The organism is Streptomyces sp. YPW6 (genome assembly GCF_018866325.1).
Lineage (GTDB): Bacteria > Actinomycetota > Actinomycetes > Streptomycetales > Streptomycetaceae > Streptomyces.
The window spans coordinates 341,419-397,685 of sequence record NZ_CP076457.1 but is presented as its reverse complement, the minus strand read 5'-3'; the positions used below and the strand labels follow the sequence as shown (position 1 = coordinate 397,685).

51 protein-coding genes and 1 pseudogene (2 of these 52 only partly in view) are annotated in these 56,267 nt (G+C 74.5%); 27 read left to right on the top strand and 25 right to left on the bottom strand.

Annotation, left to right across the window (positions count from 1 at the left end; all coding sequences use genetic code 11):
• The 3 genes in view from KME66_RS01760 to KME66_RS01750 are tightly spaced (at most 8 nt apart) and all read right to left on the bottom strand, a layout consistent with a single transcriptional unit that may run on beyond the window.
• A protein-coding gene (locus tag KME66_RS01760) for an iron ABC transporter permease (protein WP_216318129.1) crosses the window boundary here: on the bottom strand, positions 1-462 show its 5' end (the start). Its footprint begins 1,686 nt before the window's first position; only the first 462 of its 2,148 coding nucleotides appear in the window; the start codon lies at positions 460-462; the stop codon falls past the left edge of the window.
• A gap of 2 nt (positions 463-464) precedes the next feature.
• The gene (locus tag KME66_RS01755) at positions 465-1,439 is read right to left on the bottom strand and encodes an iron-siderophore ABC transporter substrate-binding protein (protein WP_216318127.1); all 975 of its coding nucleotides are present in this window, start codon (positions 1,437-1,439) and stop codon (positions 465-467) included.
• An 8-nt stretch (positions 1,440-1,447) separates the two neighbouring features.
• Positions 1,448-2,350, bottom strand: a complete 903-nt coding sequence (locus KME66_RS01750) for an ABC transporter ATP-binding protein (protein ID WP_301184486.1) — start codon at positions 2,348-2,350, stop codon at positions 1,448-1,450.
• Between the two features lie 413 nt (positions 2,351-2,763).
• On the opposite strand from KME66_RS01750, the gene KME66_RS01745 reads away from it, so the two are divergent.
• Positions 2,764-3,207, top strand: a complete 444-nt coding sequence (locus KME66_RS01745; protein ID WP_073223648.1) for a subtilase-type protease inhibitor — start codon at positions 2,764-2,766, stop codon at positions 3,205-3,207.
• 199 nt (positions 3,208-3,406) lie between these two features.
• On the opposite strand, the gene KME66_RS01740 is transcribed toward KME66_RS01745, so the two are convergent.
• The 5 genes from KME66_RS01740 to rpmG form a co-directional block, all read right to left on the bottom strand.
• Positions 3,407-5,026, bottom strand: coding sequence for an MFS transporter (locus KME66_RS01740; protein WP_216318123.1), 1,620 nt, complete (start codon positions 5,024-5,026; stop codon positions 3,407-3,409).
• Between the two features lie 83 nt (positions 5,027-5,109).
• On the bottom strand, positions 5,110-5,355 hold the full coding sequence (gene rpsR / locus KME66_RS01735; RefSeq protein ID WP_216318121.1) for a 30S ribosomal protein S18: 246 nt from the start codon (positions 5,353-5,355) through the stop codon (positions 5,110-5,112).
• A gap of 81 nt (positions 5,356-5,436) precedes the next feature.
• A complete protein-coding gene (locus KME66_RS01730) occupies positions 5,437-6,591 on the bottom strand; it encodes a GTP-binding protein (RefSeq protein WP_216318118.1) in 1,155 nt (384 codons plus the stop codon).
• The gene (locus tag KME66_RS01725; protein WP_073223640.1) at positions 6,588-6,842 is read right to left on the bottom strand and encodes a type B 50S ribosomal protein L31; all 255 of its coding nucleotides are present in this window, start codon (positions 6,840-6,842) and stop codon (positions 6,588-6,590) included. The genes KME66_RS01730 and KME66_RS01725 overlap by 4 nt, the downstream gene beginning before the upstream one ends.
• A 65-nt stretch (positions 6,843-6,907) precedes the next feature.
• Entirely contained in the window at positions 6,908-7,072 is a 165-nt protein-coding gene (gene rpmG, locus KME66_RS01720; RefSeq protein ID WP_006129270.1) for a 50S ribosomal protein L33, read from the bottom strand.
• 70 nt (positions 7,073-7,142) lie between these two features.
• On the opposite strand from rpmG, the gene rpmB reads away from it, so the two are divergent.
• Both rpmB and rpsN read left to right on the top strand, forming a co-directional pair.
• Positions 7,143-7,379: a 50S ribosomal protein L28 gene (gene rpmB / locus KME66_RS01715; protein WP_032765457.1), complete on the top strand. Its 237-nt coding sequence runs from the start codon at positions 7,143-7,145 to the stop codon at positions 7,377-7,379.
• Positions 7,379-7,684 (top strand): 30S ribosomal protein S14, encoded by a 306-nt coding sequence (gene rpsN, locus KME66_RS01710; RefSeq protein WP_073223638.1) that lies wholly within the window; start codon positions 7,379-7,381, stop codon positions 7,682-7,684. Before rpmB ends, rpsN begins: the two co-directional genes overlap by 1 nt.
• Before the next feature lie 277 nt (positions 7,685-7,961).
• Here the strand turns inward: rpsN and KME66_RS01705 are convergent, their stop codons facing one another.
• Positions 7,962-9,248, bottom strand: a complete 1,287-nt coding sequence (locus KME66_RS01705; RefSeq protein ID WP_216318115.1) for a hypothetical protein — start codon at positions 9,246-9,248, stop codon at positions 7,962-7,964.
• Positions 9,249-9,460: 212 nt separating this feature from the next.
• Here KME66_RS01705 and KME66_RS01700 point away from each other — a divergent pair, with 212 nt between their 5' ends.
• The 11 genes and pseudogenes from KME66_RS01700 to KME66_RS33745 all read left to right on the top strand — a co-directional run bounded on the left by KME66_RS01700 (position 9,461) and on the right by KME66_RS33745 (position 22,815).
• A complete protein-coding gene (locus tag KME66_RS01700) occupies positions 9,461-10,441 on the top strand; it encodes an ABC transporter substrate-binding protein (RefSeq protein ID WP_216318112.1) in 981 nt (326 codons plus the stop codon).
• Positions 10,438-11,496: an iron ABC transporter permease gene (locus KME66_RS01695; protein ID WP_216318109.1), complete on the top strand. Its 1,059-nt coding sequence runs from the start codon at positions 10,438-10,440 to the stop codon at positions 11,494-11,496. The genes KME66_RS01700 and KME66_RS01695 overlap by 4 nt, the downstream gene beginning before the upstream one ends.
• Positions 11,493-12,551, top strand: a complete 1,059-nt coding sequence (locus KME66_RS01690; protein WP_216318106.1) for an iron ABC transporter permease — start codon at positions 11,493-11,495, stop codon at positions 12,549-12,551. The genes KME66_RS01695 and KME66_RS01690 overlap by 4 nt, the downstream gene beginning before the upstream one ends.
• 23 nt (positions 12,552-12,574) lie before the next feature.
• Complete coding sequence (locus tag KME66_RS01685) at positions 12,575-13,435, top strand: ABC transporter ATP-binding protein (protein ID WP_253208200.1); 861 nt, start codon at positions 12,575-12,577, stop codon at positions 13,433-13,435.
• A gap of 68 nt (positions 13,436-13,503) precedes the next feature.
• Positions 13,504-13,638 carry a streptamidine family RiPP gene (gene amiA, locus KME66_RS33750; RefSeq protein WP_006129278.1) on the top strand — a complete coding sequence of 45 codons (135 nt, stop codon included), beginning with the start codon at positions 13,504-13,506 and terminating at the stop codon, positions 13,636-13,638.
• A gap of 136 nt (positions 13,639-13,774) precedes the next feature.
• A complete protein-coding gene (locus tag KME66_RS01680) occupies positions 13,775-14,806 on the top strand; it encodes a hypothetical protein (RefSeq protein ID WP_216318100.1) in 1,032 nt (343 codons plus the stop codon).
• Positions 14,803-16,359, top strand: coding sequence for a CocE/NonD family hydrolase (locus KME66_RS01675; protein WP_216318097.1), 1,557 nt, complete (start codon positions 14,803-14,805; stop codon positions 16,357-16,359). The genes KME66_RS01680 and KME66_RS01675 overlap by 4 nt, the downstream gene beginning before the upstream one ends.
• A complete protein-coding gene (locus KME66_RS01670; RefSeq protein ID WP_216329016.1) occupies positions 16,356-17,723 on the top strand; it encodes a YcaO-like family protein in 1,368 nt (455 codons plus the stop codon). Before KME66_RS01675 ends, KME66_RS01670 begins: the two co-directional genes overlap by 4 nt.
• 14 nt (positions 17,724-17,737) lie before the next feature.
• Positions 17,738-19,213, top strand: coding sequence for a nitroreductase (locus KME66_RS01665; protein WP_253208199.1), 1,476 nt, complete (start codon positions 17,738-17,740; stop codon positions 19,211-19,213).
• The gene (locus tag KME66_RS01660) at positions 19,210-20,949 is read left to right on the top strand and encodes an ABC transporter ATP-binding protein/permease (protein ID WP_216318091.1); all 1,740 of its coding nucleotides are present in this window, start codon (positions 19,210-19,212) and stop codon (positions 20,947-20,949) included. Before KME66_RS01665 ends, KME66_RS01660 begins: the two co-directional genes overlap by 4 nt.
• Positions 20,946-22,815: pseudogene (locus KME66_RS33745) on the top strand (ABC transporter ATP-binding protein). The gene KME66_RS01660 and the pseudogene KME66_RS33745 overlap by 4 nt, the downstream one beginning before the upstream one ends.
• Here the strand turns inward: KME66_RS33745 and KME66_RS01645 are convergent.
• From KME66_RS01645 to KME66_RS01635, 3 genes are all read right to left on the bottom strand, one after another.
• A complete protein-coding gene (locus KME66_RS01645) occupies positions 22,787-25,252 on the bottom strand; it encodes a SpoIIE family protein phosphatase (protein WP_216318083.1) in 2,466 nt (821 codons plus the stop codon). The pseudogene KME66_RS33745 and the gene KME66_RS01645 overlap by 29 nt on opposite strands.
• Before the next feature lie 206 nt (positions 25,253-25,458).
• Positions 25,459-26,727: a glycoside hydrolase family 26 protein gene (locus KME66_RS01640; protein ID WP_216318080.1), complete on the bottom strand. Its 1,269-nt coding sequence runs from the start codon at positions 26,725-26,727 to the stop codon at positions 25,459-25,461.
• 123 nt (positions 26,728-26,850) lie between these two features.
• Positions 26,851-28,140 carry a cytochrome P450 gene (locus tag KME66_RS01635; protein ID WP_216318076.1) on the bottom strand — a complete coding sequence of 430 codons (1,290 nt, stop codon included), beginning with the start codon at positions 28,138-28,140 and terminating at the stop codon, positions 26,851-26,853.
• 233 nt (positions 28,141-28,373) lie between these two features.
• On the opposite strand from KME66_RS01635, the gene KME66_RS01630 reads away from it, so the two are divergent.
• The gene (locus tag KME66_RS01630; protein ID WP_216318072.1) at positions 28,374-28,850 is read left to right on the top strand and encodes a tyrosinase cofactor; all 477 of its coding nucleotides are present in this window, start codon (positions 28,374-28,376) and stop codon (positions 28,848-28,850) included.
• A gap of 19 nt (positions 28,851-28,869) precedes the next feature.
• Positions 28,870-29,733: a tyrosinase family protein gene (locus tag KME66_RS01625; RefSeq protein WP_073223610.1), complete on the top strand. Its 864-nt coding sequence runs from the start codon at positions 28,870-28,872 to the stop codon at positions 29,731-29,733.
• Between the two features lie 68 nt (positions 29,734-29,801).
• On the opposite strand, the gene KME66_RS01620 is transcribed toward KME66_RS01625, so the two are convergent.
• From KME66_RS01620 to KME66_RS01565, 12 genes are all read right to left on the bottom strand, one after another.
• On the bottom strand, positions 29,802-30,086 hold the full coding sequence (locus KME66_RS01620) for a chaplin (protein ID WP_073223608.1): 285 nt from the start codon (positions 30,084-30,086) through the stop codon (positions 29,802-29,804).
• 139 nt (positions 30,087-30,225) lie between these two features.
• A complete protein-coding gene (locus KME66_RS01615) occupies positions 30,226-31,374 on the bottom strand; it encodes a GNAT family N-acetyltransferase (RefSeq protein WP_216318070.1) in 1,149 nt (382 codons plus the stop codon).
• A complete protein-coding gene (locus KME66_RS01610) occupies positions 31,371-32,048 on the bottom strand; it encodes a YveK family protein (RefSeq protein ID WP_073223604.1) in 678 nt (225 codons plus the stop codon). Before KME66_RS01610 ends, KME66_RS01615 begins: the two co-directional genes overlap by 4 nt.
• On the bottom strand, positions 32,045-33,181 hold the full coding sequence (locus tag KME66_RS01605; protein ID WP_216318068.1) for a glycosyltransferase: 1,137 nt from the start codon (positions 33,179-33,181) through the stop codon (positions 32,045-32,047). The genes KME66_RS01610 and KME66_RS01605 overlap by 4 nt, the downstream gene beginning before the upstream one ends.
• Positions 33,178-33,990 (bottom strand): polysaccharide deacetylase family protein, encoded by an 813-nt coding sequence (locus tag KME66_RS01600; RefSeq protein ID WP_216318067.1) that lies wholly within the window; start codon positions 33,988-33,990, stop codon positions 33,178-33,180. The genes KME66_RS01605 and KME66_RS01600 overlap by 4 nt, the downstream gene beginning before the upstream one ends.
• Positions 33,980-35,692: a murein biosynthesis integral membrane protein MurJ gene (murJ, locus tag KME66_RS01595; protein ID WP_216318065.1), complete on the bottom strand. Its 1,713-nt coding sequence runs from the start codon at positions 35,690-35,692 to the stop codon at positions 33,980-33,982. Before murJ ends, KME66_RS01600 begins: the two co-directional genes overlap by 11 nt.
• Positions 35,689-37,047: an O-antigen ligase gene (locus KME66_RS01590; RefSeq protein ID WP_216318063.1), complete on the bottom strand. Its 1,359-nt coding sequence runs from the start codon at positions 37,045-37,047 to the stop codon at positions 35,689-35,691. Before KME66_RS01590 ends, murJ begins: the two co-directional genes overlap by 4 nt.
• A gap of 2 nt (positions 37,048-37,049) precedes the next feature.
• On the bottom strand, positions 37,050-38,375 hold the full coding sequence (locus tag KME66_RS01585; RefSeq protein WP_253208198.1) for an exopolysaccharide biosynthesis polyprenyl glycosylphosphotransferase: 1,326 nt from the start codon (positions 38,373-38,375) through the stop codon (positions 37,050-37,052).
• 152 nt (positions 38,376-38,527) lie between these two features.
• Positions 38,528-39,694: a glycosyltransferase gene (locus KME66_RS01580; RefSeq protein ID WP_216318060.1), complete on the bottom strand. Its 1,167-nt coding sequence runs from the start codon at positions 39,692-39,694 to the stop codon at positions 38,528-38,530.
• A 431-nt stretch (positions 39,695-40,125) separates the two neighbouring features.
• Complete coding sequence (locus tag KME66_RS01575) at positions 40,126-41,175, bottom strand: polyprenyl synthetase family protein (RefSeq protein ID WP_216318058.1); 1,050 nt, start codon at positions 41,173-41,175, stop codon at positions 40,126-40,128.
• A complete protein-coding gene (locus KME66_RS01570) occupies positions 41,172-42,359 on the bottom strand; it encodes a tetratricopeptide repeat protein (RefSeq protein WP_253208197.1) in 1,188 nt (395 codons plus the stop codon). Before KME66_RS01570 ends, KME66_RS01575 begins: the two co-directional genes overlap by 4 nt.
• Before the next feature lie 383 nt (positions 42,360-42,742).
• Complete coding sequence (locus KME66_RS01565) at positions 42,743-43,660, bottom strand: nitroreductase/quinone reductase family protein (RefSeq protein ID WP_216318056.1); 918 nt, start codon at positions 43,658-43,660, stop codon at positions 42,743-42,745.
• Positions 43,661-44,154: 494 nt separating this feature from the next.
• On the opposite strand from KME66_RS01565, the gene KME66_RS01560 reads away from it, so the two are divergent.
• Entirely contained in the window at positions 44,155-45,450 is a 1,296-nt protein-coding gene (locus tag KME66_RS01560) for an alpha/beta fold hydrolase (RefSeq protein WP_216318054.1), read from the top strand.
• Positions 45,451-45,540: 90 nt separating this feature from the next.
• On the opposite strand, the gene KME66_RS01555 is transcribed toward KME66_RS01560, so the two are convergent.
• Entirely contained in the window at positions 45,541-46,113 is a 573-nt protein-coding gene (locus tag KME66_RS01555; RefSeq protein WP_216318052.1) for a rhodanese-like domain-containing protein, read from the bottom strand.
• Positions 46,114-46,185: 72 nt separating this feature from the next.
• Between KME66_RS01555 and KME66_RS01550 the strand changes: the two genes are divergently transcribed.
• The 10 genes from KME66_RS01550 to KME66_RS01505 all read left to right on the top strand — a co-directional run.
• Positions 46,186-46,920 carry a PIG-L deacetylase family protein gene (locus tag KME66_RS01550; protein WP_216318050.1) on the top strand — a complete coding sequence of 245 codons (735 nt, stop codon included), beginning with the start codon at positions 46,186-46,188 and terminating at the stop codon, positions 46,918-46,920.
• Positions 46,921-47,036: 116 nt separating this feature from the next.
• On the top strand, positions 47,037-47,636 hold the full coding sequence (locus KME66_RS01545) for a helix-turn-helix domain-containing protein (protein WP_216318048.1): 600 nt from the start codon (positions 47,037-47,039) through the stop codon (positions 47,634-47,636).
• Between the two features lie 129 nt (positions 47,637-47,765).
• Positions 47,766-48,731: an NADPH:quinone oxidoreductase family protein gene (locus tag KME66_RS01540; protein ID WP_216318046.1), complete on the top strand. Its 966-nt coding sequence runs from the start codon at positions 47,766-47,768 to the stop codon at positions 48,729-48,731.
• Positions 48,728-49,921 carry an acyl-CoA dehydrogenase family protein gene (locus KME66_RS01535; protein ID WP_216318044.1) on the top strand — a complete coding sequence of 398 codons (1,194 nt, stop codon included), beginning with the start codon at positions 48,728-48,730 and terminating at the stop codon, positions 49,919-49,921. The genes KME66_RS01540 and KME66_RS01535 overlap by 4 nt, the downstream gene beginning before the upstream one ends.
• The gene (locus KME66_RS01530; RefSeq protein WP_073223574.1) at positions 49,918-51,036 is read left to right on the top strand and encodes an acyl-CoA dehydrogenase family protein; all 1,119 of its coding nucleotides are present in this window, start codon (positions 49,918-49,920) and stop codon (positions 51,034-51,036) included. The genes KME66_RS01535 and KME66_RS01530 overlap by 4 nt, the downstream gene beginning before the upstream one ends.
• A gap of 137 nt (positions 51,037-51,173) precedes the next feature.
• On the top strand, positions 51,174-52,790 hold the full coding sequence (locus KME66_RS01525; RefSeq protein ID WP_216318042.1) for an ABC transporter substrate-binding protein: 1,617 nt from the start codon (positions 51,174-51,176) through the stop codon (positions 52,788-52,790).
• 23 nt (positions 52,791-52,813) lie between these two features.
• Positions 52,814-53,779, top strand: coding sequence for an ABC transporter permease (locus tag KME66_RS01520; protein WP_216318040.1), 966 nt, complete (start codon positions 52,814-52,816; stop codon positions 53,777-53,779).
• The gene (locus KME66_RS01515; protein ID WP_216318038.1) at positions 53,772-54,629 is read left to right on the top strand and encodes an ABC transporter permease; all 858 of its coding nucleotides are present in this window, start codon (positions 53,772-53,774) and stop codon (positions 54,627-54,629) included. Before KME66_RS01520 ends, KME66_RS01515 begins: the two co-directional genes overlap by 8 nt.
• A gap of 77 nt (positions 54,630-54,706) precedes the next feature.
• Positions 54,707-55,639: an ABC transporter ATP-binding protein gene (locus KME66_RS01510; RefSeq protein WP_253208557.1), complete on the top strand. Its 933-nt coding sequence runs from the start codon at positions 54,707-54,709 to the stop codon at positions 55,637-55,639.
• On the top strand, positions 55,632-56,267 hold the 5' portion of the coding sequence (locus KME66_RS01505; protein ID WP_216318034.1) for an ABC transporter ATP-binding protein. The gene runs 39 nt beyond the window's last position; 636 of the gene's 675 nt are visible here — the first part of the coding sequence; its start codon is at positions 55,632-55,634; its stop codon lies beyond the right edge, outside the window. Before KME66_RS01510 ends, KME66_RS01505 begins: the two co-directional genes overlap by 8 nt.

Genomic DNA, 56,267 nt, shown 5'->3' with positions numbered 1-56,267 from the left:
CAGCGCGGGCAGGGAGATGCCGAACGCGGCGACGGTGACCACCGCGAGGTACGCGCCCGCGTTCACGGCGAGCGTGTCGGGGGACGCCAGCATGTTCCGCGACACCGACTGGAGGGCCGCGCCTGCCGCGCCGAGCGCACAGCCGACCAGCAGCCCCGCGGCGAGCCGGGGCAGCCGGGAGTCCAGGACCACCGCGGCCGTCTGCTCGTGCGCGCTCCGGTCGGACGACGCGCCGGTGGCCAGTTGCCAGAGTGTGTGCAGGTCGACGGCGGCGGTGCCCTGGCTCACGTGCGTGAGCGCGAGGGCGGCCAGGGCGAGGAGCCCCGCGAGGGCGAGGAGGAGCATCCGGCCGCGGCGGGCGGGCGGGCCGGCCGCCACCGGGATCGCGGCCCCGGCCGGACCGGCCGCGCCCGCCGCCGTCCTCACGGGGGCGGGCGGGGCGCTCGTGGTGCGGGTGCTCATCGTCAGGCGGTCAGCGCGCCGACGAGGGCGTCGATGTACGCGCGCATCGACGCGGTGCCGCCGAACATCCAGATGCCGTCGGGCAGCCGGTGGACCTCGTCGTTCTTGACGAAGGGGAGGGACTTCCACACCGCGTTGTCCTTGAGTCCTTCGGCGAACGGGTCGCCGCCGTCGGAGTTGTTGGCGATGTAGGCGAACCGGGCGTCACCGATCTTCGTGAGGCCCTCGACGTCGGTCGCGGCGAGACCGTACGCCTTGTCGCCCTCCAGCTTCCACGGGTCGACGAGGCCGAGTTCGGTGTTGACGTCGGCGAGCAGCGAGCCCTTGACGTACGGGCGCACCGAGACCTGGTTGCCCTCCTGCCAGCCGTCGGCGAAGGCGACCTTCTCACCGTCGAGACCGGCGTCCGCCAGCTCCTTCCGGCCGTCCGCGACCGCCTTGCGGAAGGAGGCGATCTCCGCCTCGGCCTTGTCCTCGGTGCCGGTGGCCCGCGCGATGACGTTGACGTTGTCGACCATCTGGTCGATCTGCCGGCTCGCGTCGGCGGAGCGGACCACGGCGACCGGGGCGGCCTTCGACAACTGCGCGATGGCCGAGTCGGACAGGTCGGTGGTGGCGACGATGAGGTCGGGCTTCAGGCCGGCCACGGTGGCGACGCTGGGCTCGCCCCGGGTGCCTATGTCCTTGACGCCCTCGGTGAGCGGGGCGGCCGTGTCGTAGGCGGTGTAGCCCTTGACGTCGGCGACACCGACCGGCTGCACCCCCAGGGTCACCAGGGTCTCGACGACGTTCCACTCGGTGCCGACGACGCGCTTGGCCGGTCCGTCGAGCGTGATCTTCTCACCGCGGGAGTCGGTGACCGTCACCGCGCTGTCCCCGGCCGCCTCCTTCTCCGGCGCCTCGGTGGTGCCGCACGCCGTCAGGGAGAGTGCGGCCGCGGCGGCGAGGGCGGGCCACGTCAGGTGCTGGTTCTTCATGAGGGTGTTCAGGGCCTTTCGGTACGGAGGTGGTGACGGCCGACCGCGCGGGTGCGCGGGATGCCGGTGGGGGAGTCGAGTTCGACGTCGATACGGATGCCGTAGGCGTCGGTGAGCCGCTCGGGCGCGTACACCTCGGCGGGTGTTCCCGCTGCGACGATCCGCCCGGACGAGAGGAGGACGACCTGGTCGGCCACGGCGGCGGCCTGGTCCAGGTCGTGGAGCACGACCCCGACGGTGACACCGTGGGTGTCGGCGAGATCGCGGACGAGGTCGAGGATCTCCACCTGGTAGCGCAGGTCGAGATAGGTGGTGGGTTCGTCGAGCAGGAGCACGTCGGTGTCCTGGGCCAGGCAGCAGGCGAACCAGACGCGCTGCAACTGCCCGCCGGAGAGGCTCTCCACCCCGCGGTCGGCGAACTCGGTGAGGTTCGTGACGGCCAGCGCGTGCTCGACCACCCGGGCTCCGTCCGGGTCCGCTCCCCGGATCCGGCCCCTGTAGGGGTGTCGGCCGAATCCGACCACGTCGCGCACGCTGAGCCCGGCCGGCGCGTTGCGGCTCTGCGCGAGCAGGGTGACGCGGCGGGCGAAAGCGGAGCGCGACAGGGCGAGGGCGTCCACGGGCGCGGCGTCGCCGGCCCCGGCCGCCACGGTCACCCTGCCGGTACGGGCCTTGTGCAGCCGGGCCACGGCCCGCAACAGGGTGGACTTCCCACTGCCGTTCGGCCCGATGAGCGCGGTGACACGGCCGCGCGGCAGCCGGAGGTCGGCGCCGTGCACGACATCCGTGCGGTCGTACGCGACCGTCATGCCGTGGGCTTCGAGGCCCACGGCGCCGGCGGGCGGGGCGGTGGCGCCGGGCGCGGAGCGCCGCGGCGTCGGGTCTTCTCGGTCGAGGGCAGGAACGATCACGAGCGTGAGGTTAGCCTAACCTAAATTGCCTCGGTCAAGGGGGATTCGGAATCGTGTCCTCCGTGTGACCCGCCGGTGCTCGGGCGCCGGTCCGCGGGTGCCGTCGAGGTGTGACCGGAGGGGGTTCGGTGGTCTCACGGCCCCCGGATGGCGGTACTTTCCGGCCGAAGCGACGGATTGACGCACGAGGGGGTTTCGGCGTCTTCGCAGGTCAAGTGGTCGTTTTGGATTGAACCGCCGCAGCCCGTCCACATGCTGGACGTTTGGTGTGGGGCCCCTGAGCTGCCCGAATGACCATTCGGTCGGCTCGGGTGTCCGTATACGGCTGGAAGCTGGTCGTCGATGTGCGCCTACTGTGCGCATACGCAAGACTCCTGACCGCAGTCAGGCATCCGACCAAGGAGTTTTCACTCATGCGACGCAACCCTCACACCATCTTCGCAACCATCACGGCGAGCACGCTTCTGCTCGGTGGCTTCGCGACCGCCACCGCGCAGGCCGCGCCGACGAAGACGGAGAGCCTCTACGCGCCCTCGGCGCTCGTCCTCACCGTCGCCCGCGGCGAGGACCCGATGACCGCGACCGTCGAGCGCGCCGTGACGCTCGACTGCGCCCCCACCGCCCGGGGGAGCCACCCTGACCCCGCCGCGGCCTGCAAGGAACTGGCTTCGGTGCGGGGCGAGTTCGCCGAACTCGCCGCCGGCCCGTCGAACCGCACCTGCACCCGTCAGTGGGACCCGGTCGTGGCCACCGCCCACGGCGTCTGGCAGGGCAAGCCCGTCCGGTTCAGCACCACGTACGGCAACGCCTGCGAGATGGCGGGCAGCATGAACGACAACGCCGTCTTCGCCTTCTGATCCGCCGGGGCGTGCCGACACCGGGCTGACGGAGCACCGCGCCGTCCCGCCCGCCCCGTCCGGCCTCCCGCCCCGCCCGGCGTGCCCCGCACACGCCCCCCGTCCACGACGACCGGGAGCCTGCGGTCGCCCCAGCCGTTTCCGCCGCGGCCGGGCAGCGATCCGCCCCGGTCGACGGGTCACGAACCCCTCGGCCCGCTCACGGGCCGGACGGCTCCTCCCGCGTCACCCGGGTTCCCGGATGGCGCAGCGAGATCAGGAACGCGATGCCGAGCGCGATGGCCATCCCGGAGAACACCCACTGGTTCGCCTCGGCGAAGTCCATCCGGATCGCCGGCATCGAATCCCGCACGGCCTCGGCCACCGGCCCCGAACCGGACGGCCCACGGGAGTCCCCCTGGCCGGTCACCGACTGCGCGACGGACTCGGCGATGCCGCGCGACTCACCACTCGGCACGCCCTTGGCCCGCAGGGTCTCGTCCACATTGCTGATCGTCGTATGTGTCAGCAGAGTGCCGTAGACGGCCAGTCCGATGCTGGCCGCGAAGTTGCGCACGGTCTGCGTGATGCCGGTGACCTCGCCGTAACTGGCGTCGATGGCCCGGTTCACCGCGTCCGTCGAGGCCGGCGCCAGCAGCAGGCCGATCCCCGCCCCCGCCATGGCCGCGTACGGCCACTGGTCGTGCATCGAAAGGGTCGTCAGTTTCCCCGCCCACAGGGCGAACCCGACCGCTCCGAGCGCCGTACCGAGCTTCATCGCGGGGCGGGCGCCGCGCTTGTCGAGGATCCGACCGCCCCACTGGGAGGCCAGCCCGAAGCCGATGAAGAAGTACAGGAGATACAGCGCGGCCTGGTTCGGCGACGCGCTGAGCGAGACCTGCGCGTACACGGAGGCGAAGAAGAACACCGGGACGAAGGCCACCATGGCGAAGAACAGCACGGCGTTGTCGACGCTGAACGCCTGATCGCGGAAGACCCGTAGTCTGATCAGCGGGAAGCGGGTGCGCAGTTCGAACCGGCAGAAGACCGCCAGCACCACCAGACCGACCGCGATACAGGCCCAGGTGGCGACGGAGTCCCAGCCCCAGGTGGACGACTGCTGCAGCCCCAGCACGGTCAGCCCCATGCCGACGGCGACCAGCGCCGCCCCGGGCAGGTCCAGCGGTTCGCGGCGGGAGTGTTCCGGGATCCGGGCCAGCAGGGCCAGGACGATCGCGATGACGGCGACGGGCACGTTGACCCAGAAGACCGCCCGCCAGGTCCACGCGGTGAGCCAGCCGCCGAGCAGCGGCCCGATCGCGGTGAGCGCCCCGGAGATGCCGAAGAAGAGGGCCAGCGCCCGCCCGCGTCGCTCGACCGGGAACACGGCGATGACGACGGCGAGCGCGGCGGGGAACATCAGGGCCGCGCCGATGCCCTGGACGGCCCGGAAGCCGATCAGCCAGGCCTGCGCGAAGTCCCCGTCGGGCACCGCGCCGCACAGGGCGGAGGCGATGACGAAGACCAGCGTGCCGATGAGCATCACCTGGCGGTGCCCGAAGATGTCGGACAACCGCCCGCCCAGGGCGAAGAAGGCGGCCAGTGTGAGCAGGTAGGCGTTGACCACCCACTGCATCTGCGAGGAGGTGAGACCGAGTTCGTGGATGATGTCCGGGGCGGCGATCGCGACGATGGTCTGGTCGATGAACGTCATCGACACGGCGAACAGCATGGCCGCGAGCGCGAGGCCCTGGTGCGGCGGAGCGCCCCGCCGGCCCGACGTTCCCGGACCCGACGGCCCCGGACGCGGGGCTGCCTCCTCCGGGATGTCACTGCCCATGCGTCCATGGTCCCCGGGCTGCCGCCGTGCTGCATCCCGGGGACCGTTGACACGCCCCCGGCGCAGGGGAGGGGCGTCGTGCGCTATGTCGCCGAGGTCCCGGAGTACGGCAGCAGAGCCATCTCACGGGCGTTCTTCACGGCCGCGGCCACCTGGCGCTGCTGCTGCGCGCTGATCCGGGTGACGCGGCGGCTGCGGATCTTCCCCCGGTCGGAGATGAACCGCCGCAGCAGATCGGTGTCCTTGTAGTCGATGTACGTGATCCCGGCGGCGTCCAGGGGGTTCGGCCGGTTCTTGAGCGGCTTGCGGGGGTTCTGCTGACGTGCCATGGGGTTTCCTTGCGGTCGATGGGGCCGGTGGTGCGGTCGGTGGATGCGAGGCGCGGAGCTACGGGCGTGGGGCGGCCGGTCTCAGTGCACCGGGTCGAGGAGCGCGTCGAACGCGGCGGGCAGGCTCTTCCACGCCTCCCGGCCCGACCCGTACTCCTCGTCCGTGAGGAGGCAGGAGTCCAGCAGGCCGGTCAGCCCCTCGCGGTCGAGGCCGGGCGAGACGAAGACGAGGTGCTGGCAGCAGTCGCCGTGCTCGGGGTGCCAGTCCAGCGCCGCGGCCGCCTGCCGGTAGGGCGGCACCATGGACCAGGCCGCGTCCGGGAGCGAGGCGAGCCAGGGGCCGGTGTCCTCCACGCAGAGCGCGCCGCCCGCCGCGTCCCAGGAGAGCAGGGTGTCGGGACGGTCCGCGAGCCAGAACCGGCCCCGGCTGCGGGCCGCGGCGCAGCTCAGGTCCTCCAGCGCGTCGAGGAGACGCTCCGGGTGGAAGGGGCGGTGCCGCCGCCACACGAACGTGCCCACCCCGGCCTCCTCCGCTTCCTGCGGGAGCAGCGCGCAGGCCGGGTGCTGGCCCGCTGCCGCCGCCTCCACGTCGAAGCCCGCGAACGCCAGCCGGGCCAGCTCCGCCGACCCGGCCTCTGCCTGACGGGCCGTCGGGTTCAGCTGCCGGATCAGCGCGCGGTCCTCGTCGTCGGCCGCCGGGTTCGGCGCCACCGCCAGGACGGGGGCGTACTCCACCTGCCGGGCCCAGGTGTCGCCGATGGTCCGCCGGTCGGCCGGCGCCGCCGCGAGACCGGCCTCGGCCAGATCGTCGCCGTTGGAGAGGCAGGGCAGCACGAGCGTGGGGTCGATCGCCGTGAACACGTTGGTGACCTCGGCGGCGTCGGTGTGCGCGGCGATCACCTCGGCCATCGACTTCGGCTCGACGGAGTCCCAGAGCTCCAGGACGGCGAGCCGGGTCACCCCGTCCCCCGCGAGCCGTTCGAGCTCCGGGACGAGGTCCTCGCGCAGCGCGCAGCAGGCGCATGCGTTCACCAGCGGTGCTTCTCCGGAGGCCAGCTCGCCGCCGGCGTCCCGCAGGGAGCGGCGGACCGTGCCGCCGGCGGCCGTCGACAGGTCGTGGTGCAGGGCGACGCTGTGGGTGACGTCCCGCAGCAGCCCTTCCACGACGTCGCCGCGTGCCTCGGAGTGCAGGCCGCAGACGATGACGACGGGCAGTTTCGCGCGGCGCCCGCTCATCGGGCCTCACCGCGTCCGTAGCGGCGCTCGAAGCGCTCGACGCGTCCGGCGGTGTCCAGGACGCGGGCCGTGCCGGTGTGGAAGGGGTGGCTCGCGGAGGAGATCTCCACGTCGACCACCGGGTACGTGTTCCCGTCCTCCCAGGTGACGGTGCGGTCGCTGGTCATGGTCGAGCGGGTCAGGAACGCGAAGTCGGCGGCCTTGTCGCGGAAGACGACAGGCCCGTAGGCGGGGTGGATTCCGGGCTTCATGACGGGGTCCTCGGGTGGGGTGTGAAGGGGCGTTGCGGGGTTCCGGGCGGCCGGGGCCGGGGGCCTCAGCGGTCCTCGCGGAAGTCGACATGGCGGCGGGCCACCGGGTCGTACTTGCGCAGCACCATCCGGTCGGGGTCGTTCCGCCGGTTCTTGCGGGTGACGTAGGTGTAGCCGGTCCCCGCGGTGGAGCGGAGCTTGATGACCGGGCGTACTTCGTTGCGAGCCATGGGCGCTACTATATGGCAATGGTTTCCATTTTCAATAATGGATGCATCGAAGGAGAGGCAGGTACCTTTCATGTCCGCCCACTGCCAACTGACCGGCTCCAAGCCGGGATTCGGCAACAAGATCTCCCACTCGCACCACCGGACGTCCCGCCGGTTCGACCCGAATGTCCAGCGCAAGCGGTACTGGCTGCCCGGTGAGGGGCGCTACGTGCGCCTCACCCTGAGCGCCCGCGCGATCAGGACCGTCGACAGCATCGGCATCGAGGCAGCGGTCGCGCGCATCCGTGCGCGAGGGGAGAAGGTCTGATGGCGAAGAAGAGCAAGATCGCGCGGAACGACAGCCGCCGGGCCACCGTCGAGCGGTACGCGGCCCGCAGGGCCGAGCTGAAGGAGATCATCCGCCGGCCCGGCACCCCGGAGCGCGAGCGTCTCGCCGCGGTGGAGGAGCTGCGGCGCCAGCCGCGTGACGCCAGTGCCACCCGGGTCCGCAACCGGGACAGTGTCGACGGCAGGCCGAGGGGGTACCTGCGCAAGTTCGGCCTCTCCCGGGTCCGGATGCGTGAGCAGGCCCACGCGGGCTTCCTGCCCGGAGTGACCAAGTCCTCCTGGTGACAGCGGCCGACCGCCCGTCGGCGCCGGGCTGAACGGGCCGGGCCGGCCCGCGGGCCGTGGCGCTGCGAGGTCCGCTGCGCCACCGCTCATGGCCCGCCGCCCGCCGCCCACCGCCCACCGGCTCCGGTCCCGGTCCCGGCCGGGTGGTGAGGTCCGGTGGGCCACCGTGCCAAGGCACAGGTCCCGGCGGTACGGCGAGGCTCGCCACCGCCCGCGCAGGGCTCGGTCCCGCCGCCGCGCGACGGGGCTCGCCGCGTCACCGCGCCGGATGCCGGTCTCAGCGGCCGACCGGGTCGGTGTGTGCTCCGTCCCCGGGTGTCACGAGGGCGAGATGGCCCCCGTCGTCCAGGGGTGTCGGGACGGTCAGGGTCGAGACCGCCGCGGCCTTGTCCGCGTCGAAGACGTGGACCTCGCCATGGCCGCCCCGGCTGACCGCGACCAGGTTCCCGCCGGGGGAGGCGGCGACGGCCCGCCGCTGAACACCGTCCCAGGGGGTGCCGCCCCGCCGGGGCGCACCGGACATGGCGGGCAGGGGCAGTCGTGCGCCCACCTCCGGGCGGGATCCGGCGGCCGGGGGAGCGTCGAGGAGGACCAGCTCGTCGCCGTCCGGATGGATGCGGGTGAACGCGATGTGACGGGCCGTGACCGCGAGCCGGAAGACCAGTCCGGGGCCCAGGTCCAGCCTTCCCGTCTCGCCGGTGTCCAGCTGGTGCCACCAGGCGTCGTTGGACCAGTCCGGCCACTGTCCGGGATCGCCCGGCCCGCCCCGAACGCACGACCAGAGCATCCGCCGTACGGGATCGAGCCGCAGGTAGTAGCCGCGCCCGCCGGAGCGCCCGTCGGCGGACCAGGGGAGGGGTGACTCGGGGATCAGGTCGTCCCCTTCCCGCCGTGCGCGGTGGACGCCCGAGCCCGCCGCGGCGAACAGCCGCCCGGTGAGCGGGTCGTGGGCGTCGCCGTGCCCGTCGTCGTCGGGCAGGGTGATCCGCCGGACCGGAGCCGCCGGCGGGCAGGAGGGGGCCGACCGCATGAGCTCGCGGTGCCGGTGGACCAGCAGTTCGCCCGGCTCGCGGTGGCGCACCACCACGAGCGGGGAGGATCCGCCGAGGACCGTGACCCCCGGCTCACCGGTCCGCCCCCGTACGCGTACGGCGACGGCGCCGTCCGGTGCGTCGAGGTCGACGGCCGTCAGTAGCCCGGTCCACGCCTCCTCGTTGCGGCCGAGGCCGGTGGTCACCGCGAGGCGGCGACCGTCCGGGTCCGCCGCCAGATGCTCGGCGGGGACCGCGACCGGTATCCGCCGCCGGACCAGCGGCCGCCCGGCGTCCGGCCCGTTCGGATCGAGTACCAGCAGCTCGCCCGCCCGGTCGTCGACACAGGCGACGAGGCCGCCGGGCAGCGCGAGGAAGCCCGCGTGCTCGGCGAGGTGACGGTGGCACACTTCCGCCCGCTCCGTGCCGTCCGGCAGGTCGAGCAGGCTGACCCGCCCCGCGACCTGGTCGGAGACCAGCAGGCGCGGCGGCGTGGACGGGGCGTGGGGGCCGGTGTGCGGTGCGGCTGGCATGGCGAACTCCTGGGGCAGGCAGGGCCGGTGGGGGTGGCCGGGGTGACGGGGCGGGGCGGAGGCCGGTGGATCCCGGTGGGAAACCCCGCCAACTTTATTGGAAATGATAATCATGTGTAAGGTTTCGGCTTGTGGCGGGGATCGCTCCCGGGGCTCCGCCGCCCGCTCTGCCGCATCCCCGGGACCGCACAGGAACGTCGAGGGAACCGCCGATGCCACGAACCGCGCTGAGAGTCCGCCGCTGGGCCGCGATCGCCGTACTGGGAGGCCTGCTGGCCGGCTGCGGCACCGAGAACACCGACACCGGGGATCCGGCCTCGGCGGCCGGCGCCGAGGCCCGTACGTCCACGGAGGTCCGGCCCATCGAGGCCGCCACCCGGATCACCGACGCCAGGGGCGTCACGGTCTCCCTGCCGAAGCCGCCGGAGAAGATCGTCTGCCTGGTAGCCCTCTGCGACGACATCCTCGTCGAGTTGGGCATGACCCCCACCGCCACCAACTCCCAGGTGCTGGCGCACCCCGAGTTCCTCGGCGAGGAGAAGGCGGCGGAGATACCGGTCGTGCCCGGCGGCTTCCTCAGCCCCGAGGCCGAGGCGATCCTCGCCCACCAGCCCGACCTGGTCATCGGCCTGGAGGACACGCACGGCAAGCTCGCCCCCGCGTTGAAGGGCGCCACGGTGTTCTGGCCGCTCCAGCCCGGATCCTGGCAGGACAGCGTCGGCTACCTCCGCGACCTCGCCGCCCTCACCGGCCGCACCGAGCGGGGCGAGCAGGCGGAGAAGGCGTTCCGCACCCGCCTGGCGAAGGCGGAGCAGCAGAAGAGCGACAGGACCGCGCTGATCATCTACGGCAGCGACGAGAACTTCGGCGTGGCCACCCCCACGACCGACGTGGCGGCCGGGCTGTTCCCGAAGATCTCCCACTACCCCTGGAAGAGCCGGGGTGTCGACGGCAGTTACAGCCTGGAGGAGATCCTCGCCCGGGACGTCGACGTCCTGTTCGTGGAGACCCTGTCCTTCGGCGCGCCCGACGGGAAGCTCTCCGACAAACTGGCGAAGAACCCGCTCTGGTCCCGCATCCCGGCCGTGCGGAACGGCAAGGTCATCGAGGTCGACTCCGAGGTGTGGGCCAAGGGGCGCGGCACCCGCTCCCTGGGGCTCGTCCTCGACGAGGCGACGGCCGCGCTGCGGTGAGGCGCCCGCCCGTGGCGCTGCTCTGCCTGGGTACGGCGGCCGTGGCGAGCGCGGTCTGCGCGCTCGCTCTCGGCACACCGTACGTCCCGCCCGCCCGGATCCCGGCGACCCTGGGATCCGACGGGCTCGCGGGGCTCGTCGTCACCGAACTGCGGCTGCCCCGCATGGTGCTGGCGCTGATCGCGGGCGCCTGCCTGGGGGCCGCGGGGCTCGTCCTCCAGGAGGCCCTGCGCAACCCGCTGGCCGTGCCCGAGATGCTGGGGGTCTCCTCCGGGGCCGCTCTGGGCGTCGCCGCACCGCTCGTCCTGTCCCTGGCCGTGCCGCTGGGGGTGCAGCCGTTCCTGGCGCTGGGCGGGGCGGCGCTCGGCGGTCTGCTCACCCTCATCGCCGCCGGATTCGGGCGGAGCCCCTCGGCGGTCCTGCTGACCGGGGCCGCGGTCGCCGCAGCGCTCCAGGCCGCCCTGCTGGTGCTCATGGTCATGGCCGACCAGCTCGACCTCCAGCTCATCTACCGCTATCTGCTGGGCAGTCTGTCCGCGCGCACGTGGGACGACGTCACCGGCCTGCTGCCCTGGCTCGCCGTGGCCGTGCCGGCGCTCGTGCTGTGCGTGCCGGTCCTCGGGGTGCTGCGGCTCGGTGACGACGACGCCCGCGCGCTGGGTGTACGGGTGGAGCGGGCGCGGGTGGCCGCGCTGGGCATCGCCGTCGTCCTCATCGCCCCGGTCGTCGCGGTCTGCGGGCCGGTGGCCTGGGTCGGGTTTCTCGCCCCGCACCTCGCCCGCCGCCTCCACCCGGACGGCGGCGCGGCGGGGTGGCTCGTCCGGTCCGCCGGGTGCGGCGCGATCGTCGTGCTCTGCGCCGACCAGCCGGCCCGGCTCGCACTCGCCCCGGTCGAGACGCCCGTCGGCGCCTGGACCGCGCTGGTCGGCGTGCCGGTCGGGGTCGTGCTGCTGAAACGGGGACGGCGGCCCGCCCGGGGCTGGGGACCCCTGCCCCCGCCCGCACCGGCGGCTCCGGACGCCCCCGTTCCCGTACTGCGGAAGGCGGAACGATGACCTTGACGGACACCGCGCCCGGGCTGGCCCGCCGGGCCCTGCGCGCACCGGGCGTCCGGATGGGCGGCCTGGCGCTGCTCGTCGCCGTCGTCGCCTGCGCCGGACTCTTCACCGGCCGGGGCGTCACCCCCGAGGGTGTGCGGGCGGTGCTGCTCGGGGTGGGCGACGATCCCACCGCCGAGCACATCGTGCTCCGACTCCGTCTGCCCCGCGTGCTGGTGGCGCTGGTCGCCGGAGCCTGCCTCGGGGTGGCCGGACTCGTCCTCCAGTCCGCCCTGCGCAATCCGCTGGCCGGCCCCGAGGTCACCGGCGTCACGCCCGGCGCGGTGCTCGGTGCCGTGACCGCGACCGGCCTCGGCCTCGCGGGCTGGGAGTCCCCGACGGCCGTGGTCGTCGCCGCCTGCCTCGGCGGCTTCGCCGGGGCGGGGCTGCTGTGGCTGCTCACCGGGAGGGATCGCGGCGACCCGGAGCAGACCGCCGTGTACGGGGTCCTCGTCTCGGCGGTGCTCGCCGGACTCACCGCGGTCGTTCTCCTGGTGGCCCCCGGCGAACTCGGCAGCGTCGTCCAATGGCTGATCGGCTCCACCGAAGGCCGGGTCTGGCAGCACTGGAACCTGCTCTGGCCGTGGGCCGCCTGCTGGGGTGCGGCGGCCTGGCTGCTCGCCGGGCCGCTGACCCTGCTGCGCTGCGGCGACGAACAGGCAGCCGCCGCCGGTCTGGCCACCGGCCGGGGCCGGGGCGCGGCGCTCGTGTGCGCGGTGGCGCTGACGGCCGGCGCCGTGTCGGCGGTGGGCGCCCTCGGATTCGTCGGGCTGCTGGTGCCCCATCTGGCGCTGGCCCTCTTCGGCGCCGATCTGCGCGTCACGCTTCCGGGCGCCGCGCTGTTGGGTGCCGCGGTGGTGTGCGGAGCGGACGCGGCGGCCCAGGTGTTGTCCCGGCTCCTGGCCACCGCACTCGACGCGGACCGGCTGACCCTTCCGGTCGGCGCCCTGACCACCTGCGTGGGGGCCGGCCTGCTGATGGCCGTGGCACGGCGACGGGCGGACGAGAGATGAGGCAGAGAGTGAGGGAGGGAACAGTGGAGAAGAGCGTGGTGCCGCGTGCCACACCGAAGGTCCCGGAGGCCGTCCGGGCGGAGCAACTGGCCTTCGGATACCCCGGACGCCCGGTGCTGCGCGGGGTGGACCTGAGTATCCGGGCCGGTGAGCTGGTCGCCCTGATCGGGCTGAACGGATGCGGCAAGAGCACCTTCCTCAAGCTCGCCGCCGGGCTGCTCACCCCGAGCGGTGGGCGCGTCCTGCTCGACGGCGGCGACGCGGCGCGGCTGCCCCGCCGTACCGCCGCCCGGCGCGTGGCGCTGCTCCATCAGTCGGCGCCCTCCGTACCGGGGCTGAGCGTGCGTCAGCTCGTACGCCAGGGGCGCTATGCGGCGCGGGGGCCACTGGGAATGCTGCGGGAGGGTGATGACGAGGTGACGTCCCGGGCGCTCGCGGACGTCGGTGTCACCGCCTGGGCCGACCGGCCCGTGGACGCGTTGTCCGGAGGCGAACGCCAGCGTGTCCGGCTGGCCATGGCGCTGGCCCAGGACGCCCCCGTGCTGTTCCTCGACGAGCCGACCACGTATCTCGACCTGCGGCACCAGTTGGAGGTGCTCCAGACGGTCGTACGGCTGCGCGCGGAACGCCGGCTGACGGTGGTCATGGTCCTGCACGACCTCAATCACGCCGCCCGGTTCGCCGACCGGATCGTCGCGCTCCGGGAAGGCCGCATCGCCGCCGACGGGCCCCCCGGCGATGTGGTCACCCGGCGCCTGCTGGCCGAAGTCCTCGGTGTGGACGGCCGGGTGGGGATCGACGACGAGGGTGGCTGGCCCGTGTGTTACCCAGATCACCCTCTCGATCCGCTCCGGCTATTGCGGAATGAAAATCATATTCATTAGTGTCTGTGCTGCGGCACGCACCAACGCCGCGACCCGTATCCGAACGATCCGAATGGAGGCTCCAACTCATGGAGCAGAACAAGGTGTTCAGCCCGATCGCCGACCAGGGCCAGCTCGCCCACCTCTCCGCCACCCACTCGAACGCCCTCGTCGAGAACCCCTTCGACGACGCCGTCGAGGCCGACACCGCGGCCGAGAAGTAAGCGACTCCTGCCGCTGACGGCAGATCTCCCGCGTGGCGCGGGGGCGGGCCCGCCCGGTGAGAACCCGGGCGGGCCCGCCCCGTTCGGCCCCCGGACTTTCGCCCCCGCACTTCCCCTCACCGACCCGGAGGATTCCGTGACCCGCAGTCGACTCGCTCCCGGCACCGGGATCGTCACCGTTCCCGGAGCCGCACCCGTGCTCCGGACCTCCGGAGGAGAGTTCCTGCGCATCGACACCGGCGGCGTCACCGGACAGGCCCTGGTGCGCCGGCTGGCGGGCGAGAACGCGCCGGACGGGGAAGCGCCGGCCCGGGAACCGCGCACCGCCGAACTGGACCGGCTCGTCGAGGCGTTCGAGGCCGCCGGGCACGCGGTGTCCGCCCCGCCCCGGGCTCCGCTCGCCGGCCGTACCGTCCACCTCCTCGGCGACCCCGTGCTGACCGGGCCGGTGGCGCGCTGTGCCGGGGCGGAAGGGGCCGAGGTCCGGCCGATCACCCCGGACCAGGTGGCGGAACTCGCCCGGGCGGCCCCGGGCGACCGCCCCGAAGCGCGTCCCGCCGTGGTGTGGTGTCTGGACTCGCCCGTGCCCGACGGACTCTGGGACAGGGCGGACCGGCTGCCGCACCGACGGATCGCCTGGCTGCGCTGCCACCGGGAGGGCTCCCACAGCTGGATCGAGCCCCTCGCCGCGGCCCCGGGGGACGTCACCTCCCGGCATGTCCGTCTCCGCAGGCTCGCGGCCACCCCCGCCCACCGCGAACTCGCCGCGTACTGGGCCGGGCACCGCACCCCCGACACCGGCCCGCACCCCACCGAGGCGTCCGCCGCGCTGATCGCCGCGCTGCTCACCGCCGATCTGATCGCCTGGGCCGAAGCCGAAGCCGAAGCCGAAGCCGAAGCCGAAGCCGAAGCCGAAGCCGAAGCCGGAGCCGGAGCCGAAGCGGAAGCCGAAGCCGGGCCTGCAGGCGCGGGCGCGGGCATGCGTGTGGACGGCGCGGGGCAGCGGCCGACGGGTCTCCCGGCCCGACGTCGGCTGCGCCGGATCGACCTGCGCGATCTCACCTTCACCGAACACCCGGTGCTCCCCGTCCCGGACGTCGCGCCGCTGCCCGCGCCGGCCCCGTCCAGGACGCGCACCGGTGCGAGCGCCCCCGGGGTCCGCCCGTGAACATCCGTACCGTGTCCGTGCCCGCGCCGGACGGCACTCCGCTCGCCACCGACGTCTGCCTCCCGGACGGGAGCCGCCTCCGCCGCGCCGTCCTGATCCGCACCCCGTACGGGCGCGAGGCCCACCGCGCCGAGCTGCGCGGCTGGGCGGCGCACGGATTCGCGGCCCTCGCCCAGGACGTACGCGGCCGCCACGGATCACCGGGGGAGTGGCACCCGTACCGGGGCCACGAGCGGGCGGACGGTGCGGCCACGGTCTCCTGGATCCGCGCCCAGGCGTGGAGCAACGGGGAAGTCGTCGCCGCCGGCGCCTCCTACGCCGCGTACTGCGCCCTCGTCACCGCACTCGACGTCCCCGACACGGACCCCGGTGCGGCGCACGTCGAGGGAGTCCCCGACGCCGTCATCGCCGCCGTTCCCGCGCTCGGGCTCGCCGACACCGCGCGCGAGCCCGGCGGGCCCGAACGGCTGTGGGCCCGGGCCGGCTGGTGGGCGGCCCACGGCGACCGCCACGACTCCGACCCGGACGCGCTGGAGCGTGCGCTCGCCGACGACCCCCGGCTGCTCGAACACCTCCCTGTCGCCCGCCTGGCGGAGCGGCTGGCCACCGGCCTCGGGCGCGAACTGCCGTCCTGGTCCGGCCTCTGGGACGACCGGGAACGCGGCCGCCTCGTGTCGCTCGGCGCCACCGCCCGTCTTCCCCTGCTCGCCGTCGGCGGCACCCGCGACCCCTTCGCCGAGGACACCGTGGCCCTCTGGCGCGGCTGGGGAGGGCCGGCGCGCCTGCTGCTCGGGCCCTGGGGACACCGCCTCACCGCCGACCGGTCCCTGCCGCCCCGTGCCCGCCTCAACCTCGGTGCGCTGTACGTGCGGTGGGCCCGCGCCGCGCTCGCCGGGCGCCTGGAGCCGACGCGTCACGGGGCCATCGCCCTGGGCGACAGCGGGCGTTGGCACAACACCCACCGTGCGGCGCCCCCTTCCGGGGGCGAGCGCCGCTGGCCCTTCGGCTCGTCCACCGGTCTACGGCTGCTCCACGGGGCCGAGTTCCGTGCGGATCCGGAGCGCCCCGTGCGCTCGGACAGCCTCGCCGTCCCGGCCGGCGGCGATCACGCCGACCGCTGTCTGCTGCTCTCGCCGCCGCTGCCCCGCCCCCTCGACCTGGCGGGCGCCGCCGTCGCCCGGATCAACGCCACCGCCGACACCCCCTCGGCCGACTGGGCCGTACGCCTGACCGCGCTCGACCCGTCCGGCCGGGCCGACCCGCTCGCCCTCGGCATCGTCCGGCGCACCGGCCCGCCCGGCGAGCCCGCGGACATCACCGTGCCGCTCGGCATCCTCGGCCGCAGGCTGCCCGCCGGGACCCGGCTGCGGGCCGAGATCGCCGGACACCACTTCCCCGCCCACGCCCGCAACCCGCACACCGGCGACGACCCGGTCGCGGCCACCCGGCTCGTCCCGTCCCGGCGCACCGTGAACCCCCGGGGCAGCGCCCTTGACCTGCCCGTCGTCGCCCGACGCCGCTACGTCGAGCCCGTACCGGAGATATGCCGTTGACCAGCGCCCTGCCCCTCGAAGCCCTCGTCGACCCCGTCAGCGGGATCGTCCGGGCCGTCGCCCCCGTCGAACACCCCGCCGGAGCGCCGCCCCGCTACACCGCGATGACCGCCGACGTCGCCGACGCCCGCCGCCTCGGCGCCTGGCCCGCCGACCGGGTGTCACTCGGCACCACGTTCGGCGACCCCCGGGGCGCCTGGATCGCCGCGGTGGCCGAGGCCGTGGAACGGTACTGCGGCAACCGCCTCCCGCCGCCCGGCCACCCCCAGGAGCCCCGGCGGGCGACCGCGGCCGAGCTGACCGCGGAGGGCGCCCGCATCTACGGGCCCGGCGCGCTGCCCGCGTACGCACCCTGGCAGTACGGACGCCCCGGCTTCCCGTACGCCGAACTCACCCACGACACACCGGCGCTGTGGACCCGGGCCGTGGAGACGGGCGAACCGTGCTGGGCCCCCGTAGCCCTGACCCACCTCAACTGGCGCCAGGGTGAGCTGCGTTCACTGCCCCGCACCCACCACCTCAACTACGCGGGCATCGCCACCGGCCAGGGCCTCGACGACGCCGTCGAGCGCGGCCTCCTGGAAGTCGTCGAGCGCGACGCGCTGGAACTCTGGTGGCACCTGGACGGACTCACCCGTGGCATCGACCCGGCGAGCGTCCCCGGGCTCACCGAGGACCTGGCCGGGTGCGGGCTGGAGGTGCACATCGTGGAACTGCCCTCCGAGTTCGCCCCCTGCGTCGCCGCCCTGGTGCACGACCCCGGGCGCGGCATGTACGCGGCGGGGTTCGCCTGCCGGTACGACCCGGCGGAAGCGGCCCGGAAGGCGGTCCTGGAGGCCGTGCACACCTGGGTGTTCACCCAGGGCGCCGTGGAGGCCGACGGATGGGTGTACGAGGCGATCGAGGCCGGGATGCTCGCCCGCGGCCTCTATCTCGACCACCGGGCCGACCGGCGCTATCTCGACGCCTGCGGGCCCGAGTTCGCCGCCGTCCGGGACCTCGGCGCCCATGTCCAGGTGTGGCTGGACGAGCGGATGGCCCCGCTCGCCCGCCGCTTCACCGAACCCGCCCTGGGCACCGTCCCGGTCACCGCGATCGCACCCGGCAGCCGCACCGCACTCGACGCGGCGCTCGCCGCCGGAGGCCACCGGGTCATCACCGCGGACCTCACCACGGAGGACGTCGCCGAGACCACGCTGCGCGTCGCCCGGGTCCTGGTCTCCGGGCTGATCCCCAACGCCCCGGCCGCCTTCGGCTACTTCGGCTGCCCCCGTCTCGCGGAGGCGGCGCTCGCCCGGGGCTGGCGCACCCGGCCGCCCGCGGCACCGGAGGACTTCACCCTCGCCCCGCCGCCGCACATGTGATGGAGCGCGCCACCATGACCGACACGCCGGACCGAGCTGCCGCGGCCGTTCGCGGGGCGGGCGCCGTCCTGCCCGCCGCACCGGACCTCCTGCGCACCGCGCTCGCGGACGCCCGGTCGCCGCGCGTTCCGCGACTGTCCCCGTACGTTCCGGAGCGCCCGTCCCCCTGGATCGGCCCCGTCGCCGCGAACGCCGGTGAGCCGGGGCCCGGGATCGACCTGGACCGAGTCCTGCGGCTCTCCCTGGCCGCCCCCGCCGGCACACCGGGGCGGCTGCGCCCCGTTCCCTCGGCGGGCGCGCTGCACCCGGTGCGCGCCCATCTGCTGCTCGGGCCGGGGTGTTCGCTGCCGTCCGGGCGCTACGCCTACGACCCGCGTACCCACCGCGCCCACCGGCGCGGCCCGGCCCCCGACGGGGCACCCCCGGGCGCACTCGTCGTCCTCACCGCGGCCGCGTCCCGCACCGTCGCCCACTACGGCCACCGGGCCTGGCCGCTGCTGCTCCTCGACACGGGCCATGCCGTCGCGGCCCTCGCGCTGGCCGGGGCCGCCACCGCCGATGTGCTGGTCTCCCTCGACGCGGACGGCGCGCTCCTGTCCGCCGCCGCCGGACTCCCCGGCGCCCCGGACTGGCAGGACGTCTGGCCCGGCACGGAGCCGGAACTCCCGCTCGCGGCCGTACGGTTGACGGCCCAGGGCGGGCCCCTCGGGTCCGCGTCGGCGCTGCGCGCCTGGGCTGCTCTGCCCCGCGCCTCGGCCCCGGCGCCGCGGCCCGGGGCGGACACCGCACCGCCCCGTGAACTCGCCCACGCACGGCACCTGTTGCACCACATCGCCGGAGCACCGGGGCGACCCGGTGGCACCTGGCATCCGGCCCGGCGTCCCGGGCAGGTGACCGACGAGGTGCTGGCGGCGCGCCGCAGTGCCCCGCCCGAGGACCTGAACCGCCCGCCCGGGAAGGAGCCGCTCGCCCGGATCCTGGCCGCCGCCCGGAGCGTGCGGCCGGAAGGGCCCGCCTGGACGCTCGCCGTGGGCGGTGCCACCCCGGCCCTGTACACAGCGGTTCCCGGCGGGCCGGGCCTCGGCGTCCGTGCCGTGGGCGACGCGCGCCCCACCCTCGCCCGCTGGGCCTCGGGCCAGCGGTGGATCGGCACTGCCGGGGCGGTACTGCTCGCCCACGGCTGCCCCGACGACGCCCCGCGGGCCACCGTCCGGGCCGGCCACCTCGTCGCCGGATACGCGGCCGGCGCGGCCCAGGCGCACGCCACCGCCCTGGGCCTGCGCTCACGCCCCATCGGCTCCTGGCAGCAGGCCGACCTGGGCGCGGCGCTCGGCGGCCCCCCGGGGCGCGACCCGATCGTGCACGGTCTCGCACTGGGCGCACCCGCGCCGACGGCGACCGCCCCCGCCGCGACCGCGTCGGCCCTGACGCCGCCCACCCCCGCACCCGCCGCCCCGGCGGCCCCGTCAGGCGAGGAAGAACGCCCATGATGCTCCACCCCGAACTCCTGCGCGCCGCGCGCACCGCGCGCCGCCCGCTCGGCCTCGCCACCGCACTGCTCGCGGCGGTCACCGCCACCCACCTCGCCCAGGCCGTCCTCCTCGCCCTCGTGCTCTCCCGGATCGCGCAGGGGAGGACGGACCACCTCGCACCCCTGCTCACGGCCGTGACCGGCATCGTGCTGCTCCGCGCCGCCCTCGGACGCGCCCAGCGCCTGACCGCCGTCACGGCCGGCGCCACCGTGCGGGTGAGGCTGCGCGACACCCTGCTGGAGCGGCTCGGCGCGCTCGGCCCCACCGCGATCACCGGTGCGCGGGCCGGAGCCGTACGGGCCACGCTGGTCGACGGGGTCGAAGGCGTCGACGCGTACATCTCGCGCTACCTGCCGCAACTCCTCGTCACCGCCGCCGCACCGCCGCTGCTCCTCGTCGCCGTCGCGCTCGTCGAGCCGTACGCCGCTCTCGCCCTCGGGCCCGCCCTGCTCCTCGCCCTCTTCGGGCCGCGCCTGTGGGACCGGCTGCTGGCGCGGCGCGGAAAGGAGCACTGGGACTCCTACGAAGCCCTCGCCGCCGACTACCTGGAGGCGCTCCAGGGGATGCCGACGCTGCGCAGCACCGGTGCCGTCGGCCGCGTACGGGAGCGGCTGGAGCGGCGCTCGGCGGCCCTGCACCGCAGCACCGTCGCCAAACTCCGGGTCTCGCTCGTCGACACCGGCCTCACCGATCTGGCCGTCCAGGGCGGCACCGCCGCCGCCGTCCTCGTGGCGTGCGCCTCGGCCGCCTCCGGGCGTACCGCCGCCACCGGCACCTACCTCCTGCTCCTGCTCGCCTCCGAATGCTTCCGCCCCGTCCGCGACCTCTCCCGTGAGTGGCACGCGGGCTACCTCGGGGTGTCGGCGGCCGACCGCATCGCCGGCCTGCGCACCGCCGAAGCCGCCGTCCCGGACCGGGGCACCGTGGCCGCCGCCTGGGAGACAGCTCCCGGCATCCGTTTCGAGGACGTGCACTTCACCCACCCGGGGGGCGCCCGGCCCGCCCTCGACGGCGTGTCCTTCACCGCCGCGCCCGGGCGCACCACCGCCCTCGTCGGCCCGTCCGGCGCGGGCAAGTCGACCGTGCTGAGCCTCCTGCTGCGGCAACGGGACCCGGACGGCGGACGCGTGACCGTGTCGGGGACGGACACCGCCGCGTACACCCTCGCCTCGCTGCGCCGGGGCATCGCCGTGGTCTCCCAGGAGACCTACCTCTTCCACGCCACGATCGCGGAGAACCTGCGCATCGCCCGCCCGGCCGCCACGGACGAGCAACTGCGCACCGCCGCGCGCACCGCCGGGATCGACGAGGAGATCGCCCGGCTCCCGGACGGTTACGCCACCCTCGTCGGTGAACGCGGTGCCACGCTTTCCGGTGGACAGCGCCAACGGATCGCCCTGGCGCGGGCGTTGCTGTCCGACGCCCCGGTCCTGGTCCTCGACGAGGCCACCAGCGCGGTCGACGAACGCGGCCAGGCGCGCATCGTCCGGGAGCTGGCGGCGGCCGGCCGGGGCCGCACCTGCATCGTCGTCGCCCACCGGCTCGACGCCGTCCGCCACGCCGACCACATCGTCGTCCTCGACGGGGGCCGTGTGGCCGCCGCGGGCGACCACACCACCCTGCTCGCGGGCGGCGGCGTGTACGCCTCGCTCGTCGCGGCCGGACGCACCGCACAGGAGGAGCGCGCCGCATGAACCCGAACCCGACCCGGCCCCCGGCCGGCGCCCTGCGCTCGCTTCTCCCGGTCCTCGGCGCGCACCGCGCCACCGTGCTCCGTACCTGCCTGGCCGCCCTCGTCGACCAGGCCGCCCTGGTGGCCCTGGTCACCCTCGCCGCGTACACGGTCGGCACAGCCGTCACCCGGCACCAGCCACCCGCCCCCGGGACCGTCGCCCTCCTGATCGGGCTCGTCCTGCTCCGGGCCCTGGCCACCTGGCGTGAGATGGACCTCTCGCACGACCTCGCCTACCGGGTCCTGGCCGAACTGCGCGTCCGGGTCTTCGACGGGCTGGCGCGCAGTGCCCCCGCCCGGATCGCGGGCCGGCGCAGCGGCGACCTCGCGGCCACCGCCCTCGGGGACGTCGAGGCACTGGAGTTCTTCTACGCCCACGCCATCGCCCAACTGCTCGCCTCCGGTGCGGTCTTCGTGGTGGCGGCGGCCGTGCTCGCGGCTCTGGGGCCCTGGCTGCTGCTCGCCGTCGTACCGGCCGCCCTGCTCCTGATCTGGTCGCCCCTGGTCGAAGCGCGCGGCCGGGCCGAACGCGGGCACCGCACCCGCGGCGCGCTCGCCGAGTTGTCGTCGGAGACCGTGGAGAGCGTCGACGGGCTGCGCGAGCTCCTGATGACCGGTTCGCTGAACCGCAGGCGGGCCCGGCTCCGGTCCGCCGGGCGGCGGCTCGCCCGCGCCCAGCGCGCCGAACAGTCGTGGGAGACCGGCGCGGGCGCGGCCCGCGACCTGCTGGTCGTGACCGCCGTCATCGGGGTCGTGTCCGCCGCCGCCCACGCCGCCTCCGACCAGCGCCTCGACGGGGCGTGGGCCCCGGCCGCCATGGCGCTCGCCCTCGGCGCCCTGGCCCCGGTCGCGGAATCGGCGGCCGCGCTCGGCCGGGCGGGTGGCCTGCGCGCCGCCGCGGCCCGGGTCCGGTCCGCCGTCCACGCCCCGCGGAGCGCCTGCCGCCACCGACCCCCGCCCCCTCCCACCGGGCCCGCTCGGCCTGCGGCTGCGCGGCGTACGGTTCGGGTACGGGGGAGGGACCGTACTGGACGGCGTCGACCTCACCGTCCGGCCGGGTGAGACGGTGGCCCTCGTCGGAGCGTCCGGGGCCGGCAAGTCGACCTGCGCCCATCTCGTGGCCCGCTACTGGGACCCGGCCGAAGGCGCCGTGGAACTCGTGCCCCCCGCCCCGGCCCACCCCGTCGGCCTGCGGGACCTCGCTGAGGACGACCTGCGTGCCGCTGTGTCCGTGGTGGGGCAGGAGGCCCCGCTCTTCCACGGCACGCTCGCCGAGAACCTCCGTCTGGGCGCCCCCGGGGCGACGGCGGACGAACTCGACGCGGTGGTCCGGATCTGCGGCGTCGACACCGTCGCCGACGCCCTGCCCGACGGCCTCGACACCCCCGTCGGCGAGCGCGGCGCGACCCTCTCCGGCGGCCAGCGTGCCCGGGTGGCCCTGGCCCGCGGCCTGCTGAGCGGCCCGCGCGTCCTCGTCCTGGACGAGACGACCGCCCATCTGGACCACCGGGGCGACGCGGAACTGGCCCTGGCCCTCGCGGCCGGCTCCGCCACCCGGGCGACCCTGGTGATCGCCCACCGCCCGGCCACCGTCCGCAGAGCCGACCGGATCGCGGTCCTGGACGGCGGGCGCATCGTCGAGGAGGGCACCTGGGACGAGCTGATCCGGGCCGGCGGCGCCCTGACCCGCCTCTTCGCCCGCGAGCGGATGGCGGCCCCGGACCCTGAGGCACCCCGCCACCGGACGGCACCCGACCAGGAATCGGGGCCCGCCCCCCGGTCCGCGAGCGACGCGGTGCTCAGGGAACCGGCTGCTCCGCCCAGATGATCTTCCCCCGGGGCGTGTAGCGCGTGCCCCACCGGTGGGCGAGCTGCGCGACGAGGAACAGGCCGCGCCCTCCCTCGTCCGTCGTCCTGGCGTGCCGCAGCCGCGGTGAGGTGTTGCTGGCGTCGGACACCTCGCAGGTCAGCGCCGACTGGAACAACAGCCGCAGCCGGACCGGACCGGAGGCGTACCGGATCGCGTTCGTCACCAGCTCGCTGACGATCAGCTCCGTCGTCATCGACAGTTCCTCCAGCCCCCACGCCTCCAGCCGGCGGGACACCTTCGCCCGGATCTCGCCGACCGCCGCCGGGTCCACGGGCACGTCCCACGACACCAGATGCTCCGGGCTCAGGACGTGCGTCCGGGCGAGGAGCAGCGCGATGTCGTCCGGCTGCGGTACCGGGAGCAGCTCCTTGACCACCGCCGGACACAGGTCCTCCAGCGGCAGGCCGCCCCGGGACACCTCCCGGCTCAGCCGCTCCATGCCGCCCTCGACGTCCCTGTCGGTCCCCTCGATGAGCCCGTCGGTGTAGAGCCCGAGCAGGCTCCCTTCGGGCAGGAGGATCTCCAGCGACTCGAAGGGCAGCCCGCCGAGACCGAGCGGCGGCCCCGGGGGAAGGTCGGGAAAGGAGACGGCCCCGTCCGGGGCGACGACCACCGGCGGAGGGTGGCCTGCCCGCGCCATCGTGCAGGCGCCGTTGGTCGGGTCGTAGACGGCGTACAGACAGGTCGCCCCGACCACCGTCGAGCCGCCCCGCTCCGCAGGACCTCCGGCACGCTCCTCCTCGCTGAGCCGCAGGACGAGATCGTCCAGGCGGGCCAGCAGCTCGTCCGGCGGCAGGTCCATGTCGGCCAGCGTCTGTACGGCGGTACGCAGCCGCCCCATGGTCGCGGCCGCCCCGATGCCGTGCCCGACGACATCGCCGATGACCAGGCCCACCCGGGCCCCGGACAGCGGGATCACGTCGAACCAGTCGCCGCCGACCCCGTCCTTCGCGTCCGCCGGGAGGTAGGACCACGCCACGTCCAGCGCCGTCCCGCCGCGGAGCGTCTGCGGCAACAGGCTCCGCTGGAGGACCAGGGCCGCGGTGTGCTCCCGGGTGTAGCGGCGGGCGTTGTCCACGCACACGGCGGCCCGTGCCACCAGCTCCCGGGCGGGCGCCACGTCGTCCTCGTCGAACGGCACCGGGTTCTGCGAACGCATGAAGGTGGTCAGCCCCAGCACGGTGTCGCGGGCCCGCATGGGGACGCAGATCAGCGAATGCAGCCCGAACTCCCGGATGCGGGCGGCCCGCGCCGGGTGCTCCTGCGCCCACCCGTGGCTGTCCGGGTCGAGCGCCGGCAGCAGCACCGGGGCGCCCGCCAGCAGGAAGTGCGCGTCGTGCGGCGGCGGCACGAAGTCGACGGCCTCCCCGATCCGGACGACCGCCTCCGGACAGCCCTCGCGCACCGAGCTCATGCCCGCCCGGCGCATGGCGGGCCGCTCGCCCTCGGCGGGTGTGGCCGACCCGGGCCGCTCCCCGCCGAACGGGTTCTCCAGCAGGTCCACGAAGACGAAGTCCGCGAACCGGGGCACCGCGAAGTCGGCGAGTTCCTGCGCCGTACGCTGGACGTCCAGGGTCGAGCCGATGCTCGCCCCGGCCTCGTTGACCAGCGCGAGCAGCCGACGCGCGTTCCACCGGTCGGTGACGTCACGGACCATGTAGCCGATGCCGATCCGCCGGTCCTGCGCGTCGGCCAGCGGGAAGAACGAGCTCGCGTACGCCCGTCGGCGGTGCGGATCGGCCCAGCTCCAGCCCAGGTACTCGTAGTCCGTGACCGCCTCCCCGGTCGACAGGACCTGCCGCATCAACCGCTCGATGGGGGCCGCCAGGGCCGCGGGCAGAACATCGCCGGGCCTGCGCCCCAGACGCTGCTCGCGCGGTACGCCGCCGAACCGCTCCAGGGTGTCGTTGAGCCAGAGATAGCGCAGGCCGGGGTCGAGCACGGCCATCCCGACCGGGGACCGGGCCATGAAGTCGTCCAGCACGGACCCGCTCATCGTCCAGTGCGGGGTCAGCTCCCGCCCGGACACCAGGAAGACCTCCTGCCCGGCGATCCGGAAGGAGGCGGTGACCCGCACGTCGACGTCCAGGGACCGGCCGTCCCCGCCCCGCAGGGCGACGAGCCCGCTCCACGCCGAACCGGCGCGGCAGCGCGCGGCCACCGCGGCCGTCCGGAGGGGGTCCGGCGAGCCGGTCAGCAGGAGGGCGGCGGACCGGCCGACCACCTCGGCCGCCGGATACCCGAGCAGGGCCTCGGCCCCGCGGGTCCAGCCGATGACCGTGCCGTCCCCGGCGATCACGGCGGCCGCGTCGTCGGCCCTCCGCGCCGGTCCCCGGCCGTCCCCGGAGGGCAGCGGGCCGGGCTCCGCCGGGAAGCCCTCATCGGCGGATGCCATTGCACCTCACCACCCTCTGTAGGTTTCCATGGTCGCGCGTCGCCCCGGACCGCGCCCGGTGCCGCGTGCGCGGTCCGGGCGCGGTTCCCGTTCGGCGGCGTGACGGGCGGGACATGGCCGCCTGGGGGCTCGTCCCCCGCTGGACCCGTGCGGGTGGTCGGCTCCGGCCTCCGACGGGAGGACCGGAGCCGCTCTCCTGCCCGGGGTCAGAAGCGGAAGCAGATCTCGCGCTCCGGCAGCCACGGCCCCAGCCATTCGGCGGACGGCAGGGTGATGCACCACGTGCGGTCGGGCGGAGTGCCGGGCCCCGGCGGCGTGGGCGAGGGCGAGGGAGCCGTGGGCGGGGACGGCTGCGCGGACGGCGGAACGGTCGGCGACGGACTCGGGTCCGTGGGAACGTCCGTCGGGGTCGGGGTCGGGGTCGGGGTCGGGGTCGGCGACGGGTCGGGCGCGGGCTTCCCGGGCGCGGCCATCTCGGTCATCATCGTCCGGAACACCTTCGAGGACCGCGGATTGCTCCCGCACCGCCAGACACCGTGCGGGCAGTAGTCCGTGACCGTCTGGTAGAGCGGCTCGTGCCGGTCGATCCACTCCAGCATCCGCCGCATGTACTCGGGGTTGTCGCCGTTGCGGAAGAGCCCCCACTCCGGGAACGAGATGGGCTTGCCGCGCTCCGCGGCGAAGTCGACGTGCTTCTGGAGTCCGTACGGGTCGGTGACCTGGTCGTCGAAGGTCTCACCGGGAGGCTGGTCGTAGGAGTCCATCCCGATGATGTCGACGACGTCGTCGCCCGGGTAGCACTCGGTCCACGGCACCGCGTCCCGCCCCCGGCTCGGCGTGAAGTCGAAGCGGAACTCCTGACCGGGCGCCGCGCGCATCGCCGTGACGATCCGCTCCCAGTACGCCTTCCAGGACGTGGGGTCGGGACCGCACCGGTGCGTGTACGTCGTGCCGTTCATCTCCCAGCCGAGCACGATCACGGTGTCCGGTACACCCAGATCCACGAGGCGCTCGGCGAGCCGGGTGAAGTGCTGGTCGAAGGTGCCCGCCGCTCCGGCCCGGAGCAGGCGACGGACCTCGTTGTCCGGGACCCCGGCCTCGTTGCGTTCCAGCATCGGGACGTTCAGGACGAACATCCGGTCCGGGTCCGCGCGTTTCCAGTCCGCCCAGGTGTCGAGGAAGTCGGGGGAACCCTCGATGTTCACCCACAGATCGCCCGGCAGATACGTGTGCCCCACCCGCAGCTCCGCCCCGCCCAGCCAGCGGGAGAACTCGGCCATCCTGCGGATCCCGGCGGGCCCGTAGTCCAGGTACGCCCCGTGCGCCGTACCGCTCACCCTCCGCGGCCCCCCGGGGGCCGCGCCGTCGACGGAATCGGTGCCCGGTGGCGACTGGCCCGCGATGCCGCCGCCCGCCAGCAGGCTGAGAGCAAGCGCCGCGATACACGAAACGAAGAGTCGGCGCTTGGCCGGCATTGCTCCTCCTGGCTGTGATGAATTCCGGTCCGTTCGGCCCGGTGGGGAGAGCGTTTCATCATCATGCCCCGGAGGCATGCGGGGGGAGTCCATTTATCGTATTCGGCGTTGCGGACGTGCCGTTCAGGTGAATGTTGGGCCGAAGGTGAACGGTAACGAGCCGACCCGGTTGTCGAAATTCGAATCGACCAGTCCCGGGTCGCCCAGACCGCCCATGACGGGGCGTCGGTCGATCAGTTCCCGGAACAGCGCGGTCATTTCGAGGCGGGCCAGATGCGCACCCAGGCAGTGGTGCGGACCCCCGCCGCCATATCCCAGATGAGGATTGGGCGAGCGGGTGATGTCGAAGCGATCCGGATGGGTGAAAACAGCCTCATCGCGGTTGGCGGACGCGTGGATGAGTGCGACTTTCTCGCCCGGCAGGAATGTGCGACCGCCCAGGGCGAATTCGGCGGTGACCGTCCTGCGGAACTGGATGATCGGAGTCGAATGCCGCACGATCTCGTCGACGGCCCCGCCGATGTACCGGTCGAAGTCGGACCGCAGCAGCTCCCGCTGCTCCGGATGCCGGTCGAGCAGGAACAGCCCGTGCGCGATGGCGTTGCGGGTGGTCTCCACCCCGGCCACCAGCAGCAGCGAGAAGAAGGCGCCCAACTGCCGCCCCGACAGCGCCTCGCCGTCGATGTCCGCACACACGAGCGCCGAGACGAGGTCGTCCCCGGGGTGACGGCGGCGCTGTGCGGCGAGCCTCCCCATCACCCACTGCATCCGGGCCAGGGAGGCCAGCCCGCGCCCCGGGATCCGGATCCGGGCCCGCCCTCGCCGCTCCACGCCGACATGCTCCGAGGCGTGGTCGATCTGCTCGGCGATCCGCGCCCGGTGGGCCCGCGGGATGCCCATCAGGTCGCAGATCACCTCCAGGGGCAGCCGCGAGGCCGCCGACAGCACGAAGTCCCGCGGCCGCTCGGCGATCAGCTCGTCCACCAGCCGCTCCGCGAGCCGCCCGACGTTCTCCTCGACGCCCGCCAGCAGGCGCGGGGTGAACCGCCGGGAGACGATCCGGCGCAGCGCCGCGTGCTCCTGCCCGTCCATGTTCACCATCGAGTTCCCGAACAGCGCCTTCGCCCAGCCGGCCGGCTCCGGGGTGGTCACCCCGGGCGCGCTGGCGAACACCCCGGGCGTACGGCTCGCCGTCCGCACGTCGGCATGGCGCACCAACGCGTGGAACGGCTTCCCGGCGGTACGCGCCGTACCGGGCCGGGGCGTGAACAGCACCGGCGCGTCCAGCTCCCGCAGCAGGGCGAAGGCCCGGAGCCGCTGGGGGCGCGGCAGCCGCCAGAACGCCGGGTCGGCCAGATCGACGTCCGCCGCGCGCAGCACGGGATCCCCGGACGACTGGTACGGAACGGTCATGCCCACCACCTCCACGATTCGCCAAGCCATGGTCCGGCCGGCCGGCCACCGCAGCTCCCACGACGCGGCCCGTCACCGCCGAACGCCCCGCACCCTCACGCGTTTGCCGGAACGAGGCCGCCGCCGGTGCGCCCGTACGCCGCACGCACGAGAACTGTTTCGCCACCGCCTCGTTGTCAACATCGCCATCAGAAGCACCTCGGACGAGTTAACGAGAGGCAGGCAGTCACCTCATGAGCCCCACCCCCGCGAAACCGGGCGGCGCCCCCATCCCCTCCCGCCGGACCGTCCTGCGCGGAGCCTTCACCGCCGCCGTCGTCACGGGTACCGCCGGCGCCCTGTACCCGCTGCTCCGCCACGAACCGGCCGGCGCCGCCCGGCCCGCGCCCGGACCCGGCGCCGGATCCGGCTCCCGGGCCACCACGGAGGAGTTCACCGAGATGTACCGGGGCCGGGAGATCCGGGGGACGGCGACCGCCGTCCTCCCCGCGGAGGCCCCGGGCGGCGACCGGATCGCGGGCGCCGCCGAGCCGGTCGCCGAGATCCGTATCGACGGCAGGCCGCTGCACGTCATGAGGCGGGCGGACGGCACCTATCTGAGCGACGTCCGGCACTACGAGTCGTATCCGACGCTGCTGGAGACGGCCCGCGCCGCCGTCGACGAACTCGGCTCCGCCCGGCTCGCACCGCCCGCCGCGCACCACATGTGAACCAGGAGGACCAGCACCGGTGTACACCCGCAAGAACCAGCGCGACCTCACGCGCACCGAGAAGCGCCGGCTCATCGACGCGATCCTGAAACTGAAGCGCTCGGGCCGCTACGACGACTTCGTCGTCATGCACCGGGAGTACTACGTCATGGACACCGAACACCGGCCGCGCCCGGCGCACATGACCTCCTCGTTCTTCCCCTGGCACCGCCAGTACCTGCTGGAGTTCGAGAAGGCCCTCCAGCGCGTCGACGCGGGCGTGAGCGTCCCCTACTGGGACTGGACCCAGGACAACGAACCGACCTCGTCGCTCTGGGCGGAGGACTTCCTCGGCGGCGACGGGAGGCCGGGCGACCGCCGGGTCACCACCGGTCCCTTCGCCTACGCGACGGGCAACTGGAGCGTCGGCAGGGGCGTCACCGACGAGCACTACCTCACCCGCAACTTCGGCAGGCCCGGAAGGGACCCGGTCTCCCTGCCCACCGGGGACGACGTGGCACGGGCACTGAAGGACCCCGTCTACGACACCGAGCCCTGGAACAGCGTCAGCACCGAGGGCTTCCGCAACCGGGTCGAGGGATGGGGCATCCGGGGCGTGCGCGCGGTGGGCCTCCACAACCGGGTCCACCAGTGGGTCGGCGGGCCGATGGCGGGCGCGGCCTCCCCCGAGGACCCGGTGTTCTGGCTCCACCACTCCTTCATCGACCTGCTCTGGGACCGCTGGCGCACGGCGCACCCCCGGTCCGCCTATCTCCCGGGCCGCAAACCCGCCTCACCCGGCCCCGAGCGGGACTACGTCTTCGGCCTCGACGAGGCGATGCCCCCGTGGGGCGTGACCCCGAGGAAGCTCCTCGACCACGGCAAGATCTACCGCTACGCCTGAGACCGGACGACGGAACGGCCGGCTCCCTCCGCACGGAGGGAGCCGGCCGTTCGGTAACCGCAGGGAGATCAGCGGCCGTAGCCGTAGTCGCCGCCGGTGTCGTGGTGGCCCTCGGAGACGTTGGCGCAGGTGTTTCCGAAGGTCGGGTTCAGCAGACCGATCACGTTGATCGTGTTGCCGCAGACGTTCACCGGGACGTGCACGGGAACCTGGACGGCGTTGCCCGAACCGACCCCGGGGGAGCCGGCGGCGAGGGCCTGCGCACCGGCGTCCGCGGACGCCATGCCGGCGCCGCCGGCGATGAGGGCGCCGGTGCCGGCCATGACAGCGGCGACCTTCGTCATACGAGACATGGAGAACTCCTTGTAAAGAAGGGGGTTGTGCTGCGGACACGAGGTCCGCACCCCCTGACAACGCGGAAGACGCCGGTCGGTAACGGATCTGCTCACAGGTGGTACCTCCGACGCCGCCGTCCGGCGTACACCCCGCGTGTCACCGTCCGACCAGGGGCAGTCCCGACAGCCGCTCGTGCCAGTCCCGCGCCGCGGGGAACCTGGCCTTGACGGTCTCCGCCGCCCGCTCCCGCACCGCCACCTGCGACTCGCGCAGCCGCAGCAGCGGCTCCAGACCGGGCCGGGCCAGCAGCAGCCGCTGATTGACCACCGGCACCGGCCCCCAGTGGTTCTTGTAGCTCTCCGCACCGCGCAGCAGGCTCAGCACCGTACGCCCGCCGTCCGCAGCCTGCTGGGAGACCTCGCGCAGCAGCATCGTCGACACGTCGACCTTCCGCGCGCGCAGCACCGGATCCGCACCGTACAGATAGCCGCCCGTCAGCGGCCCCGACTGCAACGACAGGTTGGACGCCACCACCTCGCCCTCCAGCCGGAACTCGGTCAGGGCCGCCGTGCCGTCCCCCACCATCCGTCCCACCGACCGGATCAGATGGTCCGAGAACCGCGCCCGGAGGTGTTCGGGGTTGACCGTCCGGCCCTCCCACTGACGCTCGTGCAGCCGCAGCAGTGTGCCGATCGCGGCGGGCACCGCGTCCCGCGGAACGCGATGCGCCTCGATGCCCAGGGCGTCGACCTTGCGCAGCTTGGAGCGCAGCCGCTGGCCCCGCGAGCCCGTCAGCCGCGCCACGCGGTCGTCCAGCGGCTCGGCGGGCAGCTCCATGCACGTCGAGTCCGTGAGCCGGCTGCGGGCCCCCGGCCACCGTCCGAACAGCAGTTGCGCCGACGCGTCCGGCCGGACCTCCCGCAGATCCACCACGGTGTGCCGGGCCGCCCGGTCCAGACCGCGCCCCAGGGCCCCCACGGCGTACCCGGCCTCCTCCTGGTCGAGGAGGATGTCGAAGAAGTCGGAGACGGCTCCGCCCATCGGGACGAGCAGCGGCATCGGACGGTGCACCAGCATCAGCGGCGCCGCCCCGATCAGCCGCCCCGCCCGGCGGACCAGCAGCACCCGCAGCCGGCCCTCCTGGCCGTAGGACATCCACCACGAGTGCAGCCAGGCGTGGCTCTGGAACGGGGTGGGCGTGGCGCAGCGGCGGTGCAGCGCGTCCCACTCGCCGGCGAGCGCGCCGAACTCCCGGAAGTCCCGGCACAGCGTCACGGTCAGGCTGCCCGCCCGTCGCGCCGTCATCGGACGAGCTCCCGCTCGTCCTGGTCGGCGCCGGCTTCCCCGGCCGCCGGACCGGGCACCTGGGCCGCGACGCTCCAGCCCTCCCGGCGGGGCCGCACCAGCAGGACGAGACCGCCCAGCAGGCCGCCCGCCGCCGCTCCCACCGCGGCGCCCAGCGGCACCGACGGCGAGACGGGCCGGTCCGGCGTCATCGCATGGGTGAACTTGATCAGCTTCACCCCGGTGTCCTTGGAGACATGACCGCTGCTCACGATGACGGCCTCGATCACCGCGTTGGCGATGTCGGCCGCCTTGTGACGGTCCGAGGACGTGCCCGTCACGGAGATCATCGGCGAGTCGGGGGAGGTCTCCGACGTCACGTGGGACCGCAGTTCGCGCACCGTCTCGCCCGCCGCGCCCTGCGCGTACGAGAGGGTCGCGTCGCTCGTCGTCAGCCGCCCGTACGACTGGGCGTATCCCAGCGCTGCCGAGGGGTCCGTCTCGCCCTCCGCGACCGCCATCGCATAGCTGGTGGCCTCGTACTGCGGAGTGGCGAGAGCGCCGTACGCGAGCCCGGACGCGGTGCCGATCAGCACGCTGACGGGCAGCGGCCACCAGTGCGGCAGCCGGGTGAGGGCGGTACGCAGCCGACGGACGACGACGACGTGTCGCTGCGGCTCGGGTGAGTCGGTCATGAGAGGGCTCTCCGGTTCGGTGGGGCGGTGTCGAGGGCGTACGCGTACACGTCCATCAGGCGCTCGCTGCTGCGCCGGATGTCGTAGTGGCCGACGGCCCGGGGCGGCGGCCGGCGGTCCGGTGCGGCCTGTATCAGCTGCCGCAGCCGGGCCGTCAGTTCCTCGGGGCTCCCGGCGATCCGGGTCGCGCCCGGGGCGTGGGCGGCGGGCAGGTCGTCGATGGCCGGGCAGGCGTCGTGGAGGACGGGCAGTCCGGCGGCGAGGGCCTCCACCGCGGCCAGCCCGAAGGACTCCTCGCGGGACGTCGAGACGAAGGCGTCCAGAGCGCTCAGCAGGGCCGGAACCCCCGGTACCGGCCCCGTCCCGTCCTCGTCGCACTCCCCGAGGAACCGGATCCGGTCCACCGCTCCCAGACGCAGGGCCAGTGACCGCAGCGCACCGGCCTCGGGCCCGTCCCCGGCCAGCAGCAGCCGGGCCTCCGGCAGGGCGGCGACCGCGCGGATCAGCACGTCGAACCGCTTGCCCGGCACCAGCCGCCCCACCCCGCCGACCACGAACGCGTCCTCGGGGAGGTCCAGCGCGCCCCGGACCTCCGCCCGCCGCCGCGCGTCGAAGCGGAACCGGTCCGCGTCGATGCCGTTGGGCACCAGCCGGATCCGGTCGGCGGGCACCCCCCAGTCCCGCAGTCGGCCGGCCACGGTGGAGGAGACGGCGACCGTCGCCGCGCCGAGCCGCTCGGTGGAGAGGTAGAGGGCGCGGATGGACCGGGTGAGCGGCCGGCCCTCGATCTCGGCCCGCCCCAAGGAGTGCTCGGTCGCCACGGCGGCCCGCGTCCCGGCCAGGCGGGCCGCGATCCTGCCGTACACACAGGCCCGGTAGAGATGCGTGTGGACCAGGTCGTAGCGGCCGTCCCGGATGAGCCGGGCGAGGCGTCCGACGGCCGACAGGTCCCGGTTCCCGCGCATCCCGAGGTGCGCCACCCGGATCCCGTCGGACCGCAGCTCCGCCGCGACCGCCCCCGGGTTGGTGAGCGTCACCACATCGCACTCCACGGGCAGATGGCGCAGCAGCAGGCGCAACTGCCGCTCGGCGCCGCCGACCCCGAGACCGGTGATGACGTGCAGCGCCCTCACCGGGGACCGCCCGCCCGCGCCGGCCCGGCGGTCCGCGCGCCCGTGCCCGGCACCGCCACCTGCCGCAGTCCGTGCCGCAGGTCCTTCGCCCACAGCCGCACCCCCCGGTCCGCCTGGCTGATGTGGGTCCGGGGCAGGGCGAACCGGCTGAGCAGCGGACCGGGGGTCAGCGCACACGCGTAGCCGTAGCCCGCCCGGCGCGCGGCGTCCGTGACCCGGCGGTCGAGGAAGCCGTACGGGTAGCAGAAGCCTTCCGGGAGCGTGCCGGTGAGCTCGCCGATCAGCTCCCTGCTCCGAGCGGTCTCGCGCCGCAGTTCCTCGTCGCAGAGCTCCGTCAGGTCCTGGTGGTACAGCCCGTGCGAGCCGACCTCCATGCCCGCGGCGGCGACCCGCCGGACGTCGTCGTGGGTGAGCAGCGGCTTGCGCGGGCCGAGCGGGTCCCACTCGTTGACCCCGCCGGGCCGGCCCGGCAGGACGAAGACCGTCGCCCGGCAGCCGTGCTTGCGCAGCACGGGCAGCGCCTCGTCGAGGAAGTCCGCGTACCCGTCGTCGAAGGTCAGGCCCACCAGGCCGCGCCGCCCCGCCGCCCCCGCGCGCAGCAGCTCCGACACGCCCACCCCCGTCAGCCGCCTGCTGCGCAGCCAGGACAACTGCTCGTCGAGGCGCTGGGGGGAGACCGTGATGCCGTACGGATCGTCGCTCGGGTCCGTCACCGAGTGGTAGGTGAGGATCCACGGCGGACGGCGGGTGTGCGGGCGGAGCCGGGACGAGGGGGCGTCGGCGCGGTGTGCCGAGGACTCAGCGGCCATCGAGGAACCTCCGTCGGGTGAGTGCCAGCAGGGAGACGACCTCGGGCGAGCGCAGGGCGAGGCCGGTCAGGAAGAACACGGCGGGGACGAGGAGACAGCCGGCGGCCAGGCTCAGCACCGGCTCGGACACGAGCGGGGCGCACGCCCAGCCCGCCGCGCCCGCCGCCAGCGACGCCCCGGCGAGCCGGCTCAGCGAGAGCGTCACGTCCCGGGCCCTGATCGGCACCACGCGGGTGCCGAGGCCCATCAGGAGCAGCAGGGCCGTGGCGCTGATCCCCAGCGCGTTGGCGGTCGCGATGCCGTCCACGCCGAAGCGGTACGTCAGCGCGTAGCCGGCCCCCATCGTGACCAGCAGTCCGGTCCCCATCGCGAACGCCGGGAACCAGGTGGGCCGCCCGGACGAGAAGAACGGCCGGCTCAGCGCGCCGACCAGGCAGTGCCCGAGCAGGCCCAGTGCGTAGACCCGCATGACCTGGGCGGTCGACGCGGTGTCCGCGGCGTCGAACGCGCCGCGCTGGAAGAGCACGTCGATGATCTGGGGCGCGTAGCCGAGCACGACCGCCGTGCCGAGCAGCACCACCAGTCCGGCGAGACCGAGGTCCCGTTCGACCCGCCGCCGGGCCTTCTCGTGCTCCCCGGCGGCCATGGCCTGGGCGACGACCGGAAAGGTGACCGTGCAGATCATCAGCGACAGCACCATCGGCATCTGCGCGACCTTCTGCGCGTAGTTCAGATGCGAGATCGCCCCGGCGGGCAGGGTGGAGGCCAGGAACCGCTCCACCAGCACCTGGGACTGACGGCTCACCACGAACAGGACCACCGGGGCCAGCACCGCGAAACCCAGCAGCGGAGCGCCGCGCACCGCCCGCCGCCTCGGCCGTCCCCGGCGTGGCAGCCGCGGCCGGGCGAGCGGTACCAGCCGCAGGAACACGGGGAGCTGGGTGAGGATCATGAGCGCACTGCCCACCGCGACACCCGCGGCGGCCGCCCGCACCCCCCAGGCCGCGTGCAGGGCCAGCGTCATCCCGATGATGCCGAGGTTGTACGCGACGTAGACCCCGGCGGGCGGCAGGAAGCTGCGGTGCGCGCGCAGCGCGGCGCTGAAGTAGCCGGTGATCCCGAAGGTCAGCACGGTGACCGCGGTCAGCCGGGTGCAGTCCACCGCGAGCCGGGGATCGGCGAGCCCCGGGGCGAGCACGCCCACGACCCACGGCGCTCCGGCGATGAGCAGCGCCGCGCCCCCGGAGAGCAGCAGGAACAGCCGGGGGAGCGTGGCCGCCACCAGGTCCCGTACGGGGTCGGCTCCCTCCTCCGCCCCGCCGCGGGCGCGACGGGTGAGGGCGAGACTGAACGCCGGGACGAGGAGGAGCGCCATCCCGTCCTCGATCAGCAGCGTCGCCGCCATCTCGGGCACCGTCCAGGCGATCAGGAACGCGTCACTCGCGTCACTCGCCCCGAAGTACCGGGCGATGGCCTGGTCCCGCACCAGACCCAGGACGGCCCCCAGCACGGTCAGCACCGCCGTGCCCGCCGCCGCCCGCGCGAGGAAGGCCCCCAGCCGGGGCGCCTCGCCGCTCTCCCTCTCCGCCGCGCCGGTCCCCTCCGGACCCGCCCCCGGCGCCGGGAGGAGCGGCGGAGCCGGGTTCGCCGCCGCGTCCGCCGGCCGCGCTCCGGCCTCCGTGCCCGTACCGGACTCGCTCATGCGGCCCTCACCCGGTCCGGCTCGGCCAGCGCCCACCAGGCCGCCAGCCCCAGCACGACGCCGCTGAGCACCGTGGTGGGCCCGCCGATGTCCGCGTACAGGAAGTTGACGCTCTGCCAGGTCATCAGGGCGACCGCCACCAGACCGCAGTCCAGGGCCGCGTCGCCGCGCGAGCGGGCGAGCCACAGCCGCCGGACCGCGCCGGCCAGGATCGCCGCCCAGCTGCCGACGAGCGCGGTCAGTCCGACGAGGCCCTGCTCGCCGAGGACGAGGAGATACATGTTGTGCGGGGACAGGAGGGCCTGCCGGCGGAAGTCCTGGCCCGCCCCGGCGGTGTCGCTGCCCGACGAGAGCCCGATCGAGGCGTGCGCGTCGCGGTGGTCGGGGAAGCCCTTGAGACCGACCCCGGTGACCGGCTGCTCGCTCCACATCGCGCCCGCCGCGCTCCACATCGCGTAGCGGTCGCTGACGGACCGGTCCGGGGTGCTGGTCACCCGGGTCACGCTGGCGGCCCGGTCCGCGATCATCTCGGAGCCGATGCCGAACCCGCCGACCAGCACCACGCCCGCCGCGCCCAGCACGGCCAGCGACGTCAGCGCCTGCCGCCGCCCGCTGAGCGCCAGGGCGACGAGCGCCGCGGCGGCCGTGGCGATCCACACACCCCGGCTGAACGACAGCGTCAGGGGCACGATCAGCGCGACGGCGAGAACGGCGGCGCACGGCCGGAGCCAGGCCGGGGCGCTCCGGGGCGTGCGCAGGGCGCAGGCCGCCGCCGCGAGCAGCCCGTAGGCGACCACGGTCGCCATGCCCATGATGTCGCTGGGCCCGAAGGTGCCGACCGCCCGGATGTCCTCGCCCATGTAGGACGCCCCGGTCCCGGTGACGTACTGATGGACGCCCGTGACGCCCTGGACGACGGCCAGGAGGACCAGCGAACCGGCCACCACCCGGAACCCGTACGCGTCCCTGAGCAGAAGGAACACCGCGGCCGGCACGAGGACGAAGACCTGGAGGTAGCGCACGAGCCCCGGCAGGGCCGCCGCCGGGTCCGCCGCCGTGACCGTGGCCACCGCGAAGGCCACCGCGGGCAGCCCCAGGACCAGCGCGGCGGTGGCGCTCAGCGGCCGCTGCCGCAGGTACAGCACCCGCCCCACGCACACGAGTACGGCGATCCCCGAGGCCACGTCGGCCGGGCCGCCCCCGCCGGAGGTCCCGTACGGGAGGGCGGGCAGCAGGACGGTCGCGACGAGGGGCAGCAGCGGCCAGCGCCACCGCAGGCCGCCCCACGGGGAGCGGGGGACGGCCCGCGCCTCGGCCGCCGGTGACGGCGCGGGCGGGGTCAGGACAGCGGTCATGGTCAGCTGCCTCCGAGCCGGAACACCGAACCCGCCGTCCGCGCCAGCACGCAGGCGTCCTGCCACAGCGACCAGGTCTCGATGTAGTGGTTGTCGAAGCGGGCCCGCTCCTCGATGGAGGTGTCGCCGCGCAGCCCGTTCACCTGGGCCAGTCCCGTGATGCCCACGGGCATCCTGTGGCGGGCCTGGTAGCCGGGGTGGGCGCGGCTGAACTGCGCCACGAAGAAGGGGCGCTCGGGGCGGGGGCCGACCATGCTCATGTCGCCGCGCAGGACGTTCCACAGCTGCGGCAGCTCGTCGAGAGACGTCCGGCGCAGCAGCCGGCCGACCCGGCTCAGCCGCCCGTCGGACGCGACGTTCCAGCGGGTCGCAGACTCCTGGACGTCGGCGGGGCGCAGGGTGCGGAACTTCAGCAGGACGAAGGGGCGTCCGTGCCGGCCGACGCGCTCCTGCCGGAAGATCACACCCGGTCCGTCGGACAGCCGCACGGCCAGGGCGCAGGCCGCCATGACCGGGGCCGCCAGCACCAGCCCGGCCGCGGCCAGGGCGGCGTCCACGGCCCGCTTCACCGCGTGGCCGAGCGGGCGGTCCGTCCCGTCGCGCAGCGGCCGGGCGGTGAATCCCCACAGATGGTCGGGCCGCCCGCCCGCCGGAGCCCCCGCGACGGTGCCGGGGCCGGTGATCAGCCACACCCGGCACCCCTGTCCGGCGAGCAGCGCGAGGAGAGCGTCCCCGTCCGGGACGGCCTCGGGCGGGGCGGTGAACACCGCGTGCCGCACGCTGTTCTGGACCACGGCCCGCCCCACCTCCTGGGGTGAGGCCAGGACCGGCAGCGGCGCGGCGTCGGCCCCTGTCTCCCGCTGCTCGTCCCCGGCCGCCGGGGCTGCCACCAGACCGACCGGCCGCAGGCCGTACGCGGGGTGGTCGTACAGCGCGGCCGTCACCTGACGGGCCGACGGCCCCTGGCCCACGACGAGCGTGGACTGCGGGCGGCGGACGGCGGCCCGCCGCCGCGCCCGGTGGACCGCCGCACGTCCGGCACAGGTCAGCGCGGTCTGCGTACCGGCCCCGTACGCCAGCACCGTCCAGCCGAACCCCTGCTGCGGGTCCCAGGCGTCCAGTACCTCCATGGTCGCGTACCACTGGAGGAGGGTGAGGCCGAGGAGCGCGGGCAGATCGGTGAGGACCGAGGGGGACAACCGCATCCGGTACAGGCCGCGCCAGGCGAAGAGCAGCACCTGCGCCACCGGCTGGACGGCCACCAGCAGCCAGGGCCACGCGACCGGGACCACGAGGGCGAACGTCACGGCCGGAGCGAGGGCGTCCACGCACAGGAGCGGAAGGGGACGGCCGTACCGTACGGCCCGGCGCTCACCCGGCCGCGCCTGCGCACCACCGCCGCTTCTTCGTGGCGGATGAACCGTGTGAGCCTGCACGGCTGTTGCCTGGCCGGCTCCGGGAACCGGTGCACTCTCCATCGTCATCGCTCGGTGCGCTTCCTCGTCGTGGTGCCGGACATGCCGACAAGTTCCTGGTAGAGACCGGCGACCGCGCCCGCGGTCCGCCGGACGTCGAACGTCCTCCGGGTGTGGCGCAGGGCCCGGCGGGAGACCGCCGCGCGCAGGTCCGGGTCGGTGAGCAGGGCGGTGAGCGCCGCGGCCAGCGCCGCCGGATCCTCCGGTGGTACGAGACAGTGGTCCTCACCACCGGGCGGCAGGCTCTCCCGCGCGCCGTTCACATCGGTGAGCACGACGGCGCGTCCGCAGGCCATCGCCTCCAGCGGGGCCAGGGCCATGCCCTCCCAGCGGGAGGGCAGGACGAGGACGTCCGCCGCGTGGATCCAGGGCCGTACGTCCTCGCAGGCCCCGGTGAACAGCACGCCCGGCGGGGCCGACGACTCCAGAGCGCCCCGGTCGGGTCCGTCGCCCACCAGGGCCAGCCGCGCCTCCGGCACCGCCATCCGGCTCCAGGCCCGCAGCAGGATGTCCTGGCCCTTCTGCCGGGTCAGGCGGCCGACGCAGACGACCAGCGGAGCCTCCCGGTCCGTGCCCTCCGGCCAGGGGAGGGCGGCGCGGGCCTGCGCCCGGATTGCGTGGTCGCCGGGGCGGAACCGGTCGAGGTCGATGCCGTTGTGGATGACCGACCAGCGGGCGGCGATGCCCGCCTCCTGCCCGGTGCGGCGCTCCGACTCGCTGACGCACAGGATGTGATCGGCCCAGCGTGCGCCGAACCGTTCCCAGCCCAGCGCGAACTCGGCGGTGCGCCCGCCGACGGCCTCGAACGACCAGGCGTGCGGCTGGAACACCGTGGGGATCCGGCCGCGTACGGCGATCCGGCCCGCGAGGCCCGCCTTGGCGCTGTGGGCGTGCAGCACGTGCGGGCGGCTCGCCCGGACGATCCGGCGCGCGGCCGTGACCTCACCGGCCAGCCGCGGTCCGGGGGCACGGGTGGCGGACCAGCCGTGGACCTCAGCACCCGCTGCCGCCGCCCCGAGCGCCAGCGGGCTGCCGGGGGGACAGGCCACCACCGGGCGCAGCCCGGCTCCGGCCTGGGCCCTGACGAGATCGGTGACGACCCGGGCTACTCCGCCGTCCACGGGCTGAACCAGATGAAGGACCGTCAGTTGTCTTTCTTCAGTACGACGCATGTGCAGCACGCACGGCTCTCTTCGCTCAATACGGTGAGTAAAGCCGAGGTGCACTTTGGCAGATATGTGGCGATATCGTGCGCGTGACTCGCTCATACGACCACATGGGGATTGCCCGTCCGAGTAGGCCGTCGGAGTGGCCGCGCGGCGGACCGGCGCAGGCCCGGGTGCCTTCGCGGGCAAGCGGCGGAAGGGCGTTCGGGGCGTGGGGCGCGGGGGCGGACCGGGTGTTCGGTGCGATGCCCGCCGGTTATACCGTCATCCTTTTCCGGGAAAGCCCACACCGCCGAACGCCGCATCGGATGGCGGCACCATCCACCGTCCGGCATGTCCGTTCCCGTGCCGCCGGCGACAAGCCCGGAGTGCCCCGGACGGGGTCCGGGGCACTCCGGGCGACGGGGCGGCCGGAGCGGGCCGAGGAGGCAGGGGTGTCAGCGGGTGCGGTCCGCCAGGTACGGGATCAGCGTGAGCAGGTCCCCTCGGGCCCCCTCGGCCAGCGGCACCCGGTCGAGGCACGCGCGGGCGGCGGCCAGGTGCTCGCGCGCCTCGGTGATCGTCGCCTCTCGCCCGCCCGCCTCCTCGGTCAGCTCCGCCGCACGCCGCGCCGCCACGTCGTCGAGCGGCCCGGCGGACGTGAGCAGCGCGTCGAGGCGGCCGGCCGCCGGACGGTCGGCGGACAGCGCCGCCAGCACCGGGTACGTCTTCTTGAGCCGCCGCAGATCGCTGTGCACGGGCTTCCCCGTGACCTGCGGATCGCCCCAGATCCCGAGCAGGTCGTCCACCGCCTGGAACGCCACCCCGACATGCCGCCCGGCCCGGTCCAGCGCCTCGGCGGTCGACGGGGGAGCACCGGCCAGCAGCGCGCCCGAGGCCGCCGCGCAACCGAGCAGGGATCCGGTCTTGTGGGTGGCCATCGCCCGGTACTCGTGCGGCAGGACGGCCCCCGGACCCGACCACGGCCGGGACTCGAAGAGCAGGTCCTGGGCCTGACCGTGCACCAGGTCGCCCAGCGCGCCCGCCAGTTGCCGCACCGCCGCGGGGCCGCCCGGCCCGGGTGCCTCCGCCAGCGTGGACACGGCGAGCGCGAACAGGGCGTCCCCCGCGAGGACGGCCGGGCCCGTCCCGTACGCCTTCCACAGCGCCGGCCGGCGGCGGCGGGTCTCGTCGCCGTCCATGATGTCGTCGTGGATCAGTGAGAAGGTGTGGATCAGCTCGACGGCCACCGCCCCCGGCACCGCGTCGGCCGCGCTGCCGCCCGCGGCCTCCGCGCCGAGCACCGCGAGCGCCTGGCGCACGCCCTTGCCCTGCGATCCGGGCAGCGGCTCGCCGCCGGTGCCGCGCCAGCCGAGCGAGAACGCCGCCGTCTCCGCGTGCCAGGGGTGCAGCCGTCCCACCGACTCGACCAGGGCCGGGCGCACCAGGTCGCGGCACCGGTCCAGTATCTGCGGCGCGCTCGCACGGCGGGTCGTGGAGGGCGTCATCGGCGCTCGTCCCGCCCGCCCGTGGCCGGCGGTTCTCCGCCGCCCGTGACGTCGAAGCCCGTCGCGGGTGCGCTCGTGACGTCCGTGCCTGTGACGTCCGTGCCTGTGACGTCTGTGCCTGTGACGTCCGTGCCCGTGACCTCCGCGCCCTCGACGCGGGGCTCCACGCCGAGCTCGGCGTACGCCTTCTCGACCATCTCCCGGGCGTTGAGCAGCCCGATCCGGCTCAGCCTGCCCCGCAGCCGGTCCAGGTCGGCGGCGGTGGCGTCGCGGTCGCGGCCGAGCCTGGCCCGTGCCTTCACCAGGCCGAGGGAGGCCAGTGCCTCGCCCCGCGGCTCGCCCATCGCGCGGAACTCCCCGAGCGCCTGCTCGTACACCGTGCGCGCTTCCTCGTACCGCCCGGCGCGGAACAGTACGTTGGCCCGCATCTTGTGGTTGTAGGCCAGGGCGCTGGAGAGGTTCATCTCGCGGCAGGTGACCTCGCCCTCGGCGAGCAGGTCCAGCGCCCGCCCGGTCGCCCCGTCCCGGAGGGAAACGATGTCGGCGATGCCGCGCAGCGCCCAGGCCCGGCCCCGGCGGTCGTCCGCGTCGCCCGCCAGGGCCGCCGCCTCCTCGAACATCTCCAGAGCGGTGTCCAGCGAACCCGTGTTGCGGTGGATCTGCGCGATGCCTTCCAGCGCCCAGACGGTGTGCCGGGCCTCGCCCCGGGCGCGGGCCTCGGCCAGCAGCTGTTCGTGCAGCGTGGCGACGGTCGCGTAGTCGCCCTGGATCCGCCCCGTCTCGGCGAGCCCGGCCAGGGAGTAGCCGCGGGCGACCACGTCGCCGCCCCGCTTCCCCAGCTCCGCGGCGAGGCCGAGCAGCCGGAACGCGAGGCGCAGCGCCCCGCGTTGACGTGCCAGCGTGCCGCCGCTCCACAGTGCCCAGGCCATGGCCCCGGTGTTCCCGGCCGACCGCGCCGCCCGGTAGCTGGCCTTCCAGGCCCGGTCGGCCTCCGCGACCTGGCCGAGCCTGCGGTGCGCCTCGGCCACGGCGAGGCCGGAGCGCGCCACGTCCTCCTGCGATCCGGACGACTCGGCCTGCCTCAAGTGGCGTACGCCCTCGGCCAGTACGTCGGTGAGAGAGGCGTTCACCGACATCTTGGTGAGAGCTCCCTGGTACTCGGGCGCCAGTGCCTTGGTCTGCATGGGTGCCTTCCGCGCGGTGCCGGGCCCGGAGCCGGACGGCTATACCCATTGCGTATACACGGAAGGTATAGTCGGCCGGTCGTGCAGGCCCGGATGTGTGGGGGTGGGGCGCCGCTCTTCATGAGCGGCGTACCGTCCTGTCGTCGATCAAGACGGCAGGCGGGTGCGGAGGGTTGCTCGGGTGGCCCAGACCGTTCCGGGCCGCCTCGCCCCTGTCCCGTTACGCCCCTCCGTGCACCTTCTTGCGCACATCGCGGCCCCGGTCGCGGTGACGGGCCACCCGCTGGCGGCGCCGTACCGGCAGGTCGCCGCCGCCCGTTCGTCGCCCGAACCGCTGCCGGAGGGGGGTGAACCCTCGCTCACCCCCCTCGAACGGGGCGTGCTCAGGCGGTCCTGGCGCCGGGCGCCGCAGGAGGCCAGGGAACCTCGGCCAGGAGCGGCAGGAGATGTTCCTCCTCGTAGTCGAGGTGGGCGGTCAGCTTGTCGGTCATCCGGGCCAGTTCGGAGCGGAACCGGTCCGGTTCCGCGACGGCCGCGTCGGCCAGCAGGGCGGCGAGGGCCGACTGGACGGCCCCGATGGCGCGGTGCTCGTGGCGCAGCCGGTCGAAGACGTCCCGCAGGTGGGGGTGGTGGTCCTCCATGGCGGGGAACATGTGCCCGTCCTCGGCCGTGTGGTGGAACTCCAGCGCCTGGCAGAACGCCAGACACCGCTGCCGGATCTGGAGCCCGAGGCCGGGGGAAGGCGGTTCGCCGCCGCCGCCCGTGCGGCCGGCCCGCGCCGCGAAGTGCGCCTCGGTCTCGTCGTGCACGTGGCGGAGTTGGCCGCGCAGCCAGGTGTGCACCTCCACCAGCTTGTCGGCGAGCGAGCGGACCGGGGGAGCCGCCGGGTCGGGACCGGGGAGTTCCAGCACGACGACCGGCAGCACCCGGTCGGTGGATTCCTGTTGGTCGGCGTATCCGGGCGCTTCGGCGACGACCCGGGCGAAGAGCTCGTCGCGTCGGGCTCCTTCGGCGGGTACGGCGAGGCAGTCGTACGTCCCACCGCCCAACTCGACGCGCACGGCGGGGTGGGCGAGGAGGTTGCGGTACCAGTCGGGATGGAGCGGCGCGCCGAGGCCGGAGGCCACGACGAGGAGCCGCCGGCCGTCGCGGACGTAGCCGAGCGGCGTGGTGTGCGGCTTCCCCGAGCGGGCGCCGGTGGTCGTGAGGAGGATGAGGTCGGTGCCCTCGAAGGGGCCGCCGACCGTGCCCGCGTTGGCGCGGAACTCGTCGATGACGGACTGCTGAAAGGTCTGGTGCATGGAGGTTCTGGGTCTCCCGGAGGAAAAGCGGGCAGCCGAAGGCCCGGTGGGGCGGAGTGCGGCCGCGAGGAGCCCGGGGCGGGAGCGTTCACCGACGGGATCGCTCACGCCCAGGAGCTCTCAGGGCGAGGTGCGCGACAAGGCGCTGCTGCTCAGAGGCAGGGGGCGATGAAGGAGCTCATGGCGTCATCCCTGGAAGAAGGTGCTTGCTTGATCGCCGGCCGGCCCAGATCTCCTTGGCCGACGTCACGCCGCACAGAAAGCATGAGAACCCGAGTCCCTCATCCCTGTCAACGCGGAAGCGGAGGAACACGGGGGCGGGCGCGCGGCGGGGGAAGGACAGAGGCGGGCAGGACAGAGGCGGGCAGGGTCCGGGCCAGGTGTTCCGGCAGGCGTCCGCTCTCCGGGCATGCCCCTGCGCCGGACCGATGCGGCCATGTGCTGGACTGGCGCTTTCGCCCGGATCGGCCGGCACCTCGGATTCAGGAGTTCTCGTGAGCAGTTACCGGCAGCCCGGCGTCGTCCTCACGGACCGCCGCTTCACCGTGCCCCTCGACCACGACGACCCCGGCGGGGAGCGGATCGAGGTCTACGGCCGGGAAGCGGTCGCAGCCTCCCGGGCCGACGAGGAACTGCCCTGGCTCGTCTACCTGGAGGGGGGACCCGGATTCGGCGCACGGCGGTTCGTCGGTACGGAGGCATGGCTCGGCCGTGCCCTGCGGGAGTTCCGGGTGCTCCTCCTCGACCAGCGGGGGACCGGCCTCTCCACCCCGGCCAACCGGCAGACCCTGCCGCTGCGCGGCGGCCCGCGCGAGCAGGCCGACTACCTCGCCCACTTCCGCTCCGACTCCATCGTCCGCGACTGCGAGCTGATCCGGCCGCAGCTCACCGGTGGAGCGCCCTGGACCGTCCTCGGCCAGTCCTTCGGCGGCTTCTGCGCCGTGCGCTATCTCTCCGCCGCCCCGGAAGGGCTGAAGGAGGTCCTGATCACCGGCGGGCTGCCCTCGCTGGACGCGCACGCCGACGACGTCTACCGGGCCGCGTACCCCCGCATCGAGCGGAAGGTGGCCGCCCACTACGCCCGCTACCCGCAGGACGTCGAACGCGCCCGCGCCATCGCCGCCCACCTCGCCGAGCACCGGCCCGAGAGCGCCGGACACCGGCTGACCCCCGAGGGCTTCCAGGCGCTCGGCATCATGCTGGGCTCCGGCAACGGCAGCCACCAGCTCCACCACCTGCTGGAGAACGCCTTCGTCCGCACCCCGCACGGCACCGAACTCTCCGACACCTTCCAGGAAGCGATGCGCACCGCCGGCTCCTTCGCCGGGCACCCGCTCTACGCCCTGCTGCACGAGGCCATCTACGGGCAGGGCGAGCGCGCCACGGGCTGGGCCGCCGAGCGCGTGCGGGGGGAGTTCCCGCAGTTCGACGCGGCGACCGCGCTGAAGGGCGACGGGCCGCTCCTCTTCACCGGCGAGACCATCCACCCCTGGCACTTCGACGTCGACCCCGCGCTGCGTCCGCTGCGCGAGACCGCCGAACTCCTCGCCCGGCGCACCGACTGGCCGGTGCTGTACGACCCCGAGCGGCTCGCCGCCAACGAGGTCCCGGTCGCGGCGGCCGTCTACCACGACGACATGTACGTCGACACGGCCGACTCCCTGCGCACGGCGGCGGCGATCCGGGGGCTGCGGACCTGGGTGACGAACGAGTACGAGCACGACGGGGTCCGCGCGGGCGGTCCCCGGGTCCTGGACCGGCTGCTGTCCCTGGTCCGCGACGAGGCCTGACCCGGCCCGCCGCGTCCCGTCCTTCGTGGTCCCGCTGGAGAGGCGCAGCCCCCGGGGCCGGCCGGTCGCGGACCGGCCGGCCCCGCCGGATCAGCGCTGGAGCTCCGCCAGCGTGGCGTCCAGGTCGCCGGCGGAGCGGGGGGCCCGGTTGTGCGGCAGCTTGGCGAGGACCGCGGTCATTCCGCAGGTGCCGCTCAGTGCCGAACAGACCAGCCCCACACCGACGCCCGCCGAGAGCCACCGCGCCGCCGGGTAGCGGATACCCGCCAGCAGCCCCGCCACCACCAGCGAGCCCGCCGCGAGGCGCACCTGGCGCTCCATGGCCCACGGGGTGCGCGCGCCCGCGGGGCGGTCCAGGCCACGCCCGTCGCCTTCCCAGGCCGACGTGCCGCCGCTCAGCGTCACGGCCTCGATGTCCGCGCCCGCGAGGATCTCGCAGGCCCGCGTGGACCGGACCCCGGAGGCGCACACCACCAGGAGCGAACCGCGCGCGGAGGCGGATTTGAGCGCGGGCAGCGTGTCCGGCAGCTTGTCGAGCGGGATGTTCAGGGCGCCGGGCACGTGCCCGGCGGCGTACTCGCCCGGAGCCCGTACGTCGATGACGGTGAACTCCTCCAGACGGGCCGCGGCCTGGGCGGGCGAGAGGGATGCGGGGGTGGGCACGAGGCAGGTCCTTTCGTTCGCCGGACTCCAGCCTCGCACGCCCGCCGCCGGAGCCGGAGGTAGCCTGCCGTTATGACGCCGCAGCGAATCGAACCCATGCCCGGCGACTGGCAGCGCGCCCTGGCCGTGGTCGCCCACCCCGACGACCTGGAGTACGGGGCGGCCGCCGCCGTGGCCGAGTGGACCGACGGCGGCCGCGAGGTCGTCTACCTCCTCGCCAGCCGCGGCGAGGCCGGGATCGACACCCTGCCGCCCGAGGAGTGCGCACCGGTGCGCGAGCGGGAGCAGCGGGCGAGCGCGGCCGTCGTCGGCGTCCGCACCGTGGAGTTCCTCGACCACCGTGACGGCGTCATCGAGTACGGCACCGGACTGCGCCGCGACATCGCGGCGGCCATCCGCCGCCACCGCCCTGAACTGGTCGTCACCCTCAACCACCGGGACACCTGGGGCGGCACCGCTTGGAACACCCCCGACCACCGCGCGGTCGGGCGGGCCACCCTGGACGCCGTCGCCGACGCGGGCAACCGGTGGATCTTCCCGGAACTCGGCGAACAGGGGCTCCAGCCGTGGGACGGGGTGCGCTGGACCGCCGTGGCGGGCAGCGACCGGCCCACCCACGCGGTCGACGCGACCGCCGGCCTCGAACGTTCGGTCCGGTCGCTCCTGGAACACCGTACGTACATCGAGGCGCTGACCCGGGAGGACCCGGAGCGGTACTGCCGGACCTTCCTCACGGGCATGGCCGAGGCCGCCGCCGAGCACTTCGGCGGCCGGCCCGCGGTCGCCTTCGAGGTCTTCGCCCGCTAGGACCTGACGTCGAGCTGTCACCCGACGGGCGAGGACGGGCCGGGCGGGAGAGGCGTGGCTCGGCTGTCCGGAGTTGACCGGTTGACAAAGCCGCTTGCCGATTCTGCAATGGGCCGATGAAGGAACACGACCGGGACGATCCGGAACTGGAGTCCGTCCTCTCCGGCGTCGGCCCCCGACTGCGCCGACTGCGCAAGGACCGCGGAGTCACCCTCGCCGCCCTGTCGGCCGCCACCGGCATCTCCGTCTCCACCCTCTCCAGGCTGGAGTCCGGCGGCCGTCGCCCCAGCCTCGAACTGATGCTGCCGATCGCCCGTGCCCACGAGGTGCCGCTCGACGACCTCGTGGGTGCGACGCCGGTCGGCGACCCCCGGGTGCGGGCGAAGCCGATCGTGCAGCACGGCCGGACCATGCTGCCGCTGACCGCCCGGCCGGGCGGCCTCCAGGCGTACAAGCTGATCCAGGAGCCGGGCAGCGGCGGGCCGCCGGAGCAGCGCACCCACGAGGGCTACGAGTGGCTGTTCGTGCTCTCCGGGAAGCTGCGGCTGCTGCTGGCCGAACACGATCTGGTGCTGGAGCCGGGGGAGGCGGCCGAGTTCGACACCCGGCTGCCGCACTGGTTCGGGGCGGCCGGGGACGAGCGGGTGGAGTTTCTCAGCCTCTTCGGTCCGCAGGGCGAGCGCATGCACGTACGGGCGAAGCCCAGGCGCGGCTGAGCACGCGGCGTCCCCGGGGGCCGGGACGGGGTGTTCCCAGATCGGCAAGCGACCGCTTAGTATGCGGCGCGGCAGTGGTAATGCCGACCGCTCGGGCGGTTGGAGCCGACAGTGTTGTGGAGGCCCCTCATGCAGGCATGGCGAGTGCACCGGAACGGCGAGCCGGGCGAGGTGATGCGGCTGGAGGAGACGGACCGGCCCACGCCCGGCGACGGGCAGGTGCTCGTCGAGGTCCGCGCGGCGAACGTCAACTTCCCCGACGCCCTGCTCTGCCGGGGGCAGTACCAGGTGCGGCCGCCGCTGCCGTTCACCCCGGGCGTCGAGGTCTGCGGCACCACCGAGGACGGGCGGCGGGTCCTCGCCACCCCGGCCCTGCCCCACGGAGGCTTCGCCGGCCACGTGGTCGCGGACGAGGCGGCCCTGCTGCCCGCCCCCGACGCCCTGGACGACGCCGAAGCGGCCGCCCTGCACATCGGCTACCAGACCGGCTGGTTCGGCCTGCACCGCCGCGCCCGCCTCCAGCCCGGCGAGACCCTCCTCGTCCACGCGGCGGCCGGCGGCGTCGGCAGCGCCGCCGTCCAGCTGGGCAGGGCCGCGGGCGCCAAGGTCATCGGCGTCGTCGGCGGCCCCGACAAGGCGGCCGTCGCCCGCGCGCTCGGCTGCGACCTGGTCATCGACCGGCGGAGCGAGGACATCGTCGCCGCCGTGAAGGAGGCCACCGGCGGGCGCGGCGCGGACGTCGTCTACGACCCGGTCGGCGGTGACGCGTACGCCAAGTCCACCAAGTGCGTCGCCTTCGAGGGGCGGATCCTCGTCGTCGGCTTCGCCAGCGGCGTCATCCCCACCCCGGCTCTCAACCACGCCCTGGTGAAGAACTACTCGGTCGTCGGACTGCACTGGGGCCTCTACACCACCAAGGACCCGGCCGCGGTCCGCACCTGCCACGAGGAACTGACCGAGCTCGCCGCGCAGGGCATCGTGAAACCCCTGGTCAGTGAGCGTGTCGCGATGGCCGACGCCGCCGAAGCCGTCCAGCGCGTCGCCGACGGCACCAGCACCGGCCGCATCGTCGTCCTGCCCGGAGGCGCCCGATGAGCCCCGCCGTGGACGCCGCGGACGTCCGCCGCCGCACCCGCGAGCTGCTCGCCGCGCACCCGCCGGCCACCACCGGCCGCACCGACTTCCTGAAGGCCCGCTTCGACGCAGGACTCGCCTGGGTCCACTACCCGGTGGGCCTGGGCGGGCTCGACGCGCCCCGCTCCCTCCAGCAGGTCGCCGACGCCGAACTCGCCGCCGCCGACGCGCCCGACAACGACCCGCGCCGCATCGGCATCGGCCTCGGCATGGCCGCGCCCACCCTCCTCGGCTTCGGCACCGACGAGCAGAAGCGCCGCTTCCTGCGCCCGCTGTGGGTCGGTGAGGAGGTCTGGTGCCAGCTGTTCAGCGAGCCGGGCGCCGGATCGGACCTCGCCGCCCTGGCGACCCGGGCCGTGCGGGACGAGACCGGCGACTGGATCGTCGACGGCCAGAAGGTCTGGACGTCCAGCGCCCACCTCGCCCGCTGGGCCATCCTCATCGCCCGCACCGACCCGGACGTCCCCAAGCACCGGGGCATCAGCTACTTCATCTGCGACATGACCGACCCCGGCGTCGAGGTCAGGCCGCTGCGCCAGATCACCGGCGAGGCCGAGTTCAACGAGGTCTTCCTCACCGGCGTACGCATCCCCGACAGCCACCGGCTCGGTCCGGTCGGCGACGGGTGGAAGGTCGCCCGGACCACCCTGATGAACGAGCGCGTCTCCATCGGCGGCTCCCGCATCCCCCGCGAGGGCGGCATGATCGGCCCGGTCGCGAGGACCTGGCGCGAACGCCCCGAGCTGCGCACCCCCGACACCCACCAGCGGCTGCTGACCCTCTGGGTCGAGGCCGAGGTCGCCCGGCTCACCGGCGAGCGGCTCCGCCAGCAACTCGTCGCGGGACAGCCCGGACCCGAGGGCTCGGGCATGAAGCTCGCCTTCGCCCGCCTCAACCAGCAGATCAGCGGCCTGGAGGTCGAACTCCTCGGTGACGAGGGCCTGCTGTACGGCGACTGGACCATGGTCCGCCCGGAGCTGGTCGACTTCACCGGACGGGACGCCGGCTACCGCTACCTGCGCTCGAAGGGCAACTCCATCGAGGGCGGCACCAGCGAGGTCCTGCTGAACATCGTGGCCGAACGCGTCCTCGGGCTGCCCGCCGAGCCCCGCAACGACAAGGACGTCGCCTGGAAGGACCTGAGCCGATGACCGCGCCCACCCAGCCCCCCGCCACCCCCGACCTGCTCTACTCGCAGGACGAGGAGGACCTCCGCTCCGCCGTGCGCGCCCTCCTCGCCGACCGGGCCGACGCGCCGACGGTGATCGCCGCCACCGAGTCCGACACGCCGTACGACCCCCTGCTGTGGTCCTCGCTGGCCGGCGACATCGGCGCGGCCGGACTCCTCGTCCCCGAGGAGCTCGGCGGCCAGGGCGCGTCCCACCGGGAGGCCGCCGTGGTCCTGGAGGAACTGGGCCGCAGTGTCGCCCCCGCCCCCTTCCTGACCAGCTCCGTCGTGGCCACCGAGACCCTGCTCGCGCTGGCCGGCGCGGACGGACCGGCCGCGGTGCTCCTCGGTGAACTGGCCTCCGGCGCCCGTACGGCCGTGCTCGCCGTGCCCTTCGCGACCGCGCCCGCCGCGGCGGGTCCGGTCCTCGCCGCGCTCGACGGCACGGTCCGGGGCATCGCGGACGCGGCCGCCGCCGACGTCCTGCTGGTCCCGACCGCCGAGGGGCTGTACGCCGTCGACACGGCGGGCCCGGGCGTCGCCGTCGAGGCGCTCGTCCCGCTCGACCTGACCCGCCCGCTGGCCGCCGTCACCCTGGCCGGGGCGACCGGGATCCGGCTCGCCGACGCGGACACCGGCGCCACCGCCGTGCGACGCGGACTGCTCGCCGGGGCCGGACTGCTCGCCTCCGAGCAGCTCGGGATCGCCGAGTGGTGTCTGACCGAGACCGTCCGCCACACCCGCGAACGCCACCAGTTCGACCGGCCGGTCGGATCGTTCCAGGCGCTCAAGCACCGGATGGCGCAGCTCTGGCTGGAGGTCGTCTCGGCCCGCGCCGCCGCCCGCAACGCAGCCGACGCGCTGGCCACCGGCAGCCCCGACGCCCCGCTGGCCGTCGCGGTGGCCCAGGCGTACTGCTCGGGCGTCGCCGTGCACGCCGCCGAGGAGTGCGTCCAGCTGCACGGCGGGATCGGCATGACCTGGGAGCACCCCGCGCACCTCTACCTCAAGCGCGCCAAGGCGGACTCCCTCGCCCACGGCACCGCGGGCAGCCACCGTCGGTCCGTCGCGGAGCTGGCGGAGCTTCCGGCGCCCTGAGAAGGCCTTCCGGTGCATCGGCCCTGGTACACCCCGTCCCGCCCTGTCGAGGCGGGGTGTACCAGGGCCTTTCGCGTGCTGTTTAATTGCATGCTGTTCGCAATAGCAGCCGATCTTCAACAGGGATGTGCACCGATATGACGGCCCGATCGATACGGGTGGCGGTCGCCGCCACACTGGCGACCGCCCTGTCCCTGACCGCGGCGGCCTGCTCGAACCCGGACAGCCCCACGAACGAATCCGGGTCCGGCTCCACCTCGGCCGTCGTCGGCATCGCCTACGAGCCCGACAGCCTGAGCCCGCTGCTCGGCTACGGCAAGGACGGCAACTCCAAGATCTTCGACGGGCTGCTCGCCCTGGACGCGGACATGAAGCTCCGCCCCGCCCTCGCCGTGGAACTCCCCGAGATCAGCGCCGACGGCCTGACGTACACGTACAAGCTGCGCCAGGGCGTGAAGTTCAGCGACGGCAAGGCGTTCGGCGCCGAGGACGTCGTCTTCACCTACCGCACCATCCTCGACGAGAAGACCAACAACCCCTCCCGCACCGAGCTGGACGCCGTCAAGGACGTCACGGCGAAGGGCGAGGACACGGTCGTCTTCACGCTCAAGTACCCCTACGCGCCGTTCGCCCAGCGGACCGTCCTGCCCATCGCCCCCGAGCACGTCGCGGGCAAGCAGGACGTCAACACCGGGGCCTTCACCACCAAGCCGATCGGCACCGGGCCCTACGTCCTCACCAAGTGGTCCAAGGGCGAGAAGCTCAGCTTCACCGCCAACCCCGACTACTGGGGCGGCGCACCCGAGGTGAAGAAGTTCACCATGGCGGTCATCAAGGACGACGACGTGCGCGCCACCCGGCTGCGCTCCGGCGACCTCGACGGCGCGATCCTGCCGCCCAACCTCGCCAAGGGCTTCGCCGACGACCAGGGCAAGAAGACCTACGCGGCGAACAGCTACGACTACCGCACGGTGACGCTCCCCACCAACAACAAGGTCGCGGGCGACACCGCCGTGCGCCGCGCCCTGGACGTGGCGGTCGACCGGCAGGCGATGGTCGACGCCATCCTCAACGGCAGCGGCAAGCCCGCCTACGGCCCCGTCCCCACCGACAGCGAGTGGTTCACGAAGGGCACCGAGCGCGAGCACGACCTCGCCGCCGCGAAGAAGATCCTGGACGAGGCCGGATGGAAGCCCGGCGAGGACGGCGTCCGCGTCAAGGACGGCGTGCGCGCCACCTTCCCCCTCTGGTACCTCAGCGGTGACAAGCTCCGCCAGGAGCACGCGCTGGCCTACGCCTCCGACGCCAAGAAGGCGGGCATCGACATCCGCACAGAGGCCGGCACCTGGGAGGTCATCGAGCCCCGCATGAAGCACGACGCCGTGCTCGCGGGCGGCGGCTCCCCGGCCGACCCCGACTTCGACCAGTACACCCTGCTCAAGTCGTCCCTCGCGGGCGACGGCTTCAACAACATGGCCTGGTACGACAACAAGGCCGTCGACGCCGCGATCGAGGCCGGGCGCAGGAGCGGGGACAAGGCCGAGCGGAAGAAGGCCTACGACACCGTCCAGCGCGAGCTGGTGAAGAACCCGGGCTACACCTTCCTCACCCACATCGACCACCTCTACGTCGTCGACGACCGCTTCGGCCCCCTCACCACCCAGGTCGAGCCGCACGACCACGGGCTGGCCTCCGGCCCCTGGTGGAACGTCGAGAAGTGGTCCGCCAAGAGCACCGGGGGCTCGGAGAAGTGAGCCGTCGCCTCCCCTGGGGGCCGATGGCACGGATGGCGGGACGGCGGGCCCTGTTCGCCGTCCCCGTCCTCGGCGTCGTCACCTTCGGCGTCTTCGCCGTCGCGGCCGCGTCCCCCTTCGACCCGGTCAAGGCCTACGCGGGCACGGCCGGGCTCACCGCATCGCAGGAGAACCTCGACCAGCTGCGGGCCAACCTCGGCGTCGACCAGCCGCTGGTGGCCCGCTGGTGGGACTGGCTGACCTCCGCCCTCCGGGGCGACCTCGGCGACTCCAGCGTGATGCGCCGGCCCGTCGCCGACGTCATCGCCGAACGCATGGGCTGGTCCGTCCTGCTCGCCGCCACCGCCTTCCTCGTCGCGATCCTGCTCGGCACCGGCCTCGGCGTCCTCGCCGCCCGCAGGCCCGGAGGCTGGCTCGACCGGTGCGTCAGCTCCGTCGCGTACACCCTGGAAGCCGCCCCCGCCTTCTGGCTCGGGCTGCTGGCCATCTGGTTCTTCGCCCTGAAGCTCGACGTCCTCCCCGCCGGCGGGCTCACCGACGCCGCCAGCGACGTCGTCACCTTCGGCCAGGTCGCCACCCACCTGGTGCTGCCCGCGGCGGTCCTCGGCATCTCCCAGCTGCCGTGGTTCTTCCTGTACGTCCGCCAAGGGGTCGCCGACGCGCTGGACGAGGACCCCGTCCGCGGCGCCCGCGCCCGGGGACTGAGCGAGCGCACCGTCCTCCTCGGCCACGCCCTGCGCTCCGGGATGCTGCCCATGCTCACCCTGATCGGCTCCCGCGTCCCCGAACTCATCACCGGCGCCCTGCTCGTCGAGACGGTCTTCAGCTGGCCGGGCATCGCCGCCGCCACCGTCCAGGCCGCCACCTCGGTGGACTTCTCCCTGCTCGCCGCGCTCACCGTGCTCGCCACCGCGGCCGTCCTGCTCGGCAACCTCCTCTCCGACCTCCTCTACGGACTCGCCGACCCCCGGGTGGCCTTCGATGGCTGAGACCGCACTCGCCCGGCCCGGACGCACCACCCGCCGCGTCCGGGTCGTCACCTCGGCGGTGATCGTCATCTCCGTCGCGCTCGCCGTCCTCGTCGTCCCGCCGCTGGCCCAGCTCGACCAGCAGGCCGTCGACCTGGCCAACAAGCTCGTGGCGCCGTCCCTCGCCCACCCCTTCGGCACCGACGACGTCGGCCGCGACCTCCTGCTGCGCTGCGTCTATGGGCTGCGCGTCTCCCTGCTCGTCGGCCTGGTCGCCGCCCTCACCGCCACCGTCATCGGCACCGCGATCGGTGCGCTCGCCGGGGCGTTCGGCGGCTGGACCGACCGGGTCGTGATGCGCGTCGTGGACGCCCTGTCCTCCATCCCGCACCTGCTGCTCGGCATCTTCATCGTCGCGATGTTCCGGCCCGGCGTCTGGCCGGTGATCGTCTCGGTCGCCCTGACGCACTGGATCTCCACCGCCCGGATCGTCCGCTCCGAGGTGCTCTCGCTGCGCTCGCGCCCCTTCATCGACGCGGCCGTCTCCGGCGGCGCGTCCCGCACCCGGGTCATCGTGCGCCACCTGCTGCCCGGCGTGCTGCCGCAGGCGGGCCTCGCGGCCGTGCTGATGGTGCCGCACGCCATGTGGCACGAGTCCGCGCTGTCCTTCCTCGGGCTGGGCCTCCCGTCCCACCAGGCGAGCCTCGGCAACCTCGTCCAGTCCGCGCGCGGCTCGCTGCTCGCGGGGGACTGGTGGCCCACCCTCTTCCCGGGCCTCTTCCTGATCATCCCGACCCTCGCGCTCGCGGGACTCGCCGGAGCCTGGCGCGACCGGATCAACCCGCGCCGGAAATCGGAGCTGATGCTGTGACCGCCGACCAGCACACCGCCTCGGCAGGCCGTGACGTTCCCGTCCTGGACGTCCGCGACCTCTCCGTCCGCTTCCGTATGCGCGGCGGCCGGGACATCGCCGCCGTGACCGGTGCCCGCTTCGCCGTCGCGCCGGGGGAGTGCCTCGCCCTGGTCGGCGAGAGCGGCTGCGGCAAGTCCGTGCTGGCCTCCGCCCTGCTCGGGCTGCTCCCCGCCAACGCGCGGACCACCGGCAGCGCGGTGCTCGGCGGCGACACGGACCTGCTCACCGCCGGCGAGCGCACCCTCGCCCGCACCGTACGGGGGCGGCGCATCGGCCTCGTACCGCAGAGCCCCGCCGCCCATCTGACCCCCGTGCGCACCGTCCGGGCGCAGCTGGAGGAGAGCCTGCGCGAGCTGACCGGGGCGCGGGGCGGTGAACTGCCGAAGGCCGTCGTGGCGGCAGCCGCCCGCGCCTCGTTCCCCGAGGGCCATCTCGACCGCTACCCGCACGAGCTCTCCGGCGGTCTCGCCCAGCGCGCCGCGACCGCCCTCGCCCTCATCGGCGACGCCCCGCTGCTGCTCGCCGACGAACCAACCACCGGACTCGACCGGGACCTCGTCGAGCGGACCGTGGACGAACTGCGCCGCCACACCGACGAGGGCCGGGCGCTCCTGATCATCACCCACGACCTGGCCGCCGCCGAACGCATCGCCGACCGGGTCGCCGTCATGTACGCGGGCCGCATCGTGGAGATCGCGGACGCCGGGACCTTCTTCGGCGCCCCCGGCCCCCGCCACCCGTACGCCAGGGGCCTGCTGGACGCACTGCCGGAGCGGGCATTCACCCCGATCCCCGGGATGCCGCCGGAGCTGGGCGCACTGCCCGAGGGCTGCGCCTTCGCCGACCGCTGCGCCTACGCCGACGCCCGCTGCACCGGCGAGCGCCCGCTCTTCACGGCGGGGCTGGCCTGCCACCACGGGCCCACCGGCCGGGCGTCCTCCCCGACGAAGGAGTCCGCCGGTGCTTGAGCTGACCCGGATCACCGCGGGGTACGACCGCCGCGACCCCGTCGTCCGCGACGTGTCCCTGCGCGTCGGAGCGGGCGAGGCGGTCGGGCTGCTGGGCCCCAGCGGCTGCGGCAAGTCCACCCTGGCCAAGGTCGCCGCCCTCCTGCACCGCCCCGACGGTGGAACCATGACCCTCGACGGCACGGTGGTACGCGGCTGGCGGCACCGCGCCCCGCGTGAGCGGCGCACCGCCGTCGGCGTCGTCTTCCAGCAGCCCCGGCTCTCCGCCGACCCCCGGCTCAGCCTGCGCGAACTGATCGCCCAGCCGCTGCGGTCCACCGGCCGCCGCCGGGACGTCCCCGAGCGGGTGGCGGAACTGGCCCCGCTGGTCGGCCTCTCCGACGAGCTGCTGGAGCGCCGGCCGCACGCGGTGAGCGACGGGCAGCTCCAGCGGGCCTGCCTGGCCCGCGCCCTGGTGCTGCGGCCCCGGCTGCTGATCTGCGACGAGATGACCGCGATGCTCGACGCGTCCACCACGGCCGCCCTGGTCGCCGTCGTCGAGCGCTACCGCGCGGAGTCCGGGGCGGCCCTGCTGGCCGTCGGCCACGACCGGGTGCTGCTGGAGCGCTGGTGCGACCGTACGGTCCGC

Excerpts from the sequence above, each read along its gene's own strand:
- KME66_RS01565 (WP_216318056.1), bottom strand. The coding sequence starts at position 43,660 with ATGCACCAGACCTTTCAGCAGTCCGTCATCGACGAGTTCCGCGCCAAC.
- KME66_RS01640 (WP_216318080.1), bottom strand. The coding sequence starts at position 26,727 with ATGCCGGCCAAGCGCCGACTCTTCGTTTCGTGTATCGCGGCGCTTGCT.
- KME66_RS01600 (WP_216318067.1), bottom strand. The coding sequence starts at position 33,990 with ATGGCCGCTGAGTCCTCGGCACACCGCGCCGACGCCCCCTCGTCCCGG.
- KME66_RS01665 (WP_253208199.1), top strand. The coding sequence starts at position 17,738 with ATGACCGACACGCCGGACCGAGCTGCCGCGGCCGTTCGCGGGGCGGGC.
- amiA (WP_006129278.1), top strand. The coding sequence starts at position 13,504 with ATGGAGCAGAACAAGGTGTTCAGCCCGATCGCCGACCAGGGCCAGCTC.
- KME66_RS01690 (WP_216318106.1), top strand. The coding sequence starts at position 11,493 with ATGACCTTGACGGACACCGCGCCCGGGCTGGCCCGCCGGGCCCTGCGC.
- KME66_RS01645 (WP_216318083.1), bottom strand. The coding sequence starts at position 25,252 with ATGGCATCCGCCGATGAGGGCTTCCCGGCGGAGCCCGGCCCGCTGCCC.
- KME66_RS01745 (WP_073223648.1), top strand. The coding sequence starts at position 2,764 with ATGCGACGCAACCCTCACACCATCTTCGCAACCATCACGGCGAGCACG.
- KME66_RS01545 (WP_216318048.1), top strand. The coding sequence starts at position 47,037 with ATGAAGGAACACGACCGGGACGATCCGGAACTGGAGTCCGTCCTCTCC.
- KME66_RS01590 (WP_216318063.1), bottom strand. The coding sequence starts at position 37,047 with ATGACCGCTGTCCTGACCCCGCCCGCGCCGTCACCGGCGGCCGAGGCG.
- KME66_RS01730 (WP_216318118.1), bottom strand. The coding sequence starts at position 6,591 with ATGAGCGGGCGCCGCGCGAAACTGCCCGTCGTCATCGTCTGCGGCCTG.
- KME66_RS01510 (WP_253208557.1), top strand. The coding sequence starts at position 54,707 with ATGCGCGGCGGCCGGGACATCGCCGCCGTGACCGGTGCCCGCTTCGCC.
- KME66_RS01570 (WP_253208197.1), bottom strand. The coding sequence starts at position 42,359 with ATGCAGACCAAGGCACTGGCGCCCGAGTACCAGGGAGCTCTCACCAAG.
- KME66_RS01755 (WP_216318127.1), bottom strand. The coding sequence starts at position 1,439 with ATGAAGAACCAGCACCTGACGTGGCCCGCCCTCGCCGCCGCGGCCGCA.
- KME66_RS01740 (WP_216318123.1), bottom strand. The coding sequence starts at position 5,026 with ATGGGCAGTGACATCCCGGAGGAGGCAGCCCCGCGTCCGGGGCCGTCG.
- KME66_RS01575 (WP_216318058.1), bottom strand. The coding sequence starts at position 41,175 with ATGACGCCCTCCACGACCCGCCGTGCGAGCGCGCCGCAGATACTGGAC.
- KME66_RS01725 (WP_073223640.1), bottom strand. The coding sequence starts at position 6,842 with ATGAAGCCCGGAATCCACCCCGCCTACGGGCCTGTCGTCTTCCGCGAC.
- KME66_RS01535 (WP_216318044.1), top strand. The coding sequence starts at position 48,728 with ATGAGCCCCGCCGTGGACGCCGCGGACGTCCGCCGCCGCACCCGCGAG.
- murJ (WP_216318065.1), bottom strand. The coding sequence starts at position 35,692 with ATGAGCGAGTCCGGTACGGGCACGGAGGCCGGAGCGCGGCCGGCGGAC.
- rpsR (WP_216318121.1), bottom strand. The coding sequence starts at position 5,355 with ATGGCACGTCAGCAGAACCCCCGCAAGCCGCTCAAGAACCGGCCGAAC.
- KME66_RS01660 (WP_216318091.1), top strand. The coding sequence starts at position 19,210 with ATGATGCTCCACCCCGAACTCCTGCGCGCCGCGCGCACCGCGCGCCGC.
- rpsN (WP_073223638.1), top strand. The coding sequence starts at position 7,379 with ATGGCGAAGAAGAGCAAGATCGCGCGGAACGACAGCCGCCGGGCCACC.
- KME66_RS01515 (WP_216318038.1), top strand. The coding sequence starts at position 53,772 with ATGGCTGAGACCGCACTCGCCCGGCCCGGACGCACCACCCGCCGCGTC.
- KME66_RS01635 (WP_216318076.1), bottom strand. The coding sequence starts at position 28,140 with ATGACCGTTCCGTACCAGTCGTCCGGGGATCCCGTGCTGCGCGCGGCG.
- KME66_RS01610 (WP_073223604.1), bottom strand. The coding sequence starts at position 32,048 with ATGACCGACTCACCCGAGCCGCAGCGACACGTCGTCGTCGTCCGTCGG.
- KME66_RS01530 (WP_073223574.1), top strand. The coding sequence starts at position 49,918 with ATGACCGCGCCCACCCAGCCCCCCGCCACCCCCGACCTGCTCTACTCG.
- KME66_RS01525 (WP_216318042.1), top strand. The coding sequence starts at position 51,174 with ATGACGGCCCGATCGATACGGGTGGCGGTCGCCGCCACACTGGCGACC.
- rpmG (WP_006129270.1), bottom strand. The coding sequence starts at position 7,072 with ATGGCTCGCAACGAAGTACGCCCGGTCATCAAGCTCCGCTCCACCGCG.
- rpmB (WP_032765457.1), top strand. The coding sequence starts at position 7,143 with ATGTCCGCCCACTGCCAACTGACCGGCTCCAAGCCGGGATTCGGCAAC.
- KME66_RS01630 (WP_216318072.1), top strand. The coding sequence starts at position 28,374 with ATGAGCCCCACCCCCGCGAAACCGGGCGGCGCCCCCATCCCCTCCCGC.
- KME66_RS01550 (WP_216318050.1), top strand. The coding sequence starts at position 46,186 with ATGACGCCGCAGCGAATCGAACCCATGCCCGGCGACTGGCAGCGCGCC.
- KME66_RS01580 (WP_216318060.1), bottom strand. The coding sequence starts at position 39,694 with ATGCGTCGTACTGAAGAAAGACAACTGACGGTCCTTCATCTGGTTCAG.
- KME66_RS01615 (WP_216318070.1), bottom strand. The coding sequence starts at position 31,374 with ATGACGGCGCGACGGGCGGGCAGCCTGACCGTGACGCTGTGCCGGGAC.
- KME66_RS01520 (WP_216318040.1), top strand. The coding sequence starts at position 52,814 with ATGGCACGGATGGCGGGACGGCGGGCCCTGTTCGCCGTCCCCGTCCTC.
- KME66_RS01540 (WP_216318046.1), top strand. The coding sequence starts at position 47,766 with ATGCAGGCATGGCGAGTGCACCGGAACGGCGAGCCGGGCGAGGTGATG.
- KME66_RS01620 (WP_073223608.1), bottom strand. The coding sequence starts at position 30,086 with ATGTCTCGTATGACGAAGGTCGCCGCTGTCATGGCCGGCACCGGCGCC.
- KME66_RS01700 (WP_216318112.1), top strand. The coding sequence starts at position 9,461 with ATGCCACGAACCGCGCTGAGAGTCCGCCGCTGGGCCGCGATCGCCGTA.
- KME66_RS01705 (WP_216318115.1), bottom strand. The coding sequence starts at position 9,248 with ATGCCAGCCGCACCGCACACCGGCCCCCACGCCCCGTCCACGCCGCCG.